General features: G+C 42.4%; 42 protein-coding genes, 2 pseudogenes and 1 riboswitch. Of the genes and pseudogenes, 19 read left to right on the plus strand and 25 right to left on the minus strand.

What is annotated here, in order from left to right; genetic code table 11:
• Positions 1-122: 122 nt before the first annotated feature.
• From MWG72_RS13960 to MWG72_RS13975, 4 genes and pseudogenes are all read right to left on the minus strand, one after another.
• A pseudogene (locus tag MWG72_RS13960) lies at positions 123-266 on the minus strand (type IV pili twitching motility protein PilT); the annotation flags it as partial.
• Between the two features lie 295 nt (positions 267-561).
• Positions 562-1611: a 3-deoxy-7-phosphoheptulonate synthase gene (locus MWG72_RS13965; RefSeq protein WP_086044771.1), complete on the minus strand. Its 1050-nt coding sequence runs from the start codon at positions 1609-1611 to the stop codon at positions 562-564.
• A 521-nt stretch (positions 1612-2132) separates the two neighbouring features.
• A complete protein-coding gene (locus MWG72_RS13970) occupies positions 2133-2663 on the minus strand; it encodes a hypothetical protein (RefSeq protein ID WP_005266297.1) in 531 nt (176 codons plus the stop codon).
• 172 nt (positions 2664-2835) lie between these two features.
• Complete coding sequence (locus MWG72_RS13975) at positions 2836-3948, minus strand: S-(hydroxymethyl)glutathione dehydrogenase/class III alcohol dehydrogenase (protein WP_004280430.1); 1113 nt, start codon at positions 3946-3948, stop codon at positions 2836-2838.
• 121 nt (positions 3949-4069) lie between these two features.
• On the opposite strand from MWG72_RS13975, the gene MWG72_RS13980 reads away from it, so the two are divergent.
• From MWG72_RS13980 to MWG72_RS13990, 3 genes are all read left to right on the plus strand, one after another.
• Positions 4070-5626, plus strand: a complete 1557-nt coding sequence (locus MWG72_RS13980; protein ID WP_005106839.1) for a phospholipase D family protein — start codon at positions 4070-4072, stop codon at positions 5624-5626.
• Between the two features lie 168 nt (positions 5627-5794).
• Positions 5795-6232: a hypothetical protein gene (locus MWG72_RS13985; RefSeq protein ID WP_005262808.1), complete on the plus strand. Its 438-nt coding sequence runs from the start codon at positions 5795-5797 to the stop codon at positions 6230-6232.
• 161 nt (positions 6233-6393) lie between these two features.
• Positions 6394-6870: a pyridoxamine 5'-phosphate oxidase family protein gene (locus tag MWG72_RS13990; protein ID WP_247144302.1), complete on the plus strand. Its 477-nt coding sequence runs from the start codon at positions 6394-6396 to the stop codon at positions 6868-6870.
• Between the two features lie 96 nt (positions 6871-6966).
• Here the strand turns inward: MWG72_RS13990 and MWG72_RS13995 are convergent, their stop codons facing one another.
• From MWG72_RS13995 to MWG72_RS14025, 7 genes are all read right to left on the minus strand, one after another.
• Positions 6967-7551: a uracil-DNA glycosylase family protein gene (locus MWG72_RS13995; protein ID WP_247144303.1), complete on the minus strand. Its 585-nt coding sequence runs from the start codon at positions 7549-7551 to the stop codon at positions 6967-6969.
• Between the two features lie 32 nt (positions 7552-7583).
• Positions 7584-8294 carry an SGNH/GDSL hydrolase family protein gene (locus MWG72_RS14000; RefSeq protein WP_247144304.1) on the minus strand — a complete coding sequence of 237 codons (711 nt, stop codon included), beginning with the start codon at positions 8292-8294 and terminating at the stop codon, positions 7584-7586.
• 217 nt (positions 8295-8511) lie between these two features.
• Positions 8512-9570 (minus strand): fatty acid desaturase, encoded by a 1059-nt coding sequence (locus MWG72_RS14005; RefSeq protein ID WP_005246151.1) that lies wholly within the window; start codon positions 9568-9570, stop codon positions 8512-8514.
• Between the two features lie 409 nt (positions 9571-9979).
• Complete coding sequence (locus MWG72_RS14010; RefSeq protein ID WP_004280440.1) at positions 9980-10723, minus strand: SDR family oxidoreductase; 744 nt, start codon at positions 10721-10723, stop codon at positions 9980-9982.
• Between the two features lie 52 nt (positions 10724-10775).
• Entirely contained in the window at positions 10776-11474 is a 699-nt protein-coding gene (locus MWG72_RS14015; protein WP_004280442.1) for a histidine phosphatase family protein, read from the minus strand.
• Positions 11471-12592, minus strand: coding sequence for a phosphotransferase family protein (locus MWG72_RS14020; RefSeq protein WP_247144305.1), 1122 nt, complete (start codon positions 12590-12592; stop codon positions 11471-11473). Before MWG72_RS14020 ends, MWG72_RS14015 begins: the two co-directional genes overlap by 4 nt.
• A gap of 51 nt (positions 12593-12643) precedes the next feature.
• On the minus strand, positions 12644-13885 hold the full coding sequence (locus MWG72_RS14025) for an acyl-CoA dehydrogenase family protein (protein ID WP_224216618.1): 1242 nt from the start codon (positions 13883-13885) through the stop codon (positions 12644-12646).
• Between the two features lie 95 nt (positions 13886-13980).
• Between MWG72_RS14025 and MWG72_RS14030 the strand changes: the two genes are divergently transcribed.
• Both MWG72_RS14030 and MWG72_RS14035 read left to right on the plus strand, forming a co-directional pair.
• The gene (locus MWG72_RS14030; protein WP_247144306.1) at positions 13981-14898 is read left to right on the plus strand and encodes a LysR family transcriptional regulator; all 918 of its coding nucleotides are present in this window, start codon (positions 13981-13983) and stop codon (positions 14896-14898) included.
• A gap of 168 nt (positions 14899-15066) precedes the next feature.
• Complete coding sequence (locus MWG72_RS14035) at positions 15067-15678, plus strand: thermonuclease family protein (RefSeq protein WP_180181314.1); 612 nt, start codon at positions 15067-15069, stop codon at positions 15676-15678.
• A gap of 87 nt (positions 15679-15765) precedes the next feature.
• On the opposite strand, the gene MWG72_RS14040 is transcribed toward MWG72_RS14035, so the two are convergent.
• From MWG72_RS14040 to MWG72_RS14050, 3 genes are read right to left on the minus strand one after another with little or no spacing between them, the layout of a single operon-like run.
• On the minus strand, positions 15766-15873 hold the full coding sequence (locus MWG72_RS14040; protein ID WP_004647088.1) for a hypothetical protein: 108 nt from the start codon (positions 15871-15873) through the stop codon (positions 15766-15768).
• A 9-nt stretch (positions 15874-15882) separates the two neighbouring features.
• On the minus strand, positions 15883-16887 hold the full coding sequence (cydB, locus tag MWG72_RS14045; protein ID WP_004280450.1) for a cytochrome d ubiquinol oxidase subunit II: 1005 nt from the start codon (positions 16885-16887) through the stop codon (positions 15883-15885).
• Positions 16884-18329 (minus strand): cytochrome ubiquinol oxidase subunit I, encoded by a 1446-nt coding sequence (locus MWG72_RS14050; protein ID WP_004280451.1) that lies wholly within the window; start codon positions 18327-18329, stop codon positions 16884-16886. The genes cydB and MWG72_RS14050 overlap by 4 nt, the downstream gene beginning before the upstream one ends.
• Before the next feature lie 264 nt (positions 18330-18593).
• Between MWG72_RS14050 and MWG72_RS14055 the strand changes: the two genes are divergently transcribed.
• A complete protein-coding gene (locus MWG72_RS14055; RefSeq protein ID WP_247144307.1) occupies positions 18594-19037 on the plus strand; it encodes a MarR family winged helix-turn-helix transcriptional regulator in 444 nt (147 codons plus the stop codon).
• Positions 19034-20236 carry an MFS transporter gene (locus tag MWG72_RS14060; RefSeq protein ID WP_247144308.1) on the plus strand — a complete coding sequence of 401 codons (1203 nt, stop codon included), beginning with the start codon at positions 19034-19036 and terminating at the stop codon, positions 20234-20236. The genes MWG72_RS14055 and MWG72_RS14060 overlap by 4 nt, the downstream gene beginning before the upstream one ends.
• A gap of 6 nt (positions 20237-20242) precedes the next feature.
• Here the strand turns inward: MWG72_RS14060 and MWG72_RS14065 are convergent, their stop codons facing one another.
• Positions 20243-21223, minus strand: a complete 981-nt coding sequence (locus MWG72_RS14065) for a GlxA family transcriptional regulator (RefSeq protein ID WP_005246142.1) — start codon at positions 21221-21223, stop codon at positions 20243-20245.
• Between the two features lie 78 nt (positions 21224-21301).
• On the opposite strand from MWG72_RS14065, the gene MWG72_RS14070 reads away from it, so the two are divergent.
• Positions 21302-23125, plus strand: coding sequence for an acyl-CoA dehydrogenase (locus MWG72_RS14070; protein WP_191112273.1), 1824 nt, complete (start codon positions 21302-21304; stop codon positions 23123-23125).
• A 54-nt stretch (positions 23126-23179) separates the two neighbouring features.
• Here MWG72_RS14070 and MWG72_RS14075 read toward each other — a convergent pair whose 3' ends face one another.
• A complete protein-coding gene (locus MWG72_RS14075) occupies positions 23180-24394 on the minus strand; it encodes an alkane 1-monooxygenase (RefSeq protein WP_004280457.1) in 1215 nt (404 codons plus the stop codon).
• 188 nt (positions 24395-24582) lie between these two features.
• Here MWG72_RS14075 and MWG72_RS14080 point away from each other — a divergent pair, with 188 nt between their 5' ends.
• Positions 24583-25533 (plus strand): AraC family transcriptional regulator, encoded by a 951-nt coding sequence (locus MWG72_RS14080; protein WP_005262782.1) that lies wholly within the window; start codon positions 24583-24585, stop codon positions 25531-25533.
• A gap of 2 nt (positions 25534-25535) precedes the next feature.
• On the opposite strand, the gene lpxB is transcribed toward MWG72_RS14080, so the two are convergent.
• Positions 25536-26708 (minus strand): lipid-A-disaccharide synthase, encoded by a 1173-nt coding sequence (gene lpxB, locus MWG72_RS14085; protein WP_004280460.1) that lies wholly within the window; start codon positions 26706-26708, stop codon positions 25536-25538.
• 387 nt (positions 26709-27095) lie between these two features.
• Between lpxB and MWG72_RS14090 the strand changes: the two genes are divergently transcribed.
• The 3 genes from MWG72_RS14090 to MWG72_RS14100 all read left to right on the plus strand — a co-directional run bounded on the left by MWG72_RS14090 (position 27096) and on the right by MWG72_RS14100 (position 29794).
• On the plus strand, positions 27096-27986 hold the full coding sequence (locus MWG72_RS14090; protein ID WP_247144309.1) for a sulfite exporter TauE/SafE family protein: 891 nt from the start codon (positions 27096-27098) through the stop codon (positions 27984-27986).
• 127 nt (positions 27987-28113) lie between these two features.
• Complete coding sequence (locus MWG72_RS14095) at positions 28114-29205, plus strand: 3-deoxy-7-phosphoheptulonate synthase (RefSeq protein ID WP_174766804.1); 1092 nt, start codon at positions 28114-28116, stop codon at positions 29203-29205.
• A gap of 64 nt (positions 29206-29269) precedes the next feature.
• Positions 29270-29794 (plus strand): protein tyrosine phosphatase family protein, encoded by a 525-nt coding sequence (locus MWG72_RS14100; RefSeq protein ID WP_004280464.1) that lies wholly within the window; start codon positions 29270-29272, stop codon positions 29792-29794.
• A 2-nt stretch (positions 29795-29796) separates the two neighbouring features.
• On the opposite strand, the gene ispF is transcribed toward MWG72_RS14100, so the two are convergent.
• Positions 29797-30285 (minus strand): 2-C-methyl-D-erythritol 2,4-cyclodiphosphate synthase, encoded by a 489-nt coding sequence (ispF, locus tag MWG72_RS14105; protein ID WP_005262776.1) that lies wholly within the window; start codon positions 30283-30285, stop codon positions 29797-29799.
• Positions 30286-30385: 100 nt separating this feature from the next.
• On the opposite strand from ispF, the gene MWG72_RS14110 reads away from it, so the two are divergent.
• Positions 30386-31039, plus strand: coding sequence for an A1S_1983 family putative colistin resistance protein (locus MWG72_RS14110; RefSeq protein ID WP_247144310.1), 654 nt, complete (start codon positions 30386-30388; stop codon positions 31037-31039).
• 82 nt (positions 31040-31121) lie between these two features.
• Here MWG72_RS14110 and MWG72_RS14115 read toward each other — a convergent pair whose 3' ends face one another.
• From MWG72_RS14115 to MWG72_RS14145, 7 genes and pseudogenes are all read right to left on the minus strand, one after another.
• The gene (locus MWG72_RS14115; protein ID WP_247144311.1) at positions 31122-32366 is read right to left on the minus strand and encodes a D-amino acid dehydrogenase; all 1245 of its coding nucleotides are present in this window, start codon (positions 32364-32366) and stop codon (positions 31122-31124) included.
• Positions 32367-32501: 135 nt separating this feature from the next.
• A riboswitch (glycine riboswitch) is annotated at positions 32502-32589 on the minus strand.
• Positions 32590-32903: 314 nt separating this feature from the next.
• A complete protein-coding gene (locus MWG72_RS14120; protein WP_247144312.1) occupies positions 32904-33812 on the minus strand; it encodes an AEC family transporter in 909 nt (302 codons plus the stop codon).
• Positions 33813-33972: 160 nt separating this feature from the next.
• Positions 33973-34407, minus strand: coding sequence for an Imm44 family immunity protein (locus MWG72_RS14125; RefSeq protein WP_247144313.1), 435 nt, complete (start codon positions 34405-34407; stop codon positions 33973-33975).
• A gap of 52 nt (positions 34408-34459) precedes the next feature.
• A pseudogene (locus tag MWG72_RS14130) lies at positions 34460-34990 on the minus strand (GNAT family N-acetyltransferase).
• A gap of 64 nt (positions 34991-35054) precedes the next feature.
• Entirely contained in the window at positions 35055-36149 is a 1095-nt protein-coding gene (gene aroC, locus MWG72_RS14135; protein ID WP_247144314.1) for a chorismate synthase, read from the minus strand.
• 13 nt (positions 36150-36162) lie between these two features.
• Positions 36163-37173 (minus strand): 50S ribosomal protein L3 N(5)-glutamine methyltransferase, encoded by a 1011-nt coding sequence (prmB, locus tag MWG72_RS14140; protein WP_044108320.1) that lies wholly within the window; start codon positions 37171-37173, stop codon positions 36163-36165.
• Positions 37174-37377: 204 nt separating this feature from the next.
• Positions 37378-37764, minus strand: a complete 387-nt coding sequence (locus MWG72_RS14145) for a lysozyme inhibitor LprI family protein (protein ID WP_004647104.1) — start codon at positions 37762-37764, stop codon at positions 37378-37380.
• Between the two features lie 200 nt (positions 37765-37964).
• Here MWG72_RS14145 and MWG72_RS14150 point away from each other — a divergent pair, with 200 nt between their 5' ends.
• The 6 genes from MWG72_RS14150 to MWG72_RS14175 all read left to right on the plus strand — a co-directional run bounded on the left by MWG72_RS14150 (position 37965) and on the right by MWG72_RS14175 (position 43877).
• A complete protein-coding gene (locus tag MWG72_RS14150; RefSeq protein WP_247144315.1) occupies positions 37965-38273 on the plus strand; it encodes a hypothetical protein in 309 nt (102 codons plus the stop codon).
• 160 nt (positions 38274-38433) lie between these two features.
• Positions 38434-39810 (plus strand): ABC1 kinase family protein, encoded by a 1377-nt coding sequence (locus tag MWG72_RS14155; RefSeq protein WP_247144316.1) that lies wholly within the window; start codon positions 38434-38436, stop codon positions 39808-39810.
• A gap of 246 nt (positions 39811-40056) precedes the next feature.
• Positions 40057-41343, plus strand: coding sequence for an acyl-CoA dehydrogenase family protein (locus MWG72_RS14160; RefSeq protein ID WP_247144319.1), 1287 nt, complete (start codon positions 40057-40059; stop codon positions 41341-41343).
• A gap of 23 nt (positions 41344-41366) precedes the next feature.
• Positions 41367-42566 (plus strand): acyl-CoA dehydrogenase family protein, encoded by a 1200-nt coding sequence (locus MWG72_RS14165; protein WP_247144317.1) that lies wholly within the window; start codon positions 41367-41369, stop codon positions 42564-42566.
• Positions 42567-42679: 113 nt separating this feature from the next.
• Positions 42680-43171 (plus strand): GNAT family N-acetyltransferase, encoded by a 492-nt coding sequence (locus MWG72_RS14170; protein ID WP_247144318.1) that lies wholly within the window; start codon positions 42680-42682, stop codon positions 43169-43171.
• 124 nt (positions 43172-43295) lie between these two features.
• The gene (locus MWG72_RS14175; RefSeq protein WP_086044746.1) at positions 43296-43877 is read left to right on the plus strand and encodes a lytic transglycosylase domain-containing protein; all 582 of its coding nucleotides are present in this window, start codon (positions 43296-43298) and stop codon (positions 43875-43877) included.
• The last annotated feature ends 429 nt before the right edge of the window (positions 43878-44306 follow it).

The following is a 44306-nucleotide window of genomic DNA, read 5'->3' on the forward strand; positions in this document are numbered from 1 at the left end:
AGTTGTAAACCTAAAATAGAAATATCCACTTTCAGACCATGACACTGATTATGTCACCTAACATTAAAAGTGACATTGGTCATATGTTTGTAGCCGAATTCTATTTTGCCCAAAACTCAATATTAATCGGTAGAAAGCGTGCGTGATCTAGACTGCTCAAGCATAGAAATTTGAGTATTTTCCGCCTGTAAAACTGGATTAAGACGATTACTTTTTAATTTGATTTGCAGGCGCAGTTCATTACTGGAGTCCGCATTACGCTCAGCATATGGTGCATAAATTTACGTGCTTCATCAAGCAATTCTGTTGTATACATATCGAGATTCCTGAGATCATGACTGGTCAGCCGTATAGAATGAGCAGGAGCAAGACCTCTAATAAATTATTGTTATTGTTTATTTTTTAATTTAATTATTTTTATTCAATTTATAAAATCGTTCTAATCATTATTTTTATTTTCAAACGCTGTGATGAGCTGCTTTAAGCATCAGGTAGATGCGGTGATCAGCTTCATCCGATTCTGTCTTTCCCCAATCAATTGAGGAAAGACATCTTTCAGTTTTAAGCACTACGCTTCAAACCTTCGAGTCGTAGTGAGTCAGTCATATTTAACAACAGTTGTTCGGTTTTTGTCCAGCCCAGACATCCATCAGTTACAGACTGGCCATAAATCATTTGCTCAGAAATTTTCTGATTCCCGTCAACAAGATGACTTTCTAGCATTACGCCACGAACATTGGTCTGTAAGCGTTCTGCTACGATCTGTTCCAGTACTTTAGGCTGTAGCATCGGATTTTTTGAGCTATTGCCATGACTACAGTCAATTACCAATGCCGGTAAGTCGATCTGATGTTTGGCCCGGATTTTCTCAATTTCTGACAATTGGTAATTTGGTCCGCTATTCGAGCCACGTAAAATCAAATGTGCTTTCGGATTACCTTGCGAGTGTAAAATACATGGTAAACCAGACTGGCTCATCCCCAAGAATTGATGCGGATGAGAGGCAGACTGGATGGCATCTAGTGCAATCTGGATCGAACCATCAGTACCATTTTTGAAACCGATGCTGTACGGCATATGGCTGGAAATTTCGCGATGAATTTGTGATTCGCTGGTACGTGCGCCAATCGCTCCCCAGGCCAATAGGTCATCGAAATAAGCAGTTGCCATTGGGCTAAGAATTTCCGAAGCGATTGGCAGGCCCATTTCAATAATTTTTAGGTATAAGTCACGGGATTTTTCCAAGCCCAATTGCATATTGGATGAACCATCCAGATTTGGATCGTAAAGGAAACCTTTCCAACCCACCGTAGTCCGTGGTTTTTCAATATAAGCACGCATCACCAGGAAAATCTGATCAGATAGCTGTGACTGAAGTTGTTTTAATTTTTCTGCATAGTCTAGCGCGGAAGCTTCATCATGAATGGAACATGGGCCTGTGACCACCATTAAACGATGATCCTTGCCTTCTAATATATTTTGAATAGTTTGACGGTGTTCAGCGACTTGGCTGGCTAATTGCGGAGACAGTGGCAATTGCTGCTTAAGCTGCTGAGGTAAAATTAAAATGCTTTCAGCATGATGTTGTTGTGATGTATTTGGGGTATTCATGACTTTAATCCTGGGACTGGCAATTAGTCCAAACTTTTATTTGAGCGTTATGGGTCTAATCGAAGGTGTTGTGAGTGTCATTAGCTGACTAAAATAAGACCAATAAAAGTTGTTAAAGTATGAATAGTTAAAGTTTGTCATGGCTGTCTCCAAAATATTGTAAAAAATGAAAGGCATAAAAAAACCTGATCAGGGTTGCCGATCAGGTATAAACTGGTGGGCAACCTTTTCATTGCCCAAACGCATTCAGGCAATTAGCTAAACTGCCAGAAATAAAAATATGCGTTTGAAATGATAGGTTGCTTTAACATGTTATGTCTTTCATAAAATGTGATTCTGAAATTAAAATACGCGCTCTGTGATCATTTGACAAGCATTAAATATAAAAAAATATTTATTAACTTTTCTACTTTTATTTATTAATTCATCAAACCGTGAGATGTATCACTAAAATTGGTAAAACCCACAAACCTATTGCAGATTTTACCAAAGAAACTTCAGTTTAATCCAAAGATTAAAAATTAACGTGAAACACGATTCCAGGCATCACGCACTGCAAATTTAGCCTGTTCCCAGTTTAAACGTGATTCGCCTTTCATTTGTTCCCATTTCAGTCTCAAATCAGGTTCTACGTCTTCAAAACGGGTATGGGCATCATAGCTGCCACGGTTTTCATAACCGACTCGGTAGGCCGTATCATAATCACGGTCATAATCCAGATCGCTATAGCTAGTACGGGCATCTGAATAGTATGGCGTATTGATCGAATTATCACGCCAGTAAGCTTGCTCTTCTGTTGGATTTATAGCTTCGCCTACACCTTTACCTGCCAGACCACCAACAACAGCACCGACTACACCACCAACAGCGACACCGACTGGACCGCCTGCAGCACCAATGGCTGCACCTGCCGCTGCGCCACCTGCAGCACCTACACCTGTACCTACAGGATGTGCGCCAGGTTCACCAGTAATTGGATCAGCATTTAAATCATCGCGGACATCTTTAGGCGCATTCTTAATTACATCACGATCAAAATTATCATTCGACATAGAGCTTATCCTTATTCTTTAAAATGGTTTTATCACGTATTTTCATACGTCCTATTTAATATAAGCATCTGGCATGTAATGACATTAGCAGGCGTGTGTTGTTTCAGTGACTCTCTGTGAGGCTTTCATGCACTAATGTATCCTGAATCAAGTGAAAGCCGCATAAAAAAGCTTAGTCAAAATGAATGACCGTACGGATTGATTTACCTTCATGCATCAGGTCAAAAGCTTCATTGATCTGATCTAATGGCATGGTATGTGTCACAAAAGGCTCAAGTTGAATTTCACCTTTCATGGATTGCTCTACCATTCCCGGCAATTGTGAACGACCTTTTACCCCACCAAACGCTGTACCCATCCATTTACGACCTGTGACTAACTGGAATGGACGGGTTGAAATTTCTTTACCTGCCCCAGCTACTCCAATAATCACTGATTGACCCCAGCCACGGTGCGCACATTCTAGTGCTGAACGCATCACATCTACATTACCGATACATTCGAATGAATGATCTACACCCCAACCGGTCATTTCAACAATCACTTGCTGGATCGGCTGATCATAGTCTTTTGGATTCAGGAAATCTGTCGCCCCAAACTGTTTCGCCAGTTCAAATTTATCCGGATTGGTATCAATCACAATGATACGGCCAGCTTTAGCCTGACGTGCGCCTTGTACTACAGCAAGCCCAATACCACCTAAACCAAATACTGCAACACTGTCACCTTCCTGAACTTTCGCCGTGTTATGTACCGCACCAATACCAGTAGTCACACCACAGCCCAGCAGGCAAACATGCTCATGGTTGGCTTCAGGATTAATTTTCGCCAGAGAAACTTCAGCTACCACAGTATATTCAGAAAAAGTTGAACAACCCATATAGTGATAGATCGGCTCGCCATTATAAGAGAAACGGGTCGTTCCATCTGGCATTACGCCTTTACCTTGGGTCGCACGCACAGCAACACACAGGTTGGTCTTACCTGACTTACAGAACAAGCATTCGCCGCACTCAGCAGTATAAAGCGGAATCACGTGATCGCCCGGTTTCAGGCTGGTGACGCCTTCACCGACTTCAACAACCACACCCGCACCTTCATGACCTAAAATTGCAGGAAATACACCTTCAGGATCTTCACCAGACAAGGTAAATGCATCGGTATGACACACGCCTGTATGGCTAATTTTTACCAGTACTTCACCTGCTTTTGGTGGAGCAACATCCACTTCTACAATTTCTAATGGCTGGCCTGGACCAAACGCAACTGCTGCACGTGATTTCATGTAAAACTGTCCTTTTTTTGCTGATTTACAGATGACTAACAGTAACCTCTTTCTATTCGGAGATTCAACTATTAACATCACCAGATAAGGAATAAAAGATCCTATAATTAATGGAACATCAATGACTAAACCTTCGCCCTTTGTATGTTTGAGCATTTTTACTTTTAGCATCATGCTTTCTGGCTGTGAACTGGCTCCCAACACTGCTGAAGAAGCGAAAATCACGCCGGTTCGACCTGCACACTGGATCGACAATCAACTTTCAAAACAGCAGATCAATAGTGGTAAAACGGCTTTCTTGCCGCTCTATGATGGTTTTATGAGTATGGCAGCACGTCTGCACCTGATTAACAAAGCCAAATATCATCTCGACCTACAATATTACATCTGGAAGGATGATTATATTGGCAATATGATCTTATCCCAATTACTCAAAGCCGCCGATCGTGGTGTCAAAGTGAGGGTCCAGATTGACGATCAAAATGGCACCCAGCTTGATGACAAGCTTCTTGCTCTAAGCCAACATCCAAATTTCGAAGTCCGGATTTTTAATCCCTATAAATTTCGTCATTTACGTGCGCTAGATTATGGCTTCCGGATGAAAAAGGTCAATCATCGCATGCACAATAAATTGATCATCGCGGATGGCACTGCAGCCGTGACCGGCGGCCGCAATATCAGTAGTGAATATTTTGATGCCAGTGAAGATTTTCAGTTCACCGATGTGGATATATTCTTCGCAGGGCAAAGCGTAACAGATGCCAATCAGACCTTTATTAACTTCTGGAATGATGATCTGAGTTATGACGTTCGACAGATCTTGAATGATGCCGGCCATCCTGAAATGCTTAAAAGGCTCAGAACTGAATTTGAACGTGAAGATGTTGACGAAACTGAACTCAAACGCCGGGTGGGCATTGCCGAGAAACAAGTCGAACAACACTTAAAAAAACAACCCATTCACTGGGCGCCGGCTTATTTTGTTGCGGATAGTCCCGCAAAAGCACGTCCCCATGCCAAAAATGGCGATTATATTTATACCCATATGCTCGAACTGATGGGTGAGCCAAAAAAACATCTGGAACTGGTGTCCTCGTACTTTATTCCCACGCAAAAAGGGGCCGACTATTTAACCCGCCGTGCGCAACAAGGTGTGAAAATCAGAATCCTGACCAACTCTTTTCAGGCCAATGATGTGGCTGCGGTGCATGCCTATTATCAGCAATATCGTCAGCAATTATTGAAAAGTGGCATCGAACTCTGGGAATTTAAACCCTACATTGTCCGTCCGGAACGGACCTGGTATGAAATTATGACTGGAGACATCATCCCGGCTAAAAACAAAAATAGCTCCAGTTTGCATGCCAAATTTTTTGATCTGGATGGCATGGTGTTTGTCGGTTCATTTAATTTTGATCCGCGTTCAGCCTATCTGAATACCGAAGTCGGTCTGGTCATTGAATCGGAAGATTTTCAGAAGGAAATCACCAGTGCGATGGATCAGTACTTACCACGCGTGGCTTATCAACTTAAACTGAACGAAAAAAATGAAATGATTTGGCTGGAACATCAAAAAGATGGCCGTAGTATTCAGCATTTACATGATCCGGAAACTACAAAATTCCAGCGTTTTATGATGAATCTGGTGACGAAATTTCCCGGTGAATGGTTAATGTAATGACATTAGAATGACCTCACAATTACGACGACATGAAAAGCCTGTATTTTGAGAATGACCGCTTAAATTAACTTAGTCCAATCATCGTTTAAAGGGTTTTACAGTCTATTGCGCTTACTTTAGAATTACATTTTTCTCGTATTTTGCGATTGTTCGCCCTCCACTCCCATGCAATTTTTTGATCTAAGCCGTCAGTTTAAGTTCAGTGATATTCTGACGCCTGTAAAAACCCTCCATGATTTATCCCAGCAAGAATGGTATTTGGCCAAAATTCGGGTGGAACATGACTGTCTGTCCGACTCCGATACGGTCGAGGGACAGGTGGTTTTGAAATCCAGTGAAAATATTCAGCTCGAACTGGAATGGCTGATTCAGGATAGCGGTTATGAATTACAGGTTTTATTTAAAGGTGTAGAAACCGAAGCCACTGATGAGACCGGAATTATGTTGAAAGGTGCACAACTGGTCGATGAACAGCAGCAAGTACTCTCTACCCAAGCGTTGAGCTTATGGATTGATGGTACTCTTTTGCCGATGTTGCCTGAGATCCGTCATGAAATTAAAGCACGTTTAAATTTGTGGGATTATGTCGAATACGATGGCTAATCGCCGCATTTTGCATTTTTTAAAGAGCCCATGTGGCTCTTTTTTATAATCTGAATGACGTTTTAGATTGATCAAACTGCCGTAGTTTTAGTTTTTTCAGGCAATGCCAAGCTAGTTAAGTTATTATAAAATTTATAAAAAAATAAAAAGAGAATCAAGACATGATTTCTGAGAGAGAATGGCAACAGATTCGTCAGGTGGTCGCTAATGCACAACGGGCTGCCATGCATTGCTCTATTGCAACAGTCAACCTCAAAGGCTTTCCTAGTATTACTCCGATCGGAACCATATTCCTCAACAAAAAGACCAGCACGGGTTTCTTTTTTGATACTTATTCGACTACGTTCTGTGAAAATTTACAGCATCAGCCACTGGCTTGCATACAAGCCATGAACAGTAGCAAACTGTTTTGGTTTCATTCATTACTTAAAGGGAAATTTAAGCGTTATCCAGGAATACGCTTATATGCAGAAATTGGTCCTTTGCGTTCGGCCTCTCCAGAGGAAATACAGCAGGTGGAGTCGCGTATTCGAGCTTTAAAATGGACCAAAGGTAGCCAGTTAATCTGGTCCAGCTTTCATCATGTCCGGGAGATTAAGATCAATAGCTATCGCTGGGTCGAATATCCAAATATGTGAATAAATGAGGCTACAAACTTACAAATAGTAAGTTTTTTTCTTATCTGTAGCCAAAAACTTCTTTAACCATTTTTCATCTGATTATTGGATTAAATATTAAACCAGACCCACATGCTCAAACATCGCCTGGTAACTTTCGGCTTTTTTCTCCAGAGAAATCGGATAGGCTCGAGAAGATGAAGGCATGCGATATAAATACAGATCACGTCCGACAAAATGGGCCTGACTTGGCTGGCCAATACTCGGCTTTAAAGTCCCTTCAGGCATGGACAGCATCATGGTGTCTGTGGCCTTGTCGCCTGTGGTCATAATATGATTGCACTGCGGCATTTGGCTGAGCAGTTGCTCAATATTGGTGGGTACTACTATTTCCAAAAATTTGTCTGAAGCATTGCCTTTTAAACGCCGGATCTGATAGCCACTATCAAAAATCGCAATTCCCCTTTCAGTTAAAAAATCCCGGATTAATTGTTCTTGAAATTTTTTATTAGGTAAGTCCAAAAAGTAATCTTTATTTTCAAAGAAAATCAGTCCAAAAATCCGCCACATATCATTTTGATAGTTTGGATAATAAAAGTTCATTTTCCAGCGTGTGGCAGGTGGCGGAAAACTACCCAACATCAGTAATTTGGCATTGGGCGGTAAAAATGGCGGTAGCGGATGCGTTTCAATATCAGACATAGAATTAACTAAATTGAGAGATTTCAACTATTTTAGAAGGTCTTCCGAATCTTGCCAGCTACTTCTTGTCCCCAAAGTGTATAAACTTCCTTACTCGGATGAAAACCATCTGCAGCCATTTGTAAATTCATGGCACGATACTTCTCAATATCGTATTCAATCCATTGCATATTCACTTGCTGATTCACAAAATTTTCTAGTTGCTGGTTCATCTGTTTAGCATACTGGCCAAATAGCCAGGCTAAAGGATTCGGTAGCGCCGGAAACATATTCATTGGCGGCACACCGGCAGCAATGATCAGTTTCGGACTAAATTTTTGCTGAATTTTACTATAAAGCTGTTCCTGTTTCTGAATCCAAACCTCGACAGGTATCAGTTTGGTCACATCATTGACGCCAACCGACGTGACGATTACATCATAGTGCTGGACTCCTATTTGGTCCAAAGCATGAATTACTTTTGAGCTGGTATCGCCTGTTTTGGCCTGTAATTTCCAGTCAATTTCAAAGTCATCTTTCAGTTCATGCAGAATTGCACCCAGTAATGCGTCATCCTGATGTTCTACTCCTACACCTGCTGCTGCCGAATCCCCTAAAATCAGCAGAGACAGTTTGTTGCCGGTTCCGGTTTGACCTTCACGTGCACCTTCAGGTTCCGGCAGTCTTAGGGTATTTTTCTTGACACGATTACCCTGAATGACAAGTGCAGGAATCAAGGCAATGGTGGCGGCTTTCAGCAACATAGCGGGCTAATTTATATAGGGATATACTTAATTTTACCTGAGTTTATTCTTTTGAACTATTTCCTCAACAGTCATTTTAAATGAATGTTCACCTAAATTTAACTAAGATAGGATTCTTGCAAAATACAGGCTTATACATCTTGCCATTGGGTAAAACATCAAGGATAAATATAAAAAAATCCCGCTTAAAAACGGGATTTCTTATGGAAATTAAAGCTTAGATTTTATAGTCATTCCAGCGATTCATACGCTTAAAAGTTCCCACATCATTAAAACGCACGCCCACTTCTTTCATTACTTTATGCGCCGTTTTGGACGTCAGTTGACGGATATAAAATGGCTCTTTGACCACAAAATGATGAATCGCATGGGTCGAACCAAAATTACAGCAGAATAACTGGAACGGAACCATCCACCATGGATTGAGCACTTGGGTTTGTTTGATCACATCACGTGGATCAATATCGCCATAGTAATGCATATTTGAGCTGACAAACTGCAAGCTAAAAGAACGGATAAAGTTCGGAATCACCCAGATGACTGCCAGCAGATTTACGATTGGCATAGCATCGACAATGCCTTGCGACCAGAGCATCTCATAACCGAATAGCGGTGCAACTGCATTTAAACCATGAAAGACCACAAACAGGTAGCACAATCCATAGTAAATAATGCTGAGAGGTAAAAAGCCAAATAACTGAGAAATCATGGCAATTTTATGTTCTTTTTCAGGCTGTTTTTCCAGAAAAAGATGAATCATTTTAAACATCTGAAATGGACGCAGATACACTGACATCAACTGGTCACTAATCACCAGAATTCGGCGAATGCCCCAAGGCATACCATTACTGATGCCACGTTCTTCCAGGTCATGTTCAGTGCCTGAATATTTATGATGATGCAAATGTAAACGACGACGTGCCCACGGACTAATGGTGTTTGGACGTGCCAACCAGACCAGTGCCAGCATCAGATGATGTGCCCAAGGTGTTTTTTTGAAATACATATAATGAATCAGGTCATGTTCCAATTCATGGGTCAATGATGCAAAAATCGCAATCAAGGGAATGGTAAACCATACTGAGAGATAACCTGTTCCATATGCTACCGCGCATGCAATCATGCCTGCCCAGGCGAAGCCTAAAATACTCGCACCGATAAAGTTCTGATGTTTGAGTATGGGATAACGAGCACGCACCTCTTCCCCGGCCTGGGTAACGATACTTCTGACCTTGGAGATTCGCTGCTGGTCAGTCATATCCGCAGATGTAGACATATGGACAACCTTTAATTTCTGAACGGTTGTACATTAAAGGAAATTCTAAAAAAGAGAAGTTATCTTTCCACTTTTAGAGTGAGTATGTCTAAGTTTTGGACAGTTTGGAAAAGTTCTTAAAATTGGCGAAAATTAGGAAAAGTAAAAGATGGTCTTTCTCATGAAACGAAAATTTAAAAGTAATTGATTTAATTGCAAATTCATCAATAAAATAAAAATATAATTTTTGATAATTTAAAACTTTATTTTAATAATCAATATATTAGGATTTATAAGATTTCGCTTTTTTGTAAATTCAAGCTATACATTTTTTAGAAAAAAATACTGATTCAGAAATTTTTCTCAGTTTGTCATAAAAAATAAAAAGAGAAGCGCTCTAGCTTCTCTTTTTATAGATCTAAGAGCGCTTTTAACCTAACTTGTTCACCAGTTTAAGTGGTAATACTTTCATGGCTAGACCGAGTGGCAACCAAGGCCATTTCGGCACATAAGCCTTAACTGGTGCTTTTTCAATTTCTGCTGCCAATAAACGCGAACCAGTTTTTTCATCTACTTCAAAAGGTAGCTTTTTTGCCCCTTCATTAATTTCAGTACGAATATATCCTGGGAAAATGGTGGTCACTTTTATTGGCGTATCGATCAATTCAGCTCGAATGCCTTCCGCTAAATGAGCCACGCCGGCCTTACTTGCACCATAAGCTGTTAAATGTTTTGGCATACCGCGCATTGCACTCATAGATGAAATCATCACCAGATGGCCAGAGTTTTGTGCACGGAAGATTTCAACTGCAGCTTCACATTGTGCTAATGCCGAAATAAAGTTGGTTTCAACCGTGGCTTTATTGATAGCAAAATTACCTTTACCAATCCGGCGGCCCTCACCGACACCAGCATTCACAATAACTCGGTCAATGGTGCCAAAGTCTTCTTTAAAAGCACGAAACACTTCAAACACTTGATCGTAATCGGTGACATCTAGTGTTTTGGCAATGACTTTGATGCCATATTGGCTTTCCAGTTCCTGCTTTAAGATTTCCAGACGCTCCAAACGACGTGCACAAATCGCCAGGTTATAGCCTTTTTTCGCAAATTCACGTGCCATACCGGCGCCGATCCCTGAACTTGCACCGGTAATTAAAATTGTTTTAGCCATGTATTTACCCTATTCCTTTATTTTTCTAGCGTATTAGGTTTTCAATCTCATTTTAAATCCAGGTCAATAAGTCTGGACGCTGTGCTTTAATAAAATGATGTTCATTTAAACTGAGTAGTTGCGGTTCATTACCCACCAGACGTAGTGTCGTGATACTGGTATTGGTAATCGCCCAGTTCAGAGCAAAGGTTTTCTCCGGACTAAGGCCCAAAATTTTGCCTACAGCCACAGAAATCACCCCACCTGAGGTATAAACTACTGCATAGCGTGGTCGGCTTTTGGACAACTGGTCGCACAGATTTTCTAAGCCGCTTTCCACGCGTGCTTTGAAACTTGGCCAAGATTCATCATATTCATGGTGATAATCATCGCCAGTCCAGCGTGCAATTGCACCGCTAAAAATCTTGCTCAGATAATCCCGTGGATTTTCATGTTCTGATACATCCTGTTTCAGCAATTCAGGCTGATTAAAGCGCGGCTCATAACGGGCGAATACCTGCTGATGATTAAATTCATTCCAGGCACTATCGGTCAGAATCTCACTTTCCGGAAAACATTTGTCCAGTGATAATTGCGCTGTCTGTTGATGGCGTTGCATGGAACCAGCCACCACATAAGGCGCTTCTTTCAGGATTTCTTCAAAATATCGACCCAAAAGCTTTGCCTGTAACTCGCCGTTGGGCGAAAGTTGATCGTAACTTTCTGCGCCAAAAGAGGCCTGGCCATGCCGGATCAAGTAAATGGTAGTCATTTTGGCATTATCTCTTTAAATTTAAGCACATACTTTTGTGCAATCTCATTGGCTTCCAGTTTTTGCTTGCCAATCAGTTTTAAGGCACGAATATGCAAGGCATGAATCACCACCCAGAAATCCTTGAATGCTGGATTATTAGTCTGTTTATGGTAATAACGATAATAGATCTGCTGGGCAATGACCGCGAGACGGAATACACCAAACACCTCATAAAATGTCCAGTTCTCAGGCTGCAAACCGGTTTTTTCAAGATAATAATCTACGACCTCTTTACGGGTAAACATACCTTTTAGATTGGTCGGCTGACGACGAGTCGCTTTAAAAATGGCATTATCGGTATCTTCTACCCAATAGGCCAAGGCAGAACCTAGGTCCATGAGCGGATCGCCAAGGGTGGCCATTTCCCAGTCCAGTACACCAATCACTTCAGTCGGATTTTCCGGATTTAAGATGACATTATCAAAACGCCAGTCATTATGAATCACACAGGTTTTGGAATCAGAAGGAATATTGTCTTTCAGCCAGTTGCGTACATATTTAAAGGATGGAACATTCAACGTTTTGGCCTTTTCATAACGAGCATCCCAGCCTTCGACCTGACGGCGACAATAGCCTTCACCCTTACCGAGATTTTTAAGTTCGGTCCCTTGATAAGGCACCTGATGCAGTTCGATCAGTTTATCAATCACATTGATACATAAAGTTCGGATATCGGATTCAGTAAGCTGCAGCTCAGGTGGCATTTTGGCGCGAGGGATAATTCCTTCCAGACGTTTCATCACATAGAAATCACAACCAATGACCGATTCATCTTGACAAAGCGCCACCATTTCAGGCACCACAGGATAATGTTCAGCCAAGGCTTTCTGCACATGATATTCACGTGCCATGTCATGTGCAGATTTGGCTTTGGTACCGTGCGGCGGACGACGTAAAATTAGATCGGCATTGGTATACTGTAAACGGTAGGTCCAGTTTGAAGCTCCGCCTGAATATTGGGTCACTTGCACAGGGCCTTCAACATTCACATTTTGCTGAATTAACCAATTGGTGATGGCTTGTACATCCAGTTCTTCGCCTTGACGAACTGCTCCACCTACATCAATAACCGCCATAATTTTTCCTTAAAATTTTTTAATACGTTGCAATCTTCTATTTAAGCCAGTTTATTTTTTGTGGCGTGTACTGTAGCCACGTTTTGCCAGTTCCAGTTTGGCAATCATGCCCTTATGTACTTCATCTGGACCATCGGCCAAACGCAAGGCACGTGCCTGGGCAAAAAATCCGGTTAATGGTGTATCTCGAGAAACACCGGCACCGCCGTGGATCTGGATGGCCATATCGACGACTTTTTCCAGCACACTTGGCGCAACGACTTTAATTGCAGAAATTTCAGTCAGTGCCGCCATATTCCCTAAAGTATCCATTTTATAGGCTGCATACAAGGTCAAAAGACGTGCCTGATCAATCGCAACCCGTGCTTCCGCGACACGTTCCAAGTTACCGCCAAGTTTTAAAATCTCTTTGCCAAATGCTGTCCGGCTCATGCCTCGGTCAATCATCAACTCTAAGGATTTTTCCGCAGCCCCGATGCAGCGCATACAATGATGAATACGGCCTGGCCCTAAACGGCCTTGGGCAATTTCAAAACCCTGACCGGCGCCACCAATAAAATTCGCTACCGGAACGCGGACATTTTCAAAGCTGACTTCCCCATGGCCATGTGGCGCATCATAGTCACCAAATACAGGCAGCATACGTTCAATTTTTACCCCTGCGGTATCTACCGGAACTAGAACCATCGAATGCTGATGATGACGGTCTTTTGTTTCATCTGGAGTATGCGCCATAAAAATAATAATTTTGGCATTTGGATCGCCCAGACCTGATGACCACCATTTACGGCCATTCAAAACAATCTCATTACCTTCCACCATCGCCGTTGCCTGCATATTGGTGGCATCACTGGATGCAACTGCAGGTTCAGTCATACAAAAGACTGAACGGATTTTTCCTTCTAAAAGTGGCATCAGCCATTCTTGTTTTTGTTCTTCAGAACCATAACGCCACAATACTTCCATATTGCCGCTATCTGGCGCATTACAGTTAAATACGACTGGTGCAATCAGGCTACGACCTGAAAGTTCGGCAATATGTGCATATTCCTGAACTGATAAACCTTGGCCACGTTCAGGACAAGGGAGAAACATATTCCAGAGGCCAGCTGCCTTGGCTTTGGCTTTTAAGCTTTCCAGTTCTGCTGGCCATTGCCATTTGGTCCAGTCACCGCCTTGATTCAACTCATGAACCTGCTGCCAGAAATCAGCTTCAACTGGTTCAATTTCCTCAGCAATAAATTTTTTGGTTCTATTTAAATAATCTTGTGCACGTGCTGAAAGCTCAAACATCTCTTTTATCCCTTTAAATATTCTAATTCATACGCTTTACAACACCTTAACCCAAAACCTATTATGAATAAAATGATTTTAACCCATACAATATTATGCATAATATTCATTCCAAAACAGTCATGGACCTGCGAAATTTTCATCGTATCGACATTAACCTTTATCCGCTTTTTATGGCAATTTATGAGCAGAATAGTATTTCTAAAGCTGCACAGATTTTATCAGTTAGCCAGTCTGCTGCCAGTCATGCTCTGCAACGTTTAAGACAGCATTTACAAGATGATTTATTTGTACGTACTGGTAGCAAAATGCAGCCTACGCCGTTTGCGGAACAGATCTATCCTGAGCTGAAGAATGCACTTTTTGCGATTCAAAATATTTCAATACAGCATCAGCACTTCAGACCGGAAATGATTCAGAGTTTGAAAATTGCCGTACATGATGAAATTGAGCCAATGATCTTTCCCAGACTGGTTCAGCACTTTCAACAACTCAATCTGGAAATTCAACTTAGCAGCATGAAGCTGGACCGTAAAAATATAGCAGCAGACCTCGCCTCTCAACAGGTCGATTTTGTCATAGATCTGGAACAAAACATTGCTGAAAAAATCCAGTTTGAGCGTCTGGTTCAAGATGAATTTGTAGTGTGTACACAATTAACAGAAATGAATGAGCAGATTTATCTTGCCTCACCTCATATTGGCGTGTCATCACGCCGTACTGGTGTTTTGGTTGAAGATATTTATTTAAGTCGGAAACAATATTCACGACAGATTTTTTTACGCTGTCAGCATTACTCAACTGCTCTGCAAATTCTGGAGCAGCAAAAGACAGCCATGCTGACTATTCCTAAAAATGTATTGACGCATTTACAATTGGCTACCAGTCTAAATATTTTTGAAGTCCCTGTGGAACTGCCGAAAATTAATATGGGGATGTATTGGCATAAGGATTTGCAAGAGAATAAAAGACATCAATTTTTGAGAAGTGAAATTTATAAAATTTTTGCTTAGGCTATTTATAAAGGAATGCAAGTTTACTTAGGCTATTTTTATATAAGCTTAGATGGTTGCATCTTCATCTTTTCAGTAGAAAAATATACTTAGGCTATTTTAGCTGGTACAAAACTAAACACTGAGTGATTAGCTTTTAAGCCGTAGATCTACTGGCTTTGCTCTAAAATGGCTCGACTTTTAGCTGTGATTTTACAGCTGGTTTTGCTGATTTGGATCTTGCCTTTGTTAAATCTCTCCATCACCTGGCAAATTGTGCTGGGCCTCGTACTGCTGTGTTTTTCTTATTATCTGCTGCATAAAATTACAGTTTATTTAAAAGATGTTTTCCGCCCCTTTAAGAAAGGCAAAAAATACTGGTGCCGTGTAAAAGCCGTAAGTGATGGTGATACCCTCACCTGCTACCGTTTTAATATTCGTCGCTCTGAGACCAAATTGCGCTTTGCTTTTGTCGATGCCCCTGAATCATCACAAGCCTATGGCAAGGAATCGCAACGTCTGGTCAAAAGCATGGTGAATAATAAAATGGTTCGGGTCAAGATAACCGACATTGACCGTTATGGTCGCTGTGTGGGTGTCGTCTATCGCTATCGCAAAAATATCAATGAAGAGATTGTCAAACGTGGTGCAGCGTGGGTCTATGAAGAATATATCAAGGACAAAACCCATTTACGCTATATGATGGAACTGCAAAATAAAGCCAAGAAACAGAAAAAAGGCCTTTGGAAAAGTAGTCGTCCTGTACGTCCAAGTGTTTATCGTAAACAGGTAAAATCGTAAATTTGGTTTTATCAAAGATAAATGGCAAATAATAAAAAGTGATCAGTACATTCAGATCACTTTTTTCATTTTTTTAGTTTTACTAATTTAATAAGCCAAATGCACCAGAAAGCGGAATGCGCCAGCAATCAGGGCCAGCGTTAAAAATCCTGCCAGCCATAATCCTACAAACCATAATGCCTGTTTGCCTTTCATGACCACTCCTTAATGATAGCCATCATCGCCGACCCTGACCTTATGCCGGAATACCCAATAGGACATACCCGTATAAATCACAATAATAGGAATCAGGATCAAGGCACCAATCAAGGCAAATAGCTGGCTATTTTCATGCGCTGCAGCCTGCCAGATAGTCACGCTCGGCGGGATAATATATGGCCATAGACTGATCAAGAATCCAGTATAAGCGAGGAAAACCAGAACCAGCATATAGGTAAATGGACCTAATTCACTGCGTCTTTTGCAGGCACGTAAGGCCAGCCAGGTAAATAGCAGAACCAGAACTGGAACTGGCATAAAATAGGTGAATTGTGGCTGACTAAACCAGCGTTCGGCAATCTGTGGATGGGTCAACGGCGTATAAATACTGACAGCACCCAATATGATCAGCAAGGCCATAATCAGCTTAGGCATCAGTTTAAACATTCGATCCTGCAAGTCATCTCCGGTTTTATAAATCAGCCAGCCACAGCCTAATGCCGCATAGAGCACCACCACACTGATTCCGGTAAAGATACTGAATGGAGTGAGCCAGTCCAGACCACCCCCAACATAGACACCATTTCGGGTTTCAATCCCCTGAATATAGGCCCCTAAAATCATGCCTTGCAGGAAACTGGTAATCGCAGAACCACCGATAAAGGCTTTATCCCACCAATGCTTACTGCGGTTTGCCTTGAAGCGGAACTCAAAAGCCACGCCGCGGAAAATCAAGGCAATCACCATCAGAATAATTGGCATATACAGTGCCGAGAGTACGGTCGAGTAAGCAAGTGGGAAAGCTGCAAATAACCCTGCACCACCCAGTACCATCCAGGTTTCATTGCCATCCCAGACCGGAGCCACGGTATTCATCATGACATCACGTTCATCCTGATGCGGAAAGAAAGGAAACAAGATGCCGATGCCCAGATCGAAACCATCAAGAATAGTATAAATCAATACACCCAAACCAATAATCACAATCCAGATTAATGATAAATCAATCATTTTTTATCCTCCTGATCCGGTTGTTCAGGAACTTCTTCGATACGTTCGCGAATACTACTTAATGGTCGGCGTGAAGCCTGAACTACATCGCTATCTGATTCATGATCTGGTCGGGTATGAATAAAATCCGGGCCTTTGTGCATCAGGCGCAACATGTAGTAAATTCCGATACCAAATACCACACAGTAGACGACTACAAAAATAATCAGGGTCAGCCCCACCTGCTCAGCAGAAACCGGTGACAATGCATCCTTGGTACGCATGATGCCGTATACCACCCAAGGCTGACGGCCGACTTCTGTGGTAAACCATCCCGCCAGCATGGCAATAAATCCAGAAGGTCCCATAATCAAGGCGAATCGGTGCAATGCACGGGATTCATAAAAGCGACCACGGGTACGTGCCCACGCTCCCCATAACGCCAGTAACAGCATCAATACGCCGAGTCCGACCATAATCCGGAAGCTCCAGAACACCACCAGTGAATTCGGCCGGTCTTCAGGTGCAAAGTCTTTAAGTCCCGTAACCTTTCCATCCATCGAGTGGGTCAGAATCAGGCTCCCCAAGTTGGGAATTGCGACTGCATATTTGGTTTCTTCGGCTTCCATATCTGGAATACCAAAGAGGTATAAGGGCATGCCTTCATCATGATTGGTTTCCCAGTGTCCTTCCATAGCTGCAAGTTTTGCTGGCTGATGCTCAAGGGTATTAATACCGTGCATATCACCGACGATGACCTGTAAAGGTGCTAGTACTAGAAGCAGCCACATCGCCATGGAAAATGAGGTCTTGACCAGTGCATCACGACGGCCTTTGATCAGATGCCATGCGGCTGTAGCAGCGACCAGTAAGGCGGAAACCAGAAAGGCAGCCATGGCCATATGGGCCAGACGATAAGGGAAAGATGGGTTAAACACGATAGCAAGCCAATCTTGCGGCACAATCAGGCCATTTTCAATCGCAAAGCCTTGTGGGGTCTGCATCCAGCTATTGGACGATAGAATCCAGAACATGGAAATACAGGTTCCTATCGCAACCATCAAGGTTGAGAAAAAGTGCGCCTTTGGTCCCACTCGACCCCATCCAAAGAGCATGATGCCCAAGAATCCGGCTTCTAAAAAGAAGGCGGTTAAAACTTCATAAGCCAGCAAGGGCCCAGTCACACTTCCTGCCACCCGGGAAAATTCACTCCAGTTGGTTCCAAACTGGTAGCTCATGACCACACCAGAGACGACGCCCATCCCGAATGCCACAGCGAAAATTTTCACCCAAAATTTGAATAGATCCTGAAAAATCGGGTTTTGGGTTTTGAGCCAGCGCCATTCCAGAATGGCCAGAAAGCTGGCCAAGCCGATTGAAATAGCCGGAAAAATGATATGAAAAGATACAGTAAAGGCGAACTGTATTCGTGCTAACTCTAATGCAGTTAAACCCAGAGTCATAAGCTTCACCTATGCATTGTTATTTGGCATCTTTGCCCTTCAATTTTTAAGTCATGAATTTTTCTAGTGACATGGTTAGCTTAGGCGTGGCTGTTATAAAAAGTATGTAGTCTTTTGTTGATTATTTTTTAATCAGGTTAAACTGTGTAAGTGCTGCTAGCAGAGAAAATATTACTCTCAATAATTTTAAAACTCTTCTCTTGAGCTTTGGATAAAACAGGCGTAAATTAGGCCTAAATTTAGTTACCCAGGTTAACTAACCATATGTTTTCCGAATCTCCCCGACTTCGTACGATGTTATTACGCTGCGCACGACTGATGAGCGATGAGATCAATACGATCTTGTTGTCATCTCAATTAAATTATTCCTTATGGCAGGTGTTATACGTCATCCAGTCAAAGCAGCAATGCACATTGGCAGATATTTCCAGTTATCTCAATGTATCCAAGCCCGGCATTACAAAGCGGATTCAGCAACTGGTTGAACTCGATCTGATTGCCCAACTCGAAACTGAAGACAAACGTCAAAAGCTGTTCAAGCTGAGTGAGCAAGGAATTGAGACCTTTGCCATGTGTTCCACCCAGATCGATGCATTTGAAGATCAGTTGCTTGAGCACATTGAATCAGATGATCTTGAAGGCAGTAAAAATACCTTGATGCAACTCATTCAGCAGTTATATCCCTCATCTCAGGACAGACCTCAATGAGCCAAGAACAAGAAACGCCTTTATGGACGCCCAATTTTATCCTGATCAGTCTGGTGAATTTCCAGCTGGTTCTGGTGTTCTACTTACTGGTGATTGTGATTGTCGGCTACTCAGTGGCTGAGCTAGGGGCTTCGACTGCACAAGCCGGTCTGGTATCAGGTCTGTTTATTGTCGGCACCCTATTCGGACGCTTATTGCTCGGAAAATTACTGAATCGTCTGGGCCTAAAAAATACGCTTGTCATTGGCCTGACTGGTTTCCTACTCTTTTCCGGACTGTATATGATTCCGGCCAAGCTGGAAGTTTTACTAGGCATCCGTCTGATACACGGCTTTATGATGGGTATGGCTTCTACTGTACTGGGTACAGTGATTGCACAGACCATTCCTGCCACACGGCGTGGTGAAGGAATTGGCTATTTCAGCATGAGCAGCACCCTAGGCACAGCGATTGGTCCCTTTGTCGGAATCTGGCTGATGACAAATTTCAATTATCAGGTAATTTTCATCTTTACCAGTATCGTTGCGCTCAGCTGCCTGATCTGTGGACTGTTTATCCAGCCACCACGCCTTAAGGCAAGTCATTCGTCAGCAGCCTCTACTTCGCAAAGCACCAGCAAACTGGCTCAGTATATTGAACCGAATGCGCTACCGATTGCACTGATTGTACTGCTGGTGGCTACTTCTTATTCAGGCATATTGTCGTTTATTCACTTTTATGCCAAAGAAATTAATCTGGTCGAAGCAGCATCTTTTTTCTTCCTGATGTATGCTTTTGCCATTTTGCTTTCGCGTCCTTTTACCGGCCCGCTCATGGACCGTAAAGGCGAAAATATCATTATCTATCCTGCCATTGTGATTATGGCACTGGGGATATTGCTCCTCAGTCAGGCGCAAAACTCTGTGATGTTACTTGCCAGTGCTGCCTTGCTTGGTTTTGGTTTTGGTAATATCCAGTCAGTGTGTCAAACCATTGCGGTGAAAAGTACGACATTGCAGCGTATGGGGCTTGCTACCTCAACCTTCTTTATTGCCCTGGATGCCGGTCTTGGTTTTGGCCCTTATTTCCTGGGTATGCTGCTGGATCAGATTGGTTATCGTCAGCTTTATCTGTTCTCGGCGCTGCTCACCCTAAGCTGTCTGGCCTGGTATTACCTTCTGCATGGCCGTAAAGCAGGAAAAGTACAGCCTTCTCATTAAAAGCTTTTAAAAGCGCCGACTAAACCGGCGCCGATATTCCAACGGCGTCAGACCGGTTTTTTTATGAAATAAACGGCGGAATGAACTTGGATCCTGATAGCCGACATTTTGCATAATCACATCCACAGCTTGATCGGTTTCTTCCAGTCGTTTACGTGCGGCTTCAATCCGGATCGCTTGTAGATATTGATTGGGCGGTATGTCTAAGGCTTGTTTAAAGCGTCGAATCAGGGTTCGGCCAGTCACATTAAACTGCTCTGCCAGCTGGTTCAAACTAAAATCTTCATGAAAATGCTGCTCTAGCCAGTTCTGGATTTTTTGTACCAGTTCATCATGGTGCGGCTGGCCAATATTCAGCAATGAATAAGACAACTGGCTATCACGGCGGTAATCAATTACGAAAGATTTAGCCGATTGCATGGCCACCTCAAAGCCATACAAGCGCTCAATCAGATGCAAACCTAGGTCAAACCAGGCCAGGCCTCCACCTGCACAATAGATATTCTGATCCCGGCTAATCATCAGATCGGCATTCAGTTTCACCTTAGGATAGCGTGAACGAAACACTTCCTGAAAACCCCAATGTGTTGTTGCAATCCGGTCATCTAAAATGCCTGCTTCTGCCAGAAAAAAATTCCCCGTACAGTTTCCTGCAATTAAAGTCGCCTCTGCATGTGCAGATTTTAAAAAATGAATCAGTTCTGGATTCTGTTGCAATACATCCTGAATCGGTGCAGCGATGGTCGGTACCACCAGAATATCTGCAGTTTGAATCTCTTGATAAGAAAAATGTGCCTGCAACTGCAGCCCATTGATACACCGAATCGGATGTCCCTCCGGACTGGCGATACTCACCTTAAACAGGCGCTGTACGTCCTGCTGCTGGATCCGGTTCCAGCTTACGCCAGCCATGGTAAATAAATCGACCACACCCGTAATGGCCGAAGCCAGAGCCCCATGAAAGCCTAAAATCACCACCTGTTGCATACTTTACTAATTGTCACTTTTCACCCGATTCATGTCATTATTGACAATCCTCCTCAATAAAAGCAACTGCTAGTCTTGATGCTATCTCAAGGATTGCACATTCAGGATAGTACCGTGACCCAACTGATTAATGATAAAGATCTGCATTTCCAGCTTTATGACGTATTCAAACTTGAAGCGCTGACTAAACTGCAACGCTATCAGGATCATGACAAAAATACTTTCGACAGTATTCTGGAAACGGCAAAAGGTATCGCGACTGATTATTTTGCGCCGCATAATGCCAAAGCTGATCAACAAGAACCGAACTTTGATGGCAAACAGGTCAAAACCATTGATGAAGTGAAGACAGCCTGGCAACAGTTTGCCGATGCCGGCCTGCTTTGCGCCCAGCATGATTATGCAGATGGTGGCATGCAACTGCCCACTTTAGTGAATATGGCCTGCAATGCTTATTTTATGTCGGCCAATCCGTCCACCGTGGCTTATTCTTTTCTAACGGCCGCTGCGGCGAACCTGATACAGGCTTTTGCCTCCCCAAAACAAAAGCAAATATTCCTACCGCATATGTTGAGTGGCCGCTTTGCTGGCACCATGGCCATGACAGAGCCGAATGTAGGTTCCTCTTTGGGCGATCTGACCACTAAAGCCATTCCTCAGGCAGATGGAATTTATAAAATTAAAGGCCAGAAAATGTTTATTTCGGGTGGCGATCAGGACATTACCGAAAATATTGTGCATCTGGTCTTGGCGCGGATTCAGGATGCGCCGCAAGGCGTGAAAGGAATTTCCCTGTTTATCGTACCAAAATTCAAAACCAACGAGGATGGTTCACTCGGTGAAGCTAATGATGTACAGCTGGCTGGCTTACTGCACAAAATGGGCTATCGAGGTACTACATCTACAGTTTTAAGCTTTGGAGAAAATGATAATTGCTTAGGCTATTTAATTGGTGAACCCGGTCATGGCTTAAAATATATGTTCAAGATGATGAATGAAGCACGTGTGGGTGTCGGTCTGGGCGCAGCCATGATTGGTTATCGTGGCTATCTGGAATCTCTGGATTATGCTAAAAACCGTCCGCAAGGCCGGCCAGTTCATGAAAAAACACCTGACTCGAAACCAGTAAATATCATTGAACATACCGATGTCAAACGCATGCTACTGGCGCAAAAGTCATATGTAGAAGGTTCGCTGGCACTTTGCTTATTTGCAGCCCGATTAATTGATGAACTTCAGGCAGCTCAAGATGAAGATAGTGCAATTCTGCTTGATCTCATCACCCCGGTGGTCAAATCTTTCCCTTCTGCCTATGGTCCGAAAGCCAATGATCTGGCTATTCAGGTCCTGGGCGGCGCGGGTTATACTCGTGAATATCCGGTGGAGCAATGTTACCGTGATAACCGGCTCAATCCGATTCATGAAGGAACTTACGGCATTCAATCTCTGGATCTGCTGGGACGTAAACTCTGGCAGCATAATGGCAAAGGGCTCAATCTGCTCATGCAGCGCATCCAGAAGACCTTGTCAGAGATTCATGAACCTAAGATAGTGGAACTCGCAAAGATCTATAAACAGCATCTTGCCACTGTGCAAAAGACTACACAGATTTTAGGCCAGGCCTTGCATCAAGGCAAAGTCAGCGAAGCTTTGGCCAATTCAGGCCTGTATCTGGATATGATGGGTAAGACCATCCTAGCCTGGCTATGGCTGGAAATGGCGAATCAGGCTCAACTCAAGTTTGGCACATCTTCGCAGGCAGAAGATCAGACTTTTCTGGCAGGGAAAATTCAGGCAGCTCAATATTTTATTCGCTGGGAACTCCCTGAAATTGAACATCAGGCCAAATTACTGATGCATCTGGATGATACTTGCCTGAATATGCAAGCCGACTGGTTCTAGGCAGAATTAATCAAAAAATGCGCCTTTATCGGCGCATTTTTATTTTGTAATTCATTAAGCTGTAGAGTTATTTACACCAAATTTTTTAAATAGCTTGGCACGCTTGGAAGGCAAGATATTAGCCTTACTTAAATCGCCCTGATAGTGCTGATATACCCGCTGATCCATGATTTTGTACCATAAAGGTGGAATCAAGGCTGGAATCAGCATGGTTGCATAACCGCTGGGTAATTCTGGCGCTTCATCAAAATGCCGCAACGCCTGAAATGGACGGCTTGGAAAAGCATGATGATCAGAATGGCGTTGTAACTGATACAAAAACAGATTAGTTACGATATTGTTGTTATTCCAGCTATGTTCCGGCAAGGTTCGCTCATAACTGCCATCCGCTTTCTGTCCACGTTTCAGTCCGTAGTGCTCGATATAATTCACAATCTCAAACAGGCTAACGCCATAAAATGCCTGTGTCAGTGTATAAGGAATAATTTTCTTGCCATACGCCTTTAGCATCAAGGCATGATAGCCGGCACTCATGGCCCAACCATGAAACAGCTCATTTTCCTGATTAAAGAATTTCAGTCCCTTACGCTCGAGCCGTCTTTTTTCAATCTGGATTGCAGATTTTAATCCGCCTATTACGGTACGTGGCCAGAAACGGTAAAAAGATTCACCCATTTTTGAAGATGCCGGATCTTCTGGTGTCGCCACCCGTTTATGGTGTCCATAAGGATGTTCGATCCGGAAATGGTTATAGCCCAAAGGCATCAGGCTGGCATGAGACCAGTAATGGTCTTTTTTCTGGGGACGATGGCTGAGTTCATGTGCGGTATTCACCCCCACACCATTAATCGCACCCATAGAAACTCCAAGCAGTACCTGATCCAGCAAAGACACATTTGGCCGGCTTACGACATAACCGGCAAAGGCATTGGCTGCCATTTGCAAGGGAATAAATGCTTTTACAATGCGGTCATAATAAGGATCGTTAACCAGTGCCTTGATCTGCTCATCATTTGGGTTATTGGCATCATCGCCAATCAGGGCATCCAGAGTCGGAATGATTACGTGCAGTAATAATAGTCCGCCCATGGCAAAGACTTTTTTAGTCGCTTTGGGACCAAAATGATAACCGGCCAGAATTCCCATTCCGATCACAGGCAGACCTGGGCTGAGCAACCAGCCAAAACGTTTTTTATCCAGCTTGACACCTTTTAGTGCCGACGCTTCCTGCGTAAACTGCGCTTTCTGGATTTGTGCAGGGGCATTCATTGCGACCTTCCTTTTTTATGTTACTCTGCACTTATAGTTGATTATTTCAGCAGTAGCGAACAGTATTCAACGTCCAGAAAAGCTATGTCAGCGTCTTTGGCACATGCTGCCAAATTCTGGCCTAAAATCACAAAGTTAAAAAATTTATAGTCAATTAAATGAAATAAAACAGAAGAATAGAGTTAGGCATGGATGCTTTAAGTAAAATTTTTGATGATATTCATCTGGAAAAATCGGAATATCTTTATCTGAATGTATTTCATCCGGGCGGCTTTGACTATCAACATGAACCCTTTATGCTGGCCTATATCCTGTTACAAGGACAGGCGCAATTAAAGTTCATGAATGGTGATCGACTGGAGCTGCAACAAGGTGATCTGGTGCTATTACCCGCAGGTTCCTCCCATCATGTTTCCTGCCCAGACAATGCCGATTTTTCTGAGCACCATGCGATTAATCCTTATTTTCAGAGCAATGCACAGCAATGTGTTGATCTCAATCGGGAAAATTCGGCGGAGCATAGTTTCATACTGGCTATTCGTTCTAGCTTGGATATCCAGATGGCCAAACCTCTTTTGAGTGCATTACCTAAATACCTGCATATTCAACATATTCTGGGTGATACGGCGCCAGAATGGTTACAGGTTGGCTTGCAGTTTCTGGCACTGGAAACCCAGCAGCTTCGTCCCGGACGTGACAAGATTCTGGATCATCTGGTCAGTATTTTACTGATTGAATGCGTACGTGATTATATTTTAAACCTGGAAAATGCCTCGAGCTGGCTAAATGCGCTCTCGCATCCGGAACTATCCAATGCACTGGCAGCGATTCATGGCAAACCTGAACAATTCTGGACTGTAGAAAGTCTGGCCGAACAATGTCATATGTCACGTTCCAAATTCGCCCAGTTATTTACCCAGATTGTCGGTGAACCGCCCCTTGCCTATCTGCAACAGCACCGCCTGCGTCTGGCAGCGCAATATTTGAGAAATAGTGGATTTGGTATCCAGCAGATCGCTTATCTGGTTGGTTATTCATCCGAGACGGCGTTTAGTCAAAGTTTTAAAAAACAGTTTGAACAGACGCCGACCCAATACCGGCTGAATTGTCAGAAGAACCAGTCTTTATTACCAGACTAAAATTACTGGACTAATGCCAATACTGCTGTGACCGGATCTTCGCTATTGCCAGAAAGTAGCTGCTTGTGCATGGTGATATGCTGCATAACCTGAATCTGCGCTGCTTCAATATCCATCAGTTTTTCAATTTCAGCTGCCAGATTTTCAGGTGTAGCAGCGGATTGGATGAGTTCTTGAATCACTTTTTTGCCAGCAATTATATTTGGTAATGAAAAATATGGGATTTTTACCAGTAATTTGGCAATTCGATAGGTCAGCCAGTGCAATTTATAAAAAGTCACCATCGGACGGTGCAGCAACATCGCTTCAAGCGTTGCAGTTCCAGACGCCAGTGCAATAATATTGGATGCATTCATGACCTGACGGCCAATTTTGGATTCAGCGCTGGTATTTTCCATCAAGCGAATTTGGGTTTTTAAGCTCTCAGGATAAGTGGCCAGTAAACTTTCGATTTGCTGCTTGCGTGCATCATTAATCGCAGGAATCAGAAAGGTATAATCCGGATATTTGTGATGCAGAATATTAGCTGCATCCAGAACCAAAGGTCCCAAACGCTCAATCTCGCCACGGCGGCTTCCCGGTAATAATGCAATATATTTCTGATCTGGGTCTAGGCCTAATTCTGTCTGAGCCTCCAGAATTGGATTTTCAAGCGGCAACTGACTGGCGAGCGGATGTCCGACAAAAGCTGCAGGAACATCCCATTTTTTAAAGAACGCTTTTTCAAATGGAAACAGGCACAGCACCAAATCAATACTGGCTTTAATGCCATGTATACGGCCTTGACGCCATGCCCAGACCGAAGGACTGACGTATTGCACGGTTTTAATCGGTAACTGTTTTTGTTTAATGGTTTTTGACAAACGCAGGTTAAAATCAGGCGCATCAATCCCGATAAAAATATCGACCGGATCTTTAGTCCAGGTTTCCACCAGACCATCCCGCACAGCAAACAGTTTTTTAATATCTTTTAAAACTTCGACAATGCCCATCACCGATAAAATATCCATCGGATAATAGCTTTTAAAGCCTTCAGCGATCATTTGTGGCCCACCGATACCTTCAAATTCAGCATCAATGCCTTGCTCACTAAAACGGCGAATCAATTTTGCGCCAAGCGTATCTCCAGAAACTTCACCGACCACGATTCCAATTTTAAGTTTTCGATTTAGCAAGTGGGTTTCCTCTCAGATCCGCATGGAAATTTATTGAATCGGGATTCTAACATAATCCTATGGCTATTCCGGAAGAAGCTTAAGTATCTTCTAATTTTAAGAAACCCACCGTTTAGAATAACTTAGTCAATAAGGGAGCTTGCATAAAAAGAATTAAATCGACATTTACAGGTACATTCAATTAGACAGAAATGGGGCAAATCGGACAGTTAAAATCAATCATTATATTCGCACTTTATACATAACCCAGTGAATAAACATGAAAGATCACCTAATATTCTTCACCTAGCTTTATCTTTTTTATGCATAAGTAAATCAATAATCAAGACAACGACTTATATCCAAAAGTCATAAGATATGCTCGTTTTTTGATTTTGGCATATATGCATGTTTGGTCCGATTGAATTTATTTTAGCAGGCGTTCTGGTAGGTTTTTGTGTAGGTGTCACCGGTGTCGGTGGCGGTTCATTAATGACGCCAATTCTTATCAGTTTATTCCGGATTGAACCGCATATCGCGATTGGTACTGACCTGCTCTATGCCGCGATTTCTAAATTCTGTGGCTCGTTTGTGCATGCCAAGAAAATGAATATTGTCTGGCCGATTGTGATCTGGCTGGCCGTTGGCAGTATTCCCGCATCTTTTGCAACGCATTGGGTACTCGAGAACTATCTGAGCCAATCAACGCATTACAAGGCCGTCCTGACCATGGTATTGGGCTTTATGTTGACCATTACCGGTTTATCTATTCTGTTTCGCACCCAAATCGAAAATCTTTTCAATAAATACAGAAAACAAGAACTGCCGGATATGACGCAGGATCTGGAAAAAGTAAAACTGCAAGCTAAAGATAAGCGCGTAGCCATTATCATTATGGGCATTATCTTAGGTATATTTGTCACGCTTTCTTCAGTGGGTGCCGGCGCATTCGGTATCATGGCACTTGTAGTGATGTTCCCGAATCTGCCGATGATTCGTATTATTGGCTCTGACGTGGTGCATGCGGTGTTACTGACCCTGGTTGCAGGTCTGGGTCATATGTCTTCAGGCAATGTCGATTTCATGCTGCTCATGTGGTTATTGGTGGGATCTATTCCAGCGATTATTGTCGGCACTTTACTCAGTTCACGTATGCCGGAAAAACTGATCCGCAAAATTTTAGGCATTACCCTGTTTGCGCTGGGCGTGAATTTCATGATTAATCCTGTGAAATCAAAACCGGCTCAACCTGCTGAAACAGCAATGATAATTGTGAGCCAAAATTCCCCGTCCGTTTAAGTTAACTATCCGATTCATCACTTTTTTTTCAAAGAAGTATTCATCTTTTTTATAACAAAGTGACGCATCATTCATGTTATATTCGGGCTATTAAACAACCTTTTGTATGATCGAACCAGTGACGGCAATGAATACACAACAGTCAAATCCTATTTCAGCATCAGATATTGATGACGTGAATATCCACAGCATGATTCCTCTGGTAACTCCTGCCGAGCTTAAAGCAGAGTTACCGTTGACTGAAACTGCTTATCAAACCGTACTGCATGGTCGTGAAACGATTCGTAAAATTCTGGATGGTGAAGACAAACGCCTGTTCGTTGTAATCGGCCCTTGTTCTATCCATGATCCGGCGGCGGCGCATGAATATGCTGAGCGCTTAAAAGTACTGAGCGAAAAAGTTAAAGACAGCTTATATATCGTGATGCGGGTTTATTTTGAAAAACCACGAACTACCGTAGGCTGGAAAGGCCTGATCAATGACCCGGATATGAATGATTCATTCAATATTGAAAAAGGTCTGCGTATCGGTCGCAAGCTATTACTTGAACTAAATGAAATGGGCTTGCCATGTGCAACTGAAGCACTTGATCCAAACTCGCCACAGTATTACCAAGACCTGATTTCATGGTCAGCGATTGGTGCACGTACTACAGAAAGCCAGACGCATCGTGAAATGTCTTCTGGTCTTTCGTCACCAGTCGGCTTTAAAAATGGTACTGACGGCGGTTTAACTGTCGCGACCAATGCGATGCAATCTGTGAAACACGGCCATAGCTTCCTGGGTCTGAATGATCAAGGCCAAGTGGCTGTGATTCGTACTTCAGGTAACCCTTATGCGCACGTGGTACTGCGTGGCGGTAATGGCAAGCCGAACTACGATGCAGGCTCGGTCGCAGATGCGGAAGCCGCGCTAGCCAAGGCCAAGGTCAGCACCAAGATCATGATTGATGCCAGCCATGCCAACTCTAATAAAGACCCGTACCTGCAACCACTTGTACTTAAAAACATTTCAGAACAAATTCTTGATGGAAACAAGTCAATTGTTGGTATTATGGTAGAAAGTCATCTTAAGGGTGGTCGTCAGGACATTCCGGCGAACCTGAATGATATGGAATACGGTCAATCCGTTACGGATGGCTGTATCGACTGGGAAACGACTGAAAAAGTTTTACTCGACATGCATGAGGCATTGAAAGACATTTTACCTAATCGTTAAATGATCTGACCAACGCCATCGCCAAGATGGCGTTTGCATTTCTAGAACAAGGAAAATTTATCTGATGAATGATATTGAAACGGCATTAAGCCAGATTGAGAATTTTCAGTTCATACACGAACATCTGTTTAGCTCCGGTCAACCGACCACTACCCAATTACAGCTGATGAAAGAATACGGTGTATCTACTGTCATCAATGTGGCGCTGACCGATAGCGAACAGTATCTGCCGCATGAAGATAAAATTTGCCTTGAGCTGGGACTGAACTATATTCAGGTTCCGATTTCCTGGGAAACCCCTTCAGACAATCAATGCCTGCTGGTACTGGACCTGATCGATCATCTGGTAAAAGAGCAAATGGTCTGGGTACATTGTTCGCAAAACTACCATGTCAGCTGTCTGATGTATTTATATCGTCAATACTATATGGATATGGATCTGCCTACAGCACAAGAACACTTGCATCAGATCTGGGAACCGAATGAAACCTGGACCGGTTTAATGCATGCGGTTGCTCTACAGCTACAAGGCCGTAAAGCAACTCAGGAACTGGAACTTTCCTTGATTAATCCGAATTATTTTGCCTGATTTTATTTGCTGTGGCTCAATAGCACGGTTGCCATGGACATAATTCCTTCCTGACGACCGGTAAAACCTAACTGTTCAGTGGTGGTGGCTTTGATACTGATTTGAGTCACATCAACATCCAAGACATCTGCAATACTTTGACGCATCGCCAGATTGTATTTCGCCAGTTTTGGACGTTCACAAGCCACGGTAATATCGGCATTATTCAGGTGATAACCACGATCCAGAATTAGCTGATAGACATGCTTGAGTAGTACTCGGCTATCTGCACCTTTAAACTCAGGATCTGTATCAGGGAAATGCTGGCCAATATCTCCAAGCGCCAAAGCACCCAACAAAGCATCACAGAGTGCATGCAGCACTACATCACCATCCGAATGTGCTTTCAGACCGTGAGTATGCGGAATTTGAATACCTGCCAGAGTGACAAAATCACCTTCTTCAAATGCATGCACATCCAGACCCTGGCCAATACGAATTTGTGCGATCACCTTATACATCCTTTAGAAATAGCCCATTGAAATCTTGTACACTTGCTTTCTATTTCGCTATAGTTAGATCAAGCGTAACACAGTGAAAGTATAAGCGATCATGCTACTGAAAACTGATATAAATATGTTGAAAATAATTGGCCTGATGCTCGTTCTGGGGATGATTTCTACGGGTAGCTCAGCGATCACACTAAACTGTAGCGATGACAGCAAAAAAACGGCTGCCATGAATAAAGTCTGCTCAGCATCACTGGCTGAATCTCGTGAAAAACTCACAGACCAATACTTTACTGCTTTTCTGATTACTGATGCACCTGTGCGCTTATTGCAAGATAGCCAACAATTATGGGCCACGCGTTTACAGCAGTGCAAAACGCTAGACTGTTTTAAACAGCAATTTGAATGGCGTTTAGATGATTTAAATGTCTATATTTCGCTGAATCAAAGTCTGACCCAGCATTATATTAAGTTTGAACAGGGACAAATCTCCAAGCAACCTGTACATCTCAAGATTCATCAACTGACCAAAGACCGCATCAAGATTGAAGGTCTTGCCTATCGTAATCCGAATAACCGAACCGAGAAGCAGATCATTCCTTTTTTAGCCTATACTACGCCTGAGACAAAAAACCAGATCACCGATAACGAAAATGACTGCCGCTATGAATTTAATTATAGCAAAGCTATTTTAGCAGTCAGCAGCCAGCAAAAAGGCTGTGAGCGTTTTACTGGGATTTATCGCCTATACGATTGATTTAATTTAAAAATATTAAAATTTATTGTTATATAAAATGAGATTTTTGGTGTAAAAAACAGCCCGCAAGCGGGCTATCAATTTAAGCAGGATAGTATTGCGCAATTTCCTGACTGATCATTGCAGCCGTTGCAGCTGATAAAGTCCAGCCCAGATGACCATGCCCGGTATTGTAAAAAACTCGCTCATGTTTGCCACGGCGTACCACAGGCATCATATTTGGCATCATTGGACGTAAGCCAGCCCAAGGTACGACATGCTCAGTACACAGATCAAAATTACGATTGGTCCAGTCAATTAAAGGTTGAATCCGGTCTGCACGAATATCCCGGTTATAGCCATTAAACTCGGCTGTTCCTGCAACACGCAAACGATCCTTGCCTAGACGTGACAAGACAATTTTGGCGCTTTCATCCAGTAAACTGACCCAAGGTGCATTTTTCTGGCTCTGCTCATCATTCAGTTGCACGGTAATCGAGTAGCCTTTGACTGGATAAACATTGACCCGTTCACCAAGAATCTCAGCCAGTTGATAGCTACCAACCCCTGCACAGACCACAACGGCATCTGCATTAATTTCCAGAATGTCATCTGGAGAGGAATGGACATTTTCAGTACTAGGTTTGCATTTAACCCGAATATTTTGAGCCTGATGATCAACAGCGAAAACATCTTGACCAAATTCGAATTTCACACCTTTTTGCATACAGGCTTTGGCCAGACCGGTACTAAATTTATGAATATCGCCGGTGGCATCGCTCTGACAGTAGAATCCAGCATAATAATCGCCAGTTAATGCAGGTTCGATCTGCTTGATTTCTGCATTGGAAATTGCATTGCGCTCCAGACCACCGCTACACAACAGATCATTCACTTTGATCGCAACATCATAATCCGTCTTGTTATGATAAAAATGTAAAATTCCGCGTTTTTCTAGATCAAAATCAATATTTTCTGTTTCGGCAATTTCAAATAAACGTGCTCTTGCTAGTAAAGCCAGCCGTACAGTCTCTCGGGTATTGGCTTCATAATGTTTGATATTGCCCAGAAATTCCATGAGCCAGCTGTATTTATGCACACTGAAAGAAGGATTGAGCAAAAGTGGTGCGGTTTTTTGTGACATCCATTTGATGCCTTTGAGTACCGTGGCTTTCTGGTTCCAGACTTCGGCATTACAGGCAGACAGCTGGCCGCCATTGGCAAAGGATGTTTCCATTGCCGGATATAGATGCCGATCCACCACGGTCACCTGATAGCCTGATAATGCAAGCTGATAAGCTGTGGTTACTCCGGTAATCCCGGCTCCAATCACCACGACATGATGCATAGACACCTCCTTGATTATATTGATGTCTTTTCCCATCTGTCATGTGTACCTGAGAGCTTCGGTAGATGCATTGCACATCAATGCGGCCACCTTCCCCTTCGGTGAGTGATTCAACACTTCTCTCCAGAGTCTTTATCCATTATCACAGTCCTTTTGCCTGAGAGTTTCCTGGGACCTTGCTCCTTCGGCGAATGCAGAAGCATTTCTCTCCTGCAATAATGTTTTATTATCATGAGCAATTTATATACCATTTTTAGGAAAAACACAGTTTCTATTTATGTTAATTCAGGTGAATTTATCCATGATTTTTTTCTTAATTAACAGCATACATGTGTAATGAAGGATATTGCCTCGATATTAAATTTTTAGATTTTGCTGCCGTAAGTAAAATCAGTAAGTTCTACCCTTTATAAAATTCTAAGACTTATTTAGTTTTGGCGCTTAAATAGAGTTTCATTATGGCTTAGGCTATTTTAATAATTCAAAGTATATATCATCCAAAGCAAAATTTAGACTTTTATCATGCATTTTAGAGTTTTAAATAATCCAAGAAAGTATCATCAATAAACTGCCTGCTGCGACTACCGTTTGCATACTGATAACACTGGCCATGAACTGGCTATCTCCCCCATAGACACGCGTCAGTACATAAGAAGCTGAAGCGGTAGGTAAAGCAAAAAACAACACCAGTACCTGTGTGGTTAGAGTATCAATATCAAATAATTGGCAGACAAAGAATGCAGCAAGTGGCATTCCTAATAAACGTCCAAAAGTTGCCAGGCCCAATGGTAAGATATCCCGCTGGAAGCCTTGGAATTGTAAGGCAGCCCCCACACACATCAAGCCAAGCGGCAAACTGCATAAGGCAATCTGTTTTAGGAATAATTCAAACCCGGCCCAGAGTGATAAGCCTGAAAGATTAAATAGGCCTCCAACAAGAGAACCTAGAATTAAAGGGTTCTTTAACAGATCAATCAGGATTTTGAAGATCTGCATATCTGAACTACGGGTAAATGCCAGTACAGATAAGATATTGACCAGTGGAATACATAACACCATCACTACGGCGAAAATGGTCATGCCCTGCTGATGAAATAAAGCATTCACTGCTGCAAGTCCGATATAGGTATTAAAACGCAGGAGTGCCTGCACATAGACCCCAAAACGTGCATAGCCAATCTGATAAATCTTGCGCAGCACATATAGAGCAATACTGACCACCGCCATAAGGCTAAAGACCACCAGAACCACATCTTTAATGACTGCCATTTCAATCTTGGCTACGGCCAGATTTAAAAATAGCATGACTGGAAACAGGACAAAATAATTAAGTTTTTCTGCCCCACGCCAGAAACTATCTTCCAGCCATTTCCTTTGTTTTAATACATAGCCCAAAGTAATCAGGCCAATAAGCGGAAACAGTACAGTGAAGATAGTCTGAAACATTGAACAACTCATGATATGGGTTTTGCGGCAATCGCATCCAATTCAATTGCCTGTCAATGAGCAAGGATACAACAACCGACTCGTTTCAGGATAAAAATAGTGGAAAATTCAATGAATAATAAATAAAAAACACTCTCGCTGGCTTTAATTAAAATACGCTTTAAATCCAACTTTCATCTTTTGCAACATTTAGTGCATCATTTTTTAGTCTTTCAAGCTCCTCATAAACCTTTGCATCAAGCTTCGGACGGAATTTTTCAAACTTAACTTTTAACAAATCTAGGCTTCTTAAGAGCATCCTAAAAATGAGTCTCTCACGGCCTAAATCATCTGTTGCCTTAAAAGTTGTTGGATCAATCCTTAAACGGAAATCCATATTTCTACGTTTAAATGAATAAAAAATACGTTCATCAAAACTATCATTTCCTATCATAATTTCAATGCACTTCCATTTATCTATCGGAATATCATACGACTTATTTTGTAGTTGAGCATTTAAGGCATTTTCTACTGCGTTACGTGCTTTATTTTCGAGATCAAGATGATCTTCTGTTAACACTTCCCTACTTAATTCAGCACTTAACCATACTTCCATTCATACATCCTGTCATTATTCTTATTAAACATACTTAGAATCAAACATAGATTCAAATAACTTCATAAATCTTTTCGAGACTCTTTTCTAAAATCACCAGATTTAAATCTACTAAAGGCTGTCCAACATCTGCATCCAGTGGGTAACTCTCTGTTTTGCCGGTTTGGTGATAACCACGACGCTCATAATACGCGATTAATTCAATGCGAACATTAAGAACAGACATTCTAAGTTTTTTGAAAGGTATTTTTTCTCTGGAGTATTATTCAGCGAAATCTAACAATATTCGACCATAACCTGAATTTTGCCGAACTGAGTCAATAGCAAAACTGCCGATTTCAAAACAATCTGGCAAGTGTGTCAGACCAATGCAACCCACCAGTTGATCATTATTTTCCAAGACATAAAGTTCGAAATCAGGCCGTGCTAAAAGTTCACTTAACTGAGCCTCATTAATTCGATCACCTAAAAAAATGTCATGTTCATGCGTCCAGCCCAAATTAGATCGATAAGCTGTATTGATCAACTTAACAATGCTTTGAATGTCCGTAGCTTGGGCTAAACGAATATTGTTATTTTTCATTTTATAAATATAAAAAAGCCAGACCGAAGCCTGACTTTAATTTCATTTGCTTCTATAAAGCAAATTATTTAGGTTCAATTGGCTCAAACGGCGCAACGACATCGGCATTTTGTGCACGATGGCGCATGAAGTGATCCATCAAAACAATTGCTAGCATCGCTTCAGCAATTGGGGTTGCACGTACACCCACGCAAGGATCATGACGGCCTTTGGTCAGGACATCCGTATCTTCACGATTAATGGTAATGGTTTTACCCGGAGTTGTGATGGAAGCCGTTGGTTTCAACGCAATCGAAACACGAATATCCTGACCGCTAGAAATACCACCCAAGATACCGCCAGCATGGTTCGCCAGGAAGCCATCTGTTGTGAGTTCATCACGGGTTTCATGACCGAACTGCTCAGCGACACTAAACCCATCACCAATTTCCACGCCTTTCACGGCATTGATTGACATCATGGCATGGGCAATATCAGCATCTAAACGATCAAATACTGGTTCACCCCAACCCACTGGCACTTTAGAAGCAATGATCTCAAGGCGTGCGCCACAGCTTGTGCCTTGCTCACGTAATGAAGTCACGAGTGCTTCAAAACGTGGAACGGCATCGACATCACCACAGAAGAACGGGTTATTTGGAACTTCATTCCAGTCCAGTTTTTCTGCTTTTTCAGTACCGATCTGAGTCACATGACCACGGATTTCAATACCGAATTTTTCAAACAGGAATTTCTTGGCAATCGCGCCCGCTGCAACACGCATCGCAGTTTCTCGCGCACTTGAACGCCCACCACCACGATAATCACGGAAACCATACTTTTGGGTATAGGTATAATCGGCATGACCCGGGCGGAATGTCTGTGCGATATTGCCGTAGTCCTTCGATTTTTGATCCGTATTACGAATCAACAAACCAATTGAAGTACCGGTGGTTTTACCCTCAAAAACACCGGAAATAATTTCTACTTCATCAGGCTCTTTACGCTGGGTTGCAAATTTCGATGTACCCGGCTTACGACGATCCAGATCTTTTTGCAAATCAGCTTCAGTCAGCTCAATGCCGGGTGGAACCCCATCGATGATGGCCATCAGGCCAACACCATGAGATTCACCACAAGTCGTTACACGGAACAGTTGCCCTATACTATTACCTGCCATGTCAAACGACTCCTTATGCTTGAATAGACTGTATGAATAAATCACGGTAGGTACGGCATTGCTCTGCAGTCAATGCAAAGATACCAGTACCACCTTTCTGGAATTGCAACCAGTAGAAATCAACCGAATTGAAGTTTTGGCGCATTGCCCATTCTGAGTTACCCACTTCGATCACGATCAGGCCATTCTCAGTCAGATAATCTGCAGCTTGAGCCAGCATTTTACGTACCAGATCCAGACCATCCTGACCTGCAGCAAGCGCAAGCTCAGGCTCATGATGGAATTCCTCAGGCAAATCCGCCATATCTTCCGCATCGACATACGGCGGATTAGATACGATTAAATCGTATTGATTTTCGGCTGGAATTTTTTCGAACAAATCCGATTCAAGCAATGCGATCTGATATTGCTTGTCATGATGCTCAGTATTGATTTGCGCAACTTCTAAGGCTTCTTTGGAAATATCAGTCGCATCCACTTCCGCTTCAGGGAAAGCATAAGCCAAGGCAATCGCGATACAGCCTGAACCGGTACACATATCTAGAATACGTTGAGGCGTCTTTGGATTCGGGTTTTCCGGCAAGTTATTGACTGCCTCACCCATTTGACCATGTTCACCCAGGCAATACGGGGCAAAACGGTTTTGAATCAGTTCAGCAATCGGTGAACGAGGGATTAGCACGCGCTCATCAACGTAATAAGGTTTACCGTCGAAGTAAGCCAGGTTCAATAAATATGAAGTTGGTACTTTTTCATTAATACGGCGTTCCAGCAGACTTAAAAATTCGGCTTTTTCACTTGGTAATAATTTGGCATCTAAAATTTCAGCGTCCGCTTTCCATTCTAGCGACAGGGTTTGCAGCACTAGCGCTGAACTTTCAGCAAAATAATCTTCTGTGCCTTGGCCCAAATGTGCATCGTATTGACGTAATGCTGTCACACCAAAACGAATAAAATCACGAATGGTGGTTAAATTTTCAGCGGCTTCCTGCATATGTTCAGGGCTAATAGTCGGTCGATCCACTTAAGGCGTCTCCAAGGTCATTTTTTTTAAACGCCTTATGATACCTTGTTTTGCCTGCTTTTATAATGCTAAAGCATGAAAAACACGAATTCTCTACGCCCACAAAAATTATAAAATTCCTGTTTTTGTGAGCGATCATGATTATAAATGTTTACTTTATTCAGGGATGTTTCTGTTAAATGCCGATGCTAATACTATGATGATTTATCGAAAACCGGACGCATAAGAACGAGATTGATAAAGATTAGCCTGATCCATGATCAAAGCCAGCATACATTGACCCTGTTGCTGCTTGGCATATTTTCCTGACATTCTAAAGTTACATTGCTGGGACAGTTTACGCTCCCACAATACATGCTGACTGCGAATGGCGGCGGTCTGGTTCGGATTCAATTTAAGATAAGTTTTATAGTTTTTCTTCAGACGTTTATTGTGAACTTTCAGCTCTTTTTCCAGGCATTTTTCCGCTTTGGGTGTATTACCATAACTAAAATTCATGCACTGTGTATATTCCTTGGAATACCCAACAGCAGCCTGTGTCTGAACCGCAGTACCCACAAAAATTGCAACTAAAAACCATGCAAGACGCATAACTTCCCCTTGACCGAAACCGGTACAATCCCAATAAATGTTTAACAATCAATATTGTTTAAATTATCCACTGATATTAACGCAGTCCAGACAAAAATCCTATGCCTTTCTCGGAATGAAAGATTAAACAGTTGCACAATTGAAAATTGGCACATGACCCACATATAATCCGCATTCAATCTTCAAATGAGCCCAGATCTATGAGCTATAAGCACAATAATCTTATGGCGATGCGCCAGAATTACTGGAATGACCAAGCCTCCAGTCAGGTGCAGCAAGAAAAGGTTTTTTTGCAGTCGACCTTAGTGCAACATGGCGTATTTACCGATGCGACATTGGACGATGCTAAATATCTGTTTTTTGGCTTGCCAAGTATTGTGATTGTAAAAGGCTATGCTTTGGGCTTCATGCATGACAGCGTACAGCGCCTGATTCATCAACATATTCAAACAAATAAACAACAGTTACAGCAACGATCTGAATTAAAAATCCAATTTCAAATGGCATAATGCCCCGTCTAAACTGATACAAGTTGGTGAATAAATGAAAGCTTGCCTAGCTTTTACTATGAATTCAGCAGCTTAAACTTTTTTAATACGTGCAGAAACGCTACTATCCCTTACAATGATTTATTCTGCTTCATGCTGATGATGAAAGGATCGAGTTTACATGTCAGATCAGAACGATAAGCTTAAACAACTGAAAACCTCCTCTATGGATCGACGCTTATCGATCGCAAAGGCATCCTTGCTGGCAGGCACGCGTTGGGCGGCTTCTAGTGCAAGCTCCATGTTCTCAAGTGAAGAAGAAAAAGAAAAAAAACGTAAAAAAGCCATGAAAGAACAGGCCGATTATCTGGTAGCAGAAATTGGCAAGCTGAAAGGGTCTATCGTTAAAATTGGCCAGATGATGGCGCTGTATGGTGAGCATTTTCTGCCAGAAGAAGTCACTCAGGCTCTAAATACCCTGAACAATCAGACGGTGGCATTGGCATGGCCAGCCATCAAGACCCAGTTACAGCAACAGCTTGGTTCAAAACTGGACGATCTCACCATTGATCATGAACCTTTGGGCACAGCTTCTTTGGCACAGGTACATCGCGCCACCCGAAAATCTGATGGCATGGAACTGGTGTTAAAAATTCAGTATCCGGGTGTGGCTGAAGCCATTGATTCGGATATGAGCCTGTTTAAAAACATGCTGAAATTGACCCGCATCGTGCCGCAAACCCGCGAATTCGACCAGTGGTTCGATGAAGTCCGTGAGATGATGCACCGTGAAGTAAATTATCAGATTGAAGCGGATACCACGCGTCGTTTTGCTGCACGTTTAAAAGATGATCCGCGCTATATCGTCCCAACCATTATTAATGAATATTGCTCTGATCGTGTGCTGTGCATGACCTTCGAACGCGGTGTGCCGATCAATAGCCCGGTGATGTTGTCCCTGCCTCAAGAACGCCGCAACCAGTTAGGTGAAGCCTCTCTAGAAATTGCAGTGCGTGAAATCTTCGAATGGGGCGAGATGCAAACCGATCCGAACTTTGGTAACTATCTGGTTCGGCTGGGCAATGGCGCTGATGTGCATGACAAGATCGTTCTGCTCGACTTTGGCGCGATCCGTCAGTTTGACCAGCGTCTGCTCAGTGTTGCGCGGAACCTGATTCAGGCAGGCTATCATCATGACTCGGATATGATGGTCAAGGCGATGACCGGCTATGAATTTTTTGATTCGATTCCGCAAAGCATCAAACCAGATATGGCCAAAGTCTTTTTACTGGCCACTGAAGCGTTTAGTTCACCGCTAAATAATCAAGAATTGCCAGCCGGCATCATGGATGAACATAATCGCTATGACTGGAAAAAAAGCCAGCTGCATAGCCGTGTGATGCAACAGGCGTCGAGATCTATGGCTTCACGTTATTTCAGTGTTCCACCCAAAGAATTTATGTTTATTAGCCGTAAATTTATTGGTGCCTATACTTTTATGACCGTGATTGATGCCAAAACCAATGTGCGTGCGATGATTAAACATCATCTCTCTTAAAATAAAACCTGCATCAAAAAGACCCGGATGATTTTGTCATTCGGGTCAATTTTTAGACATATTCGATTTTTTATATTTTTATCTTTCTTTTATTTTTCATTAATTTATTCCTCCATTTCTTCAATCCCCGAAACCTAAAAATTGTCAATCATTCGTGTCAGGGATGACATGGTTTTATCTCTGAGTGCATGTCAGTATTAAAAAAAATAACGTGACAACACCTTTAGGATAATCAGAATGAATAATATGGTGAATAAAGCCCAAGGATTTGGCTTGTCCCTACTGACAAAAATCGCGGGTAGCGAAGTATTAGATCAATTAAAACTGCGTAAATTTGTAGAAAAATCACTTTATCAAAGTTCAAAAGCAGGATTTAAAACACTGAGTCAAATCCAGAAAATCCTAAAATCTGGCCAGAAGATTGAAAAACAGCGTTTGCCCCATCAGTCCAAATCCTTATTTGATCTGAATCTGACTGAAGAACAGCAAATGACCTGTAATGCCATGCAGCAATTTGCCCAAGAGGTGCTTTATCCCTTAGCGCATAATGCAGATCAGCATGAATTATTTCCCCATGAACTCTGGCAATATAGCACTGATTTAGGTTTGAATTTATATGCCCTGCCTGAAGCATTGGGGGGCGTTGCATCAGAACAGAATATCGTCAGTAATATTTTAATCGCTCAACATTTAGCTCAGGGTGATTTCAGTCTGACGGCTGGCTTACTTTCGACTTTTAGTGTCATTAACGCCATTACCCGCTGGGGCTCAGAGCAGATTCAGGCAGAATATCTGGGCGCTTTCGCAGAGAATCCTGAGTTAAAGGCCACCTTTGCAGTACAGGAAAAAACAGCAGCGTTTAACCCGGAGCAACTTAAAACCAAGGCTGTTGCACATCAGGGACATTATCTAATTCTGGGTGAAAAGACCTTAGTGCTCTTGGGAGAAAGTGCCGATCTGTATCTGGTCAGTGCTGATCTGGATGGCAGAGCTGAGGTCTTTGTGGTGCAACGCGACAGTACCATCACTGCGAAAAAATCGCCGGCTATGGGTTTAAAGGCCACTGAAACAGTCACGCTAAAATTTGAAAACACTCCGGCATATCGTCTGGGTGATGAAGATTTTGATTATCGTGCATTCGTAGATTTGGGCAATTTGATGTGGTGTGCGATGGCGGTGGGCACCTGTGAAGCAGTCAAAAAATACTGTGTGCAATATGCCAATGAACGTATCGCTTTTGGTGAACCGATTTCCCATCGTCAGAGTGTCGCCTTTATGATTGCCGATATGGCCATTGAAATTGATGCGATGCAAATGTTGATCTTGAATGCCGCCAGTCTGGCTGAATCCGGTCAAGCTTTCCATCGTGAGGCTTATATAGCGCGTCTGCTCTGCGCAGAAAAATCCATGAAAATAGGCACCGATGGTGTACAGATTTTAGGTGGTCATGGCTTTACCAAAGAACATCCGGTAGAACGCTGGTATAGAGACCTGAGAGCCACTGCCATTCTCCATTCTGGCTTGCATACCTGATCAGAACATAAAGAAGAACAATGATGAATCTACAAACTCCAAAAAAATTTAAGCTTTTAATTGATCAAGCACATGAAGTTGCCCTCAATGTTTTGCGTCCTATTTCACGTAAATACGACAAGGCTGAACATGCTTATCCGATAGAGCTAGACATGCTCGCTTCAGTCGTGGATGGCATGAACCAAGGTAGTGAAGGCATGAATGCTGGTGCAGCAGTCAATAAACGTGGCGATGCAGATACGACTAATAAAAATGGTATCAATATGTCTACCGCCCTAAGCATTATTGAAATGTGTTATGGCGATACTGGCTTATTACTCTCGATGCCACGCCAAGGATTAGGAAATTCAGCCATTGCAGCTGTTGCCAATGAGGAGCAATTGCACCGTTTTCATGAAACTTGGGCCGCCATGGCGATTACCGAGTCAGGTTGCGGTTCAGATTCCGCTGCAATTCGTACCACTGCAACCAAAGATGGTGATGATTATATTCTGAATGGTGAGAAGATTTTTGTAACCTCCGGAGAGCGTGCTGATGCAGTGGTCGTTTGGGCAACTTTGGATAAAAAACTGGGACGATCGGCAATTAAATCATTTGTGGTGACCAAAGGTACTCCAGGAATGAAGGTTGAACGACTGGAACATAAATTAGGGATTAAATCATCCGATACTGCCACGATTAGCTTTATCAACTGTCGAGTACCTACAGCAAACTTGCTCGGTCATGCAGAAATCGATGTTGCTAAAGGCTTTGCTGGCGTAATGGAAACCTTTGATAATACTCGCCCGCTGGTTGCAGCCATGGCGATTGGTTGTGCGAAAGCCTCGCTGGAACGCATCAAGGAGATTTTTAAGGATCAACTGGACTCTACTTATGCCACACCGTATTTACAAAGCTCTAATATCGCAGCACAAATCTATCGTATGGAAGCTGAATGGGAAGCATCACGCTTGCTGATGCTGAAAGCCGCCTGGATGGCCGATAATCACAAACCAAATTCACGTGAAGCATCTATTGCCAAAGCCAAGGCCGGTCGGATCGGTAATGAAATTACCTTAAAATGTGTCGAACTTGCGGCAGCCACTGGTTATAACGAAACTGAACTTTTAGAAAAATGGGCGCGTGATTCCAAGATTCTGGATATTTTTGAAGGCACCCAGCAAATTCAGCAACTGATTATTGCCCGTCGGGAACTAGAAAAATCATCGAGCGAATTAAAATAGTGATTGCTCATTAAATAGCGAATTAAACTTACATGAGTTAATTAAACGATGGATTTTTTAAGGATTTAAGGTTATAAAAATTCATCGTTTTTTCAAAATAAAATCAGTTCTATATGTACTCTATTCGTCCTATTCAGCCTGAAGATAATACTCAAATTGCAAGCATTATCCGTTCTGTGTCCCAAGAGTTTGGACTGGCAGCAGAATCTGGTTTCGCGGTAGGCGATTCTATTCTAGATGAGCTATATCAAGTTTATCAGCAACCGGAATCAGCTTACTGGGTTATTGTGGATCAACAAAATAAAATTTACGGTGGTGGTGGAATTGCGCCATTAAAAGGTAATGCAACTATTTTAGAAATTCAGAAAATGTACTTTTTACCTGAAATTCGTCAGCAAGGTTTTGCCAAAAAAATTTTAGAATTATCCTTTGAATTTGCACAGACTCATCAGATTAAGTCAGTCTATCTAGAAACAACTAAAGCGCTTTCGCAAGCGGTGAAACTCTATGAAAAATTAGGTTTTCAGCACCTTGATCACCCTGAAGGCAATACCGGACATAGTGAAGCCTGTGAAATCTGGATGCTAAAAAACCTTTCAACTTAGAGATTTTTTAGTAGATAGATAAAGTTTGTACATTAATAAAGTGCTTTCATCAGCAGCGAGCTTGACTCTTGTATATAGGCTGCCTAACATCGAAATACGTTTATTCAGGCATGGAATTCACAGTTTGTTTTTTTCTCATCTATTAAATCCAATTAAATCTAAACGTTCACTATTTAATTCTCATTCTTTTAAATTTTCTTCTATTTTATTGAGCACTTTTCTTTTTGCGGGTTGCTCATCTTTGGGCGGAGGCTCGGTAGAAAAGCGCGCAGCTAAATTATCTAAAGGCATTCAAACTGCTTACTCCACCCCATCCAGTACAGCTAATCGTGTTTCACCTTTAATTGTTCAACATGCACAAAATCAAGGTGTAGATCCGCTCCTAGTGGCGGCTGTGATTCATCAGGAATCTACTTATCGTAGCCAAGCAACTTCGCCAGCAGGTGCGGTAGGCTTGATGCAAGTGATTCCAAGATATTGGCAACAAACCTGCCCAGGTGATTTATACAATGAAAGCAGTAATATCCAATGTGGTACATATATTCTTTCTAAATATAATCAATCATCCGGTGACTGGAAGAAAGCGCTTGCCTATTATAATGTAGGTCCGTCAGGTTATGAAAATAATCGTAAAATGCGTAAACAAGGTAAACGTTATGCCAACCAAGTAAAACAGCATAAAAAAATGCTAAAAGACTCTCTCTAATGACTGAATAAAGAGAATTAATTTAACCATACTTAGGCTATTTTATTTAATATTTGGTAAATAGTAATCGCTAATTGTGTCCATTAAAGTTTTTACCATGAAAGTATACCTACAACCTATTAATCTCAGCCATGATATATATATTCAGCTAAAATAGTCTGCAATAAAAAACCAGCGATTCGCTGGTTTTTTATTTTGTAAGGTTTATAAGATCAGCTTGTAAACTCTTATAGCGCTAGTTTTACAGAGATCCCAATAGGTCAAACAAATTAACAGGAATTCTCTGTCTCAGAAGAATCTGATCAACTTTGAGATATAGATATGTTAAATATCTTATCTAAAATTCCACGCACAAAAAAATCCCCCTCTGCCTTGGCGGAGGGGGATTTCGAATAATGAGCTGGCGATGACTTACTCTCACATGGGTAA

It is taken from the genome of Acinetobacter lwoffii (assembly GCF_022967985.1).
GTDB lineage: Bacteria > Pseudomonadota > Gammaproteobacteria > Pseudomonadales > Moraxellaceae > Acinetobacter.

Bases quoted from the DNA above. Each gene is read 5' to 3' on its own strand.
- MWG72_RS13965 (WP_086044771.1), bottom strand. From the start codon at position 1,611: ATGAATACCCCAAATACATCACAACAACATCATGCTGAAAGCATTTTA.
- MWG72_RS13970 (WP_005266297.1), bottom strand. From the start codon at position 2,663: ATGTCGAATGATAATTTTGATCGTGATGTAATTAAGAATGCGCCTAAA.
- MWG72_RS13975 (WP_004280430.1), bottom strand. From the start codon at position 3,948: ATGAAATCACGTGCAGCAGTTGCGTTTGGTCCAGGCCAGCCATTAGAA.
- MWG72_RS13980 (WP_005106839.1), top strand. From the start codon at position 4,070: ATGACTAAACCTTCGCCCTTTGTATGTTTGAGCATTTTTACTTTTAGC.
- MWG72_RS13985 (WP_005262808.1), top strand. From the start codon at position 5,795: ATGCAATTTTTTGATCTAAGCCGTCAGTTTAAGTTCAGTGATATTCTG.
- MWG72_RS13990 (WP_247144302.1), top strand. From the start codon at position 6,394: ATGATTTCTGAGAGAGAATGGCAACAGATTCGTCAGGTGGTCGCTAAT.
- MWG72_RS13995 (WP_247144303.1), bottom strand. From the start codon at position 7,551: ATGTCTGATATTGAAACGCATCCGCTACCGCCATTTTTACCGCCCAAT.
- MWG72_RS14000 (WP_247144304.1), bottom strand. From the start codon at position 8,294: ATGTTGCTGAAAGCCGCCACCATTGCCTTGATTCCTGCACTTGTCATT.
- MWG72_RS14005 (WP_005246151.1), bottom strand. From the start codon at position 9,570: ATGTCTACATCTGCGGATATGACTGACCAGCAGCGAATCTCCAAGGTC.
- MWG72_RS14010 (WP_004280440.1), bottom strand. From the start codon at position 10,723: ATGGCTAAAACAATTTTAATTACCGGTGCAAGTTCAGGGATCGGCGCC.
- MWG72_RS14015 (WP_004280442.1), bottom strand. From the start codon at position 11,474: ATGACTACCATTTACTTGATCCGGCATGGCCAGGCCTCTTTTGGCGCA.
- MWG72_RS14020 (WP_247144305.1), bottom strand. From the start codon at position 12,592: ATGGCGGTTATTGATGTAGGTGGAGCAGTTCGTCAAGGCGAAGAACTG.
- MWG72_RS14025 (WP_224216618.1), bottom strand. From the start codon at position 13,885: ATGTTTGAGCTTTCAGCACGTGCACAAGATTATTTAAATAGAACCAAA.
- MWG72_RS14030 (WP_247144306.1), top strand. From the start codon at position 13,981: ATGCATAATATTCATTCCAAAACAGTCATGGACCTGCGAAATTTTCAT.
- MWG72_RS14035 (WP_180181314.1), top strand. From the start codon at position 15,067: ATGGCTCGACTTTTAGCTGTGATTTTACAGCTGGTTTTGCTGATTTGG.
- MWG72_RS14040 (WP_004647088.1), bottom strand. From the start codon at position 15,873: ATGAAAGGCAAACAGGCATTATGGTTTGTAGGATTATGGCTGGCAGGA.
- cydB (WP_004280450.1), bottom strand. From the start codon at position 16,887: ATGATTGATTTATCATTAATCTGGATTGTGATTATTGGTTTGGGTGTA.
- MWG72_RS14050 (WP_004280451.1), bottom strand. From the start codon at position 18,329: ATGACTCTGGGTTTAACTGCATTAGAGTTAGCACGAATACAGTTCGCC.
- MWG72_RS14055 (WP_247144307.1), top strand. From the start codon at position 18,594: ATGTTTTCCGAATCTCCCCGACTTCGTACGATGTTATTACGCTGCGCA.
- MWG72_RS14060 (WP_247144308.1), top strand. From the start codon at position 19,034: ATGAGCCAAGAACAAGAAACGCCTTTATGGACGCCCAATTTTATCCTG.
- MWG72_RS14065 (WP_005246142.1), bottom strand. From the start codon at position 21,223: ATGCAACAGGTGGTGATTTTAGGCTTTCATGGGGCTCTGGCTTCGGCC.
- MWG72_RS14070 (WP_191112273.1), top strand. From the start codon at position 21,302: ATGCTATCTCAAGGATTGCACATTCAGGATAGTACCGTGACCCAACTG.
- MWG72_RS14075 (WP_004280457.1), bottom strand. From the start codon at position 24,394: ATGAATGCCCCTGCACAAATCCAGAAAGCGCAGTTTACGCAGGAAGCG.
- MWG72_RS14080 (WP_005262782.1), top strand. From the start codon at position 24,583: ATGGATGCTTTAAGTAAAATTTTTGATGATATTCATCTGGAAAAATCG.
- MWG72_RS14090 (WP_247144309.1), top strand. From the start codon at position 27,096: ATGTTTGGTCCGATTGAATTTATTTTAGCAGGCGTTCTGGTAGGTTTT.
- MWG72_RS14095 (WP_174766804.1), top strand. From the start codon at position 28,114: ATGAATACACAACAGTCAAATCCTATTTCAGCATCAGATATTGATGAC.
- MWG72_RS14100 (WP_004280464.1), top strand. From the start codon at position 29,270: ATGAATGATATTGAAACGGCATTAAGCCAGATTGAGAATTTTCAGTTC.
- MWG72_RS14110 (WP_247144310.1), top strand. From the start codon at position 30,386: ATGCTACTGAAAACTGATATAAATATGTTGAAAATAATTGGCCTGATG.
- MWG72_RS14115 (WP_247144311.1), bottom strand. From the start codon at position 32,366: ATGCATCATGTCGTGGTGATTGGAGCCGGGATTACCGGAGTAACCACA.
- MWG72_RS14120 (WP_247144312.1), bottom strand. From the start codon at position 33,812: ATGTTTCAGACTATCTTCACTGTACTGTTTCCGCTTATTGGCCTGATT.
- MWG72_RS14125 (WP_247144313.1), bottom strand. From the start codon at position 34,407: ATGGAAGTATGGTTAAGTGCTGAATTAAGTAGGGAAGTGTTAACAGAA.
- aroC (WP_247144314.1), bottom strand. From the start codon at position 36,149: ATGGCAGGTAATAGTATAGGGCAACTGTTCCGTGTAACGACTTGTGGT.
- MWG72_RS14145 (WP_004647104.1), bottom strand. From the start codon at position 37,764: ATGCGTCTTGCATGGTTTTTAGTTGCAATTTTTGTGGGTACTGCGGTT.
- MWG72_RS14150 (WP_247144315.1), top strand. From the start codon at position 37,965: ATGAGCTATAAGCACAATAATCTTATGGCGATGCGCCAGAATTACTGG.
- MWG72_RS14155 (WP_247144316.1), top strand. From the start codon at position 38,434: ATGTCAGATCAGAACGATAAGCTTAAACAACTGAAAACCTCCTCTATG.
- MWG72_RS14160 (WP_247144319.1), top strand. From the start codon at position 40,057: ATGGTGAATAAAGCCCAAGGATTTGGCTTGTCCCTACTGACAAAAATC.
- MWG72_RS14165 (WP_247144317.1), top strand. From the start codon at position 41,367: ATGAATCTACAAACTCCAAAAAAATTTAAGCTTTTAATTGATCAAGCA.
- MWG72_RS14170 (WP_247144318.1), top strand. From the start codon at position 42,680: ATGTACTCTATTCGTCCTATTCAGCCTGAAGATAATACTCAAATTGCA.